Source organism: Agromyces sp. G08B096, from assembly GCF_040267705.1.
Taxonomy (GTDB): Bacteria; Actinomycetota; Actinomycetes; order Actinomycetales; family Microbacteriaceae; genus Agromyces.
Window position 1 is genome coordinate 2,299,292 of sequence record NZ_CP158374.1, and the last position, 52,561, is coordinate 2,351,852.

Here is a 52,561-nt window from a genome sequence, read left to right on the forward strand (position 1 = left end):
GACCGCGACGGATGCCCCGGCCGAGGCATCCGCTCGCTACTCGCCCTTCAGCGACTTCTGCAGCAGCACCGTGCCGAGCCACCGGTCGAACTTGAAGCCGACCTTGCCCATGCGCCCGATCTCGGTGAAGCCGAACTTCTCGTGCAGCGCGAGCGACGCGTCGGCGCCCTGGTCGGCGATCACGGCGATCATCTCCTTCAGCCCGGCCTGCTTCGAGCGGGCGATGAGCTCGGCGAGGAGCACCGTGCCGAGCCCCTTTCCAGAGGCGGCGGGCCCGAGGTAGATGGAGTTCTCGACGGTGTACCGGTAGGCGCGCTTGGGTTTCCAGGGCGCGACGAGGGCGTAGCCGAGCAATTGGCCGCGCGGCGACTCGGCCACGAGGAAGGGCATGCCGAGTTTCTCGAGGTGGGCGAACTTCTGCTTCCACTCGCGGAGGGTCATCGCGTCCTCGTCGAACGTGACGGTGGAGTTCGCGACGTAGTGGTTGTAGATCTCGCGGACCGCGGGCAGGTCGGCGACGCGCGCGTCGCGGATCGTGTACTCGAAGGGCGCCTCGGGCGGCTCGGGCCGCCGAAGGTGCGGCGGCGGCACCCGGTGTGCCTGGTATTCCTCCTCGAGCATGGCGCCACGATACTCCGCGCGTGTGTCGGGCGGATGACGCGCGCGTCAGTGCTCGGCGATCGCCCAGTCGACCGGCTCGGCGCCCTGCTCGGCGAGCAGCGCATTGGCCCGGCTGAACGGCTTCGAGCCGAAGAACCCGCGCGACGCCGACAGCGGGCTGGGGTGCACCGACTCGATCACGGGGGTGTCGCCGAGCATCGGCCGGAGCCCCTGCGCGTCGCGACCCCAGAGGATCGCCACGAGCGGCGTGCCGCGCTCGACCAGCACCCGGATCGCGTGGTCGGTGACCCGCTCCCATCCCTTGCCGCGGTGCGATGCGGGCGTGCCGGGCCGCACGGTGAGCACCCGGTTCAGCAGCATCACGCCGTTGCGGCTCCACGCGCCGAGGTCGCCGTGCTGGGGCGGCTGCACGCCGATGTCGTCGGCGAGCTCGCGGTAGATGTTCGCGAGGCTCCGCGGAATCGGGCGCACGTGCGCCTCCACCGCGAACGACAATCCGATGGGATGTCCCGGCGTCGGGTACGGGTCCTGACCGACGATGAGCACGCGCACCCGGTCGAGCGGCTGCGAGAACGCGCGGAGGACCCGGTCGCCGGCCGGCAGGTAGCCGCGTCCCGCGGCGACCTCGGCGCGCAGGAACTCGCCCATGCGGGCGATGTCGGCGGCCACGGGCGCGAGCGCGGCGGCCCAGCCGGGGTCGATGAGCCCGGCCCCGGCGAGCTCGTCGAGGGTCATGGGCACGGCGGTCACGCGCCCATGGCGACGGGCGGCCGCGCCGACCACGGGAAGACGATCCAGTCCGAGGTCTCGCGGTAGGCGAAGTCGGGCACGAGCACGGTGCGGGGCTTCACGTAGAGGGTGGCACTGCGCACCTCGGCGCCCGCCTCGCCGAGCAGGTCGACGACCTTCGCGAGCGTGCGGCCGGAGTCGGAGACGTCGTCGACGAGGAGCACGCGCTTGCCCGCGACCGCGGGCACGTCGAGCATCGGCGGGTGCAGCACGGGCTCGGGCAGCCGCTCGTCGACGCCCGTGTAGAACTCGACGTTGATCGAGCCGCACTGCTTGGTGCCGAGCGCGTACGCGATGGCGCCGGCCAGCAGCAGCCCGCCCCGCGCGATGGCGATCACGAGGTCGGGTCGGTAGCCGGAGGCGAGGACGTCGCCCGCGAGCGCGCGGGCGGCGTCGCCGAACTCATCCCAGCCGAGGATCTCGCGGCGCACCTCGTCGGTGCCCGTGGCCGCGTCGTTCGCGTCGAAGCTCATGCAGCCAGGCTAACCGCCGCTGCCGCGACCTTCCGACGGGTCCGCGGCGGGCTCGTCCTCGCCGGAGACCGCCTCGGCGGGCAGGCCGGCCGGGTGCACCTCGTGCGGGGCATCCGGCGCGCCGTGGTGCCGGAGGCTGGAGATCCGTTCGTTCAGCAGCGAGATGATCGTCGCCGACGCGGTGCCGACGATCGCGATGCCGCCCGCCATCAGCATCACCGCGTACACGCGGCCTGCAGCGGTGATCGGATACATGTCGCCGTAGCCGACCGTCGCGATGGTGACGATCGCCCACCAGATGGCGTCGCCGAACGTCACGATGGTGGCGCCGTCGGCATCGCGCTCGGCGTTCAACGTCGCGAGGGCGATGAAGTAGACGAACACGATCGCGTACGACGCCGCGTAGATGACGAGGCGGGTCCTGACCGCTGCACCGCTCCGGCGCTGCAGGTACGGGATGTTCCGCAGCAGGGCGAGCACCCGGAACGCCCGAAACACAGGCAGCAGCGCCGAGAGCACGTCGACCGGATGCGTCGCGGCGAACCGCCATCGGTCGCCCCGCGGCGTCAGGGCGATCCGCACGACGACGTCGACGACGAACACGAACCACGAGGCGACCAGCGCGACGGCGGTGCCGGCCCGCCAGACGGGGTCGTCGCCGAGCACCCAGACGGAGTACGCGACGATGAACGCCAGGCCCAGCACGACGAGCGGCACCGTGGTGACGCGCTCCCACGCGTCTCGCCGGGGCGCAGGTCGCAGCGGGCGGGCGCTCACCCGGCTCGCCCGCCCCGCACGGTGAGGGGTCCCTTGGCGACGAGATGCGGCGCGGACTGCGCCACGGGCTTCACGACGATGAGATCGAGGTCGACGTGGCGGGGTTTGCCGATCGCGTCGGCGATGACCGCGGCGACGTCTTCGGCGACGAGCGGCTCGGGCACGCCCTCGTAGACGGCCTCCGCCCGCTCGCGGTCGCCGCCGAAGCGGACCAGCGCGAACTCGTCGGTCTTGACCATGCCGGGTGCGACCTCGATCACGCGGACGGGCTCGCCGTTCAGCTCCAGCCGGAGCACCGCCGTCAGCGCGTGCTCGGCGAACTTCGCGGCGTTGTACCCGCCGCCGCCCACGTAGGCGACATGGCCCGCGATGGAGGTCACCGTCACGATGTCGGCGACGCCGCGCTCCTCCGCGCCCGCGCGGAGCAGTGGCAGCAGGGCGCTCGTGACGCGCTTCGTGCCGAGCACGTTCACGCGGAACATCCACTCCCAGTCGGCGTCGTCCGACGCCTCGACGGAGGCCAGCCCTTTCGCGCCCCCGGCGTTGTTCACCAGCGCGTGGACCGGACCGGTGGCGGCCAGGTGCTCGGCGAGCCGCGCCACGTCGTCGGGCTCGGTCACGTCGGCCCGGAACACGGATGCCCCGGTCTCCTCGGCGAGCGCGCGGAGCCGGTCCTCCCGCCGAGCGACGCCGACGACGTCCCAGCCGGCGGCCCGGAGCGCCCGCACCGTCGCCTCGCCGATGCCCGAACTCGCTCCTGTGACCACCGCGCGCAGACCGTCCATGCGCCCATTCTGCCGTGCGGCGACGGTACGGGAGAATGGGTCGATGCAGACCGCCAGGCCCGCGCCCCACGTGAGGAAGCGCGTCCCCCTCTGGGACAACGCGCGCTGGATCGCCATCACGCTGGTGGTGATCGGGCACGGCATCCTGCCGCTCATCGCCGAGGACGACGCCGCGTACAGCGTCTACCTGTTCATCTACTCTTTCCACGTCGCCGTGTTCGTGACGGTGTCGGGCTACTTCGCCAAGTCGGGGCCGCCGAGCGCGAGGTCGCTGAAGCAGGTCCTCACCGACATCGTCTTCCCGTACGTGATCTTCGAGTCGATCTGGACCGTCGTGCGCTGGGCCCTCGGCGCCGAGTTCGCGCTCGACTACACGACGGCGTCGTGGACCCTGTGGTTCCTCATCGCCCTCGCCGTGTGGCGCATCGCGCTGCCGTATCTGGTGCTGCTGCGCTACCCGTTGCTCATCTCGATCGTCGTCTCGATCCTCGCCGGGTACACCGAGGCGATCGACTCGACGCTCGCGATGACGCGGACGTTCGGGATGTTCCCCTTCTTCGTGTTCGGCTGGAAGCTGCGGCAGTGGCAGCTGACCGGCCGCTGGCTCGCACTGCCGGCGCGCGTGACGTGGCGGTGGCGGGCGGGGGCGATCGCCCTGTTCGCCGCGATGCTCGCCGTCATGCCCGCCGCCATCGAGACCTGGCGCGACCTGAAGCTGCGCCGGTTCATGCTCTACGACGAGGCCTACGAGGCGATCGGCTACGACGAGCCGTGGTCGGGCGCGATCCGCCTCGTGCTGCTCCTGCTGGCGATGCTGCTCGCGGTGGCGTTCCTCATGCTGATGCCGCGCGGCCGGCACTGGTTCACGCCGTTCGGCGCCGCCACGATGTACATCTACCTGCTGCACAGCTTCGTCCTCTACCCGTTCCGGGAGACCGAGATCCTCGCGGGGCCGCAGCCGTTCTGGGTGCTGCCCGCGATGATCGTCTTCTGCATCGGCGTCTCGATCGTCCTGTCGCTGAAGCCTGTGCGGCGCGTGTTCCGCCCGCTGGTGCAGCCGCGGGCGCGCTGGCTGTTCCGCCCCGAGCCGTCGACCGCCACGGGTACCCTGGTCCTCCCGCCGGAGGAGCTGCCGCCCCCGGCGGTGCCGCCGACCGAGCCCTCCGTCGATCCGCGCGCGGAGCCGCCAGCCGACCCGCCGGCCGACTCGCCCGCCGCGCCGCCGCGCGATCCGGAGGAGCGCTGATCCTTACGCCGTGTGTCGGCACCGATTGCCGGTCCGATCGGGGGCTCGTACGGTGGCTCCAAGCCGCGGCCGGACCGCTGGCCGAGCCGAAGGAGACCCCATGACCGAGCCCACCGCCGACTGGCGATTCGAGACGAAGCAGGTCCACTCGGGCGCCGCACCCGACCCGGTGACCAAGGCCCGCGCGACCCCGATCTACCAGACGACGTCGTACGTGTTCGACAACGCCGACCACGCGAAGAACCTGTTCGCGCTCGCCGAGTTCGGCAACATCTACACGCGCATCCAGAACCCGACGCAGGCGGTCGTCGAGGAGCGCATCGCGGCGCTCGAGGGCGGCACGGGCGCGCTGCTGGTCGCCTCGGGTCAGGCGGCGGAGACCTTCGCCGTGCTGAACATCGCTCAGGCGGGCGACCACATCGTCTCGAGCTCCTCGATCTACGGCGGCACGTACAACCTCTTCAAGTACACGCTCGCGAAGCTCGGCATCGAGACCACGTTCGTCGAGAACCAGGACGACGCCGACGAGTGGCGCCGCGCGGTCCGGCCGAACACGAAGCTGTTCTTCGCCGAGACGATCGGCAACCCGAAGATCAACGTCCTCGACATCTCGCTGGTGTCGGGCATCGCCCACGAGGCCGGCATCCCGCTGATCGTCGACAACACGATCGCGACGCCGTACCTGATCCGCCCGTTCGAGCACGGTGCCGACATCGTCGTGCACTCGGCGACGAAGTTCCTCGGAGGGCACGGCACGGTCGTCGGCGGCGTCATCGTCGACGGCGGGCGCTTCGCGTGGTCGGAGCACGTCGAGAAGTTCCCGGGACTCACCGAGCCCGACCCGTCGTACCACGGCGCGAGCTACACGGCCGCCGTCGGCGACGGGCTCGCGTACGTCATCAAGGCCCGGGTGCAGCTGCTGCGCGACCTCGGCGCCGCGATCGCGCCGAACAACGCCTGGCAGCTGATCCAGGGCATCGAGACGCTGTCGCTGCGCATCGAGCGCCACGTGCAGAACGCGCAGGAGATCGCCGAGTGGCTCGACGACCACCCCGACGTCGCGCACGTGAACTACTCGGGGCTGCCCACGAGCCCGTGGTACGCGGCCGCGAACACGTACGCGCCGAAGGGCGTCGGCGCGGTGCTCTCCTTCGAGCTGAAGGGCGGCGTCGACGCGGGCCGCGCCCTCGTCGACAACCTCTCGCTGTTCAGCCACCTGGCGAACATCGGCGACGTCCGCTCGCTCGTGATCCACCCCGCGTCGACGACGCACTCGCAGCTCACGCCCGAGCAGCAGCTGACGACCGGCGTGACCCCCGGCCTCGTCCGCCTCTCGATCGGCATCGAGCACGTCGACGACCTCAAGGCCGACCTGACGGCGGGCCTCGCGGCCGCTCGCGCGGCGACGGAGGCGGCGCGCGTCTAGCACGCGTCGCCCGGCGAACGGATGCCGCGGACCTGTCGGGTCCGCGGCATCCGTCGTCTCACGGCTGCGGCGGCAGGCGCGCCGCGGTGCCGGCGTCGGATGCCGCGGCCGGGTGCCGCAGGCGTAACAATCGAGCGCGTCGCCCGACCGTCGGCGAGAATCGACGCATGGACTGGCAGCGGACGGCGGAGGCGTCTCCGGCCCGCGCGGTCCCGGATCTGCCGCCCGCGATCGCGCCCAACCGCGCACCGGCGACGGGTGCCTGGCGCGAGGGCGACCCGGTCGGCGACCGCCGGTTCGTCTCCGTCGGCGACGTCCCGCTCGAATCGGGCGAAACCTTGCCCGGCGTCCGCATCGCCTACGAGTCGTGGGGTGAGCTCTCCCCCGCCCGCGACAACGCCGTGCTGGTGCTGCACGCCCTGACGGGCGACAGTCACGTGCGGGGGCCCGCGGGGCCGCGGCATCCGACCGGCGGCTGGTGGCCCGGCGTCGTCGGCCCCGGGCTCGCCATCGACACCGATCGCTGGTTCGTGGTCGCCCCCAACGTGCTCGGCGGCTGCCAGGGAACCACCGGTCCCGCGTCGCTCGCCCCCGACCTGGTCGAATGGGGGCCGCGGTTCCCCTTCCTCACCATCCGCGACCAGGTCGCCGCACAGCTGGCGTTCGCCCGCGAGCTCGGCATCGAGCGATTCGCCGCGGTCATCGGTGGCTCGATGGGGGCGATGCACGTGCTCGAGTGGGCGATCACGGCTCCGCAGGCCGTCGAGCGGATCGCGGTGCTCGCCGCACCGGCCGCGACGTCGGCCGACCAGATCGCGCACAACGCGGTGCAGCTCGAGGCCGTCCGCGCCGACGCCGCGTTCCGCGGCGGGGCCTACTACGACGCGCCCGACGGCGACGGTCCGAGCCGCGGACTCGCCCTGGCACGCCGGCTCGCGATGCTGAACTACCGCACGGCGGGAGAGCTCGACGAACGGTTCGCCCGCAGCTGGCAGTCGGGGCTCGACCCGCTGGGCGGCGGCGGGCGCTTCGCCGTCGAGTCCTACCTCGACTTCCACGGCAACCGGTTCACGAGACGATTCGACGCGAACAGCTACCTCGTCCTCACCGAGGCGATGAACTCGCACGACGTCGGCCGCGGCCGCGGCGGCGTCGCGGCGGCGCTCGCGCGCATCGAGGCGGCGAGCCTCGTCCTCGGCATCGACTCCGACCGGTACTTCCCGCTCACCGGCCAGCGCGAGATCGCCGCCCTGATGCCGCACAGCGTGCACGGCCCCGACCCGGTCGTGGTGTCCTCCGAGTACGGCCACGACGCCTTCCTCATTGAGGACGACGCGGTCGGCGAGGCGCTGCGCACGCTGCTCGCGGCGTAACGCGCCGACTCCGAGGGGTGCCCGCCGGACGGCGGCCTCCGTTTGGAGCGGGTCGACGCGGTACGCTCTGACCGGGAGTCGCATGCGAGCACGCCCGACCGACGTGCATCTGGGGGTGTCATGAAGCGGATCCGCAAGGAGCGCGATCGCGTCCTCCGGCGCGTCGCCCGCACCGCCGGTCTCACGGGAACCGCCGCGACACTCGCCTGCCTCGCGGTGCCGGGCACGCTCTCCGGATGGCTCCTCACCTTCGCCCTCCTCGTCGCGGTCGCCGTCGGCCTGCTCGTGCACCTCGCGAACGAGCAGGGCTCACTGCTGCTGTCGGCCGGGGTCGTCGCCGGATCCATCGCCGAGATCGTGCTGATCGGCGCGGGCCCGGGCTCCGATCCGGTCGCGATGGTGGCGATCTCCGCCACGGCGGGCGTCACCGCCGCCTCCACGGCCATCCCGCTCGTCGTGCGGCCGAGAGGCGGGCTGATCGTCGCCGCCCTCGCCGCCGCGGTGCTCCTCACCCTCTGGGTGCTCGCAGCCCTCGGCGGCCTCGCCGCCGCACCGCTGCTCGCGGGCATCGCGGGCTGGGCGTCGAGCGCCGCCCTCGGCCGCTGGCTCGACCGCGCCATCGAGCGCACCGGCGAGCGCATCGCGGAGGTCGGCCGGGCGCACGAGGCCGAGCGCCTCGCCAGCGAGCTCGAGGCGCAGCAGCGCCAGGATGCCCGCGTGCTCCACGACACCGTGCTGGCCACACTCAGCCTGCTCGCGCACTCCGGCGTCGGCGTCGGGCCCGGCGCACTCCGCCAGCAGGCGGGCGACGACGCCAGGCTGCTGCGCCTGCTCCGACTCGGCGCGCCCCTCGACCCCGGCGTCGACGCCCTGTTCTCCCCCGACACCGGCGCCGACGAGCTCGGCACCACCTTCGAGTCCGTCCGTCAGCGGTTCTCCCGCATGGGGCTCGACGTGAACTGGCACGGCGCCGGGCAGCTCGCGCTGCCCCGCGACACCCTCGACGCCCTCCTCGGCGCACTCGGCGAGTGCCTCGAGAACGTCCGCCGCCACGCGGGCGTCAACGAGGCGGATGTCACCGTCACCGACGACGAGCACACCGTTCGAGCCATGGTGTCGGATGCGGGCGCGGGCTTCACGCCCGAGGCGGTCGACCCCGCGCGGCTCGGCTTCGCGGAGTCCGTCGTGGGCCGGCTGCAGGCCGTCGGCGGCCGGGCGCGCGTGTTCTCCTCACCGGGCGCGGGCACCACGGTGATGCTGGAGGTGCCGAAACCGTGAGCGGCGGATTCGACGAGTCGACGGCGACGGCTGGGCGCGAGCGGAGCTTCCGCCGCCCCACCAGATCGGCGAGAGCCGCCGGCGACGTGCACGGCGCCCATGGCGGCATCCGGCTCGCCGCGGGAATCACGGTCGTCGCCGGCATCCTCGTCGCCGCGCATCTCGTGCACGCGGTGACCCTCGCTCCGTACTTCCCGCCGGGGCCCGGGCCTTGGCCGGCGTGGATCGCCCTGGCGGTGGTCGTCGCCGGGGGCGCGGCATCCGTTTCCCTGCTGTCGCGTCGCGTGCCCGACTGGCTGTTCGCGGCGATGCTCGCGGGCCTCGCCGTGCCGGTGTGGCTCGATGTCGCCGCCACCGCCGGCCGGCTCGGCGTGGGCGTCACCCCCACTGCCGCAGCCGCAGCCGCAGCCGCGCTCATGCCCATCGTGGCGCTGCGAGGAACCAACGCCCCCCTCATCGCCGCCGGCGCGATCGGCGCGGTCCTCGCGGTCGAGTCGCTGCTGCAGCTGCCGACCGCCGGCCGGGCGACCGCGCTCGGCCTCGCGGTGGCCGCGGCATCCGTGGTCCCCGTGGTGCTCGTCACGATCGCCGTGCGCGGGTTCCGGCGCCTGGTCCGACGCGAGGTCGACCTCTCGCTCGTGCAGTCGACGGTGTCCACGCCGCGGTCCGCGGTCGGCATGCGGGCCTCAGAGGAGCTCGCGCAGCTCGACTACGACGCGGAGGCCCTCCTCGAAGACGTCGGCGCCGGACGCATCGCGATCCCCCTGCCGCCCGAGACGGCCGAGCTCGCCGGGCAGCTCGCCGCCCGCCTCCGGGTCCGGCTCATCGAGGGGCGCACCGACACGTGGCTGCGCCACGCCGTCGCCGAATCGGCGTACCTCTCGGGCCGCGTCGAGGTCGACGACCCGGGCGGGCTCGCCGGCAAGCTCTCCGCCGGCCAGCGCGAGGGGCTGCTGTTCGCGCTCTGGCTGCTCGTCGCCGAACGTCCGCGGCGCCAGTCGGCGAGCGCCCGGGTGAGCGTGGCCTCCCTCGACGAGGAGTTCGACGACGACGCCGACCTCCGGATCCGGATCGACGTGTCCGGAGTGTCTCCGCGTCATGTCGATCCCGCGGCGTGGGATGCGGTCGGTAGTGTCGGAGCACACCACATCGTCACGAGCGCCGACCGTTTCCGCATCGACGTCTCCTGCCGGACGGACGCCCTGGTCCGCCCTGCATCCTCTGCGCTCGATCGAGGCGCCCGAACGAGGGGAACCTGAATGACCGAAGCCACACCGATCCGGCTCGCGATCGTCGACGATCACCGCATGCTCCTCGGGGCCCTCAGCGAGTGGTTGCGCACGGCGGCACCCGACATCGACGTCGTCGCCGCAGTGCCGTCCTGGTCCGAGCTGCTCGCGCACCCCAGGTTTCCCGTCGACGTCGTGCTGCTCGACCTCGACCTGAAAGACAACATCCCGGTGTCACTGAAGCTCTCGATGCTGAAGTCCGCCGACGTGCAGACCATGCTCATCAGCACCTACTCCGAACCCGCGGTGGTCCGGGAGGCGCTCTCCGCGGGCGCGCTCGGCTACCTGCCGAAGTCGGAGCCCGTCGAGACCATCGTCGAGGCGATCCGCGCGGCGAAGCTCGGGGAGTCGTACCTCACGCCCGAGCTCGAGGCCACACTCGTCGAAGACGGGCAGACGCCGAAGCTGTCGGCCCAGGAGCGCCGGGTCATGGCGCTCTACGGCGCGGGCCAGCCGGTGAAGGCCGTGGCGTTCCAGCTCGGCATCTCGGAGGAGACGGCGAAGAGCTACCTCAAGCGCATCCGCGAGAAGTACCGCGTCGCGGGGTTCGACGTGGGCACGAAGGTGGCGCTCCGGAAGCGCGCCATCGCCGACGGCATCCTGCTGCAGAGCGACTGAGCCCGACCGTCCCGCGCGACGCTCGGTCTACTCGACGACCGGGGTCGCGCCGGTTGCGTACGGCAGGGCGACGCCGCGCCTCCCCTGCGCGCGCTGGAGCCAGAAACTCGCGACGGCGAGCGCCGCTCCGGCGAGCGTGAGCCCGAGTCCGATCCAGACGGGCGCCACGTATCCGAGGCCGCCCGCGATCGCGAGCCCGCCGAGGAGCGCGCCCAGGCTGTTGCCGATGTTCAGCGCGGAGTGATTCAGCGCGGCGGCGATCGACTGGCTGTCGCGGGCGACGTCCATGAGGCGGGCCTGGATGGTCGGCGAGAGTGCTGAGGACGCACCGCCCACGAGGAAGATGCCGGCGAAGAGCCCGACGGGGCTCGACGCGGTGAAGCCGAGCAGCACGAGTGCGGCGGCGAGCACGGCGAAGAACAGGTACATCGAGCGTCGCACGCTCCAGTCGGCGAGGCGGCCGCCAACGAGGTTGCCGACCGTCATGCCGAGGCCGATCGCGATGAGCGCCACGGGGACGAGCGCCGGGGGCAGGCCGGTGACCTCGGTCGCGAGCGGGGCGACGTAGCTGTAGACCGCGAAGAGCCCGCCGAACCCGATCGCGCCGATCGCGAGTGCGAACCACACCTGGGCGCGGGTGAACGCGCGGAGCTCCCGCGCCATGGTGGCGCGGGGGTCGCCCGGCTGCCAGGGCACGACCGCGAGGACGGCGAGGAACGTGAGCGCGAAGATGCCGGCGACGGCGAGGTACGCGATCCGCCAGCCGGCGGCCTGACCGAGCCAGGTGATCGCGGGGACGCCGACGACGTTGGCGATCGTGAGTCCGGAGAGCACGAGCGCGACCCCCCTCGCGCGCTTGCCCGGCCCCATGAGGCTCGCGGCGACGAGCGAGGCGATGCCGAAGTAGGCCCCGTGCGGCAGGGCCGCGACGAACCTGGCCGCGAGGACGAGCTCGAAGCTCGGCAGCAAGGCCGAGGCGACCGTGCCGAGCGTGAACGCGGTGAGCAGGACGAGGAGCAGGCGCTTGCGCGGCCACCTGGCGGCTGCCGCGGCGATGGTCGGCGCTCCGACCACGACGCCCGCCGCGTAGGCGGAGATGATCCAGCCGGCCCGCGCGTTCGCATCCTCCGGCGATTGGGCGTAGAGCGCGGGCATCAGGTCGGCAGCGATGTCGGGCAGCAGTCCCATGGCGACGAACTCGGTCGAGCCGATGCCGAAGCCGCCCAGGGCGAGGGCGAGAAGCGCGAGGCGGATGCGGGCGGGCGACCAGCTCGCCGGCCCGTCGGCGATGAGGGTCACCCGTCGATCCTGCCATGGATCGAATCGATTCGAGAACGGATGCCCCGGCGACGGGCTCGTTGGCGAGCGCGGTCGCTCCCGTCGCGGAGCGCGGGCCTTATTCCGCGTCGAGCGCCCGCTCGAGTCGCTCGACCTTCGCGTCGAGCTCGCCGGTGTACCCGGGGCGGATGTCGGCCTTTAGCACGAGCGAGACCCGCGAGCCGTACGCGGCGACCGCCTCGGTCGCCCGGCGCACCACGTCGAACACCTCGTCCCACTCGCCCTCGAGCTCGGTGAACATCGACGTCGTGCGGTTCGGCAGGCCCGACTCGCGCACGACGCGCACCGCCGCGGCGACCGCGTCGTGCACCGACCCGTCTTCCCGCCCGGTGCCGCTCGGCGCGACCGAAAACGCGACCAGCATCATCCCTCCTCGGCGCGGGCCGAGGCCGCGGCCGGGTGACCGCCGGCCGGTGCGGCCCGCAGGCTCCCAGCCTGCCACAGCGAGCGGATGCCCCACCCGGCGAGCAGCACGAGGGCGACGACCTTCGCCGTCAGCAGGAGCACGAAGCCCGGGTTCGCCACGAGGAGCCAGCCGTACCAGTACGGGTAGATCAGCTGGGTGAAACCGGCGACGAGCCAGGCGAGCACGGCGGGCACGACGTACCGGCGCGGTCTCGTCGCGAGGCCGAGGATGAGCGGCGCGGCAAGCCACGTGGCGAACTGCGGCGAGCCGACTTTGTTCGCGAGCATGAGGACGACGACGAGGCTGAGCGCGAGCGGCGCGAGGATCCGTCCGACGCTCGCGCCCCGCCGGACGGCGCGGACGCCGACGAGGACGACGGCGATCGCGGCGACGGCCATGACCGGCGTCGTGAGCGAGGCGGCGAGCTCCACACCGGCTCCGCTGATCTGGTAGGTGAGGATGCGCCGGTCGTAGCCGACCTGCACGTCCTCGGCGCCGGCGACGATCTGCCAGAGCCAGAACACGCCGACCGGCGCCTCCACCTGCAGCCCCCGCCCCGCCTGCTGACCGACGAACCCGAAGACGTTCAGGCCCGACCCGGCGAGCAGGCACACGGCGACGATGCCGACGCTCAGGGCGACCGCGACGGTGACGACCTCGCGGCGACGGCGGTGCGCGACCACGACGGCCGCGACGAGCGCTGCCGGCCAGACCTTGACCCAGGCGCCGATCGTGAGCAGGGCCGCTGCGACGCGCGGCCGGCCGAACGCCCAGAGCAGCCCCGCGATGGCGAGCGGCACCGTGACCGCGTCGATGCGGCCGAGCGCAATCGGGCCGAGGAGGGCGAGGAACGCCAGCCACCACCAGGCGGCGAGCCGGCGGGTCCGGGCGAGGCGTCGCGGCCCGAGCAGGATCGCGAAGGCCGCCGCGTCGAGCAGCGTCACGAGCGCGAGCCAGGTCTCGGGGTACCAGTCAGCGCCGAAGGCGAGCGAGGCGGCCATCGGGGCGAATGCGAGGATCGGGTAGACCCACGGCGCGTCGATGCCCATCCGGAGGTAGCCGCGTTCGGCGGCCTGCGCCCAGTTGAGGTAGACCGACTCGACGTCCCCGAGCGGCCAGCCGGGGCCGCCGAGGTTCAGCGCGATGAGGAGCGCGTGCACGAGCGCGAAGGCGGTCCAGAGCGCGGCACGGCTGCCGGCGAACCTCCGGAGCGGGCTGCGGCCGGGCTCGGCGGATGCCCCGCTGCCGCCCCCTGTCGTCATGGCGACGAGCCTAACGCGCGTGTCACATTCCGCCATGCTGGGGCGGTCGGGGACCTCACGGGTGGGATGCTGGGCACACCGCACCCACCGTCCGGAGGCCATGATGACCCGTCGCCCGCTCGCCGCCCTCGCCCTCGCCGCCGTCGCCGCGCTCGGCCTCGCAGGCTGCGCCGCCGGAGGCGGCACGGATGCCGCGCCCTCCGCAGGAGGCGGCGGTGACTACGTCACCGAGGGCAAGCTCACGATCGGCACCGGCGAGCCGGCGTACTACCCGTGGGTCATCGACGACGCCCCCGAGTCGGGCGAGGGCTTCGAGCCGGCCGTGGCCTACGCCGTCGCCGAGCAGCTGGGCTTCGCGGAGGACGATGTCGTCTGGGTTCGCACGACGTTCGACCAGGCGATCGCGCCCGGCCCGAAGGACTTCGACCTGAACCTCCAGCAGTTCTCGATCACGCCCGAGCGCGAGGAGGCCGTCGACTTCTCCTCGCCGTACTACGAGACGACGCAGGTCGTCATCACGGTCGAGGGCTCCCCGGCCGCCGATGCGTCCTCGCTGGCCGACCTCAAGCCGCTGCTCGTGGGCGCGCAGACCGGTACGACGAGCCTCGCCGCCATCGAGGACGTCATCCAGCCCGACGCCGGGGCGCAGGTGTTCAACACCAACGACGACGCGAAGTTCGCGCTGCAGAACGGCCAGGTCGACGCGATCGTCGTCGACCTCCCGACCGCGTTCTACCTGACGGGCGTCGAGCTCGACGGCGGCATCATCGTCGGCCAGGTCCCGGGCACCGAGGGCGCGGACCGGTTCGGGTTCGTGCTCGCGAAGGACTCCCCGCTCACGGCCGACGTCTCGGCCGCCGTGGATGCGCTGCGGGAGGACGGCACGCTCGCCGAGCTCGCCGACCGGTGGCTGGGCGGCGACGACACGGCGCCCGTGCTCCAGTAGCGCGCGGCACCCGGTACCGTTCCCCTGTGACCACCGTCCGCGACCGGCAGCCGAGCGACCTCGAGCTCGAACGCCGCGCGTTCCGTCGGCGGCGCACGACCCGGTCGGTGCTCGTCAGCGCGCTCAGCACGCTGGTCTTCGCCGTGCTGCTCGTGTGGGCGGTCGGCGGCTCGCCCGGCTGGGCGAAGGTGCAGCAGTCGTTCTTCGACCCCGAGGTCGCGCTCGCCTCGTTCCCGCGGATCCTCGAAGGGCTGTGGCTGAACCTGCAGGTGCTCGTGTTCGCAGTGATCGGCGTCGCCGTGCTCGGGCTGCTGCTTGCGACGCTCCGGACGCTCCGCGGCCCGGTGTTCTTCCCGCTGCGTGCACTCGCGGCGGGCTACACCGACCTGTTCCGCGGCATCCCGCTCATCATCGTGCTCTACCTCGTCGGCTACGGCGTGCCCGGCCTCGAGTTCTTCGCGCGCATGCCCGCCGCGTTCTGGGGGGCGATCGCGATCATCCTCGTGTACTCGGCGTACGTCTCCGAGGTGTTCCGCGCCGGCATCGAGGCAGTGCATCCCTCGCAGCGGCTTGCGGCGCGGGCGCTCGGGCTGACGCACGGCCAGACCATGCGCCGGGTGGTGCTCCCCCAGGCGCTTCGGAACGTCACGCCCGCCCTGATGAACGATTTCGTGGCGATGCAGAAGGACGTCGGCCTCATCTCGGTGCTCGGCGCCGTGGACGCGGTCCGGGCGGCCCAGATCGAGACGGCGCACTACTTCAACTTCACGCCGTACGTGGTGGCCGGCTTGCTGTTCGTGCTGCTCGCCTGGCCGACGATCCGGCTCACCGACTGGGTGTCCGCGCGCATGCGCGCCCGCGAACGCGCGGGGAGCATCGTATGAGCGGCGCGCTGCTCGAGCTCCGCGGCATCCGCAGGGCGTACGGCGAGCACGAGGTGCTGCGGGGCGTCGATCTCGACGTCGGCGCGCACGAAGTCGTGGCGCTCATCGGGGCCTCCGGTTCCGGCAAATCGACGCTGCTGCGAACCGTGAACCTCCTGGAGCCGATCGACGACGGCATCATCCGCCTCGGCGGCGAGGACATCAGCGACCCGCGGGTCGATCCCGATCGCGTCCGGTCGCGGATCGGCGCGGTCTTCCAGGCGTACAACCTCTTCCCCCACCTCTCGGTGCTCGAGAACGTCACCCTCGCGGCACGTCTCGTGCACCGGATGCCCCGTCAGCAGGCCGAGGCGGAGGCGCACCGATTGCTCGCCTCGATCGGGCTCGACGGGCTCGCGGGCGCCTACCCCGACCGCCTTTCGGGCGGCCAGCAGCAGCGGGTGGCCATCGTCCGGGCCGTCCTCACCGGTCCCGAGCTGCTGCTGCTCGACGAGGTCACGAGCGCGCTCGACCCCGAGCTCGTCGGCGAGGTGCTGGCCCTCGTCCGATCGCTCGCCGAGCAGGGCACGACCATCCTCATGGCCACGCACGAGATGGCGTTCGCGCGGGAGGTCGCCGACCGGGTCGTCTTCCTCGACGGCGGCTCGATCGTGGAGGAAGGCCCGGCGCAGGAGGTCCTCACCGACCCGCGCGAGCCCAGGACCCGCGAGTTCCTCGCCCGGTTCCTCTAGCGCGGGCTCAGCCGAGCAGGGCGCCCACCACCCGGGGCACGGCCTCGGCCACGTCGAGCGCGGTCACGGGCCCGCCGCCCGCGGCGGCGCTTGCGAGCCTGGCCGCCTCGCCGTGCACGTACGCGGCCGTCGCCGCGAGGCGGGTGAGGGCCGCGGCATCCGTCGCCAGCCGCTCGTGATGCGTGGCCGCGAGCGCGCCCAGGATGCCGCCGAGCACGTCGCCGGTGCCGGCGGTCGCGAGCCAGTGCGTCGGCGCCGCCACCGCGATGCGCGTGCCCTCGGGGTCGCACACGTAGGTGGTGGCGCCCTTCAGCAGCACGGCCGTGCCGGTCTCGTGCGCGGCGCGCTCCGCCCAGGCGCCCGGGTCGGCGCGGATCTCCTCGACGCTGGTGTCGACCTCGCGCGTCGCCAGCAGGCGCGCGAGCTCGCCGGCGTGCGGGGTGATCACGGTCGGGCCGGTGTGCGTGCCGACGAGGTCGAGGCCGCCGGCGTCGAGGACGACCGGCAGCCCGGAGGCGAGCGCGTGCTGCAGGTCGCCCGAGAGCATGAAGGAACGGCGCGACGGGTCGAGGCCCGAGCCGAGCAGCCACGCCTGCACGCGGCCCGGCTGGGTGACGGTCTCGGGTCGCCGGAGCAGCACGGCTTCGCGCACGGGCCGCGGCCCCGAGTAGCGCACCATGCCGACGCCCGCCCGGTGCGCGGCCTCGACGCCGAGCACCGCGGCGCCGGGATACTCGATCGAGCCCGTGACGACACCGAGCACACCTCGCCGGTACTTGTCGTCGTCGGCGGCCGGCCGCCGGATCCATGACGCGGCCTCGGCCGCCGTCCACTGCCCCCATGACGCCTGGTCCATGCACCAACGATAGGCCCGGCCGCCGCCCGGCGGCCGGCGTCGCCCGCAGTAGGTTGGAATGGATGACTCCGACACCGCCCTCCCCCATCAGCCTCGCGCCGCGCGTCGTCGTCTTCGACTACGGCGAGGTGATCTCCCGTTCGCCGAGCGAGGCCGACCGTGCCCTGCTCGTGGCCCGCGCCGGCGTGCCGGCCGAGGCGTTCTGGCCGGCGTACTGGGCGCATCGCGAGGCGCTCGATCAGGGCACGGCCTCGATCGCGGCGTACTGGCGACGGGTCGGCGCCGATGTCGGCGCCGCGTGGACCGAGCTCGACATCCACGAGCTGTGGGCGATCGACCACCGCGGCTGGCTGAGCGTCGACCCGGGCACGCTCGCCGTGCTGCACGCGCTCCGCGACGGCGGCACCCGGCTGGCGCTGCTCTCCAACGCGGGCGCCGACTTCTCCGGCTGGCTGCGCTCGGGCTCGTTCGCGCCATTGTTCGAGCGCGTGTTCGTGAGCGGCGAGCTCGGCCTCGTGAAGCCCGACGCCGCGATCTACGAGCGCGTCATCGACGAGCTCGGCATCGCGCCGGGCGAGTTCGTCTTCATCGACAACAAGGCCGAGAACGTCGAGGGCGCGATCGCCGTCGGCGGTGCGGGGCATGTCTTCACCGACGCCGCCGCGCTCGAGGCCTGGCTGCGGGAGCTCGAGTCATGAGCGCGCCCTCGACGGCGGCAGGGGCCGCGCCGGCATCCGCAGCCGACGCCGCGTCCGGTCCGGAGGACACGCCGGCGCTGTTCCGGCCCATCACCATCCGCGGTCTCGAGATCCGCAACCGCATCTGGGTGCCGCCCCTCTGCCAGTACTCCGTCACCCGGCGCGACGGCGTCCCCCACGACTGGCACCTGGTGCACCTCGGCTCGATGGCGGCCGGCGGCGCCGGACTCGTGCTGGCGGAAGCGACTGCCGTCTCGCCGGAGGGCCGCATCTCCGACCACGACACCGGCCTGTGGAACGACGAGCAGGCCGAGGCCTGGGCCCGCATCACACGGTTCATCCGCTCGCAGGGCGCCGCGTCCGGCATCCAGCTCGCCCACGCGGGCCGAAAGGCGTCGGTCTGGCCCGAGCACCTCCGCCGGCCGGGGTCGCAGCCGCTCGACGAGGGCGGCTGGACCACGGTCTCGGCCTCCGCCGTCGCGTTCGACGGGCTCCGGGAACCCGTCGCGCTCGATGAGGCCGACATCCTGCAGGTGATCGCCGACTTCCGCGCCGCCGCGCGGCGCGCCGTCGACGCGGGCTTCGACGTCGTCGAGGTGCACGCGGCGCACGGCTACCTCGTGCACCAGTTCCTGTCGCCGCTGTCGAACCGTCGCGACGACCGCTGGGGCGGCCCGCTCGAGCACCGCGCGCGGCTGCTCCTCGAGATCGTGCGCACCGTGCGTGCCGAGATCGGCGACCGGATGCCGCTCTTCGTGCGCTTCTCCGCGACCGACTGGGTCGAAGGCGGCTGGGACGAGGCGCAGACCTCGACCGTTGCGCGCTGGGCCGAGGAGGCCGGCGCCGACTTCTTCGACATCTCCACCGGTGGGCTCGTACGCGACGCCGGCATCCCGGTCGGGCCGGGCTACCAGGCGCCGTTCGCGGAGTACGTGGGCCGGCACGCCGGCGTGGAGGTGTCGGCCGTCGGCCGCATCACGACGGCCGAACAGGCCGAACAGCTCGTCGCGTCCGGCGCGGCCGACGCCGTCATGCTCGGCAAGGCGCAGATGCGCGACCCGCACTTCGCGATGCGTGCCGCCCACGAGCTCGGTGCCGGCACGTCGATGTGGCCCGTGCAGTACCTGCGCGCCCGACCGGAGGTCAACGGCGGCGACTGGTGACGACGGCGGCGCCCAGCGGAGGGGCGCCGCCATCGCGCATCATCCCCGCCTGGTCGCGTCCTGCACCTCTCCGACGAGCTCCTCGATGATGTCCTCGAGGAAGATCACGCCGGTGGTCGCCCCGTCTTCGTCGAAGGCCCGGGCGACGTGGGTGCCGAGCCGGCGCATCGTCGCGAGCGCGTCCTCGAGGTCGGTGCCGTCGAAGATCGACACGAGCCGGCGCACGCGCTTCGCGGGCAGCGGGTCATCGAACTCGTCGTCGTCGAGGTCGATGACGTCCTTCAGGTGCACGTAGCCCTCGGGATCGCCGTCGGCGCCGACGAGCACGTACCGCGAGAACCCGTGCCGGGCGACCGCGCGCTCGACGTCCGCGGGCGTGGCGCCGGGCGGCAGGCTCACGAGCTCCGCCATCGGCACCGCGACGTCGCGCACGCGCTTCGTGGTGAACTCGAACGCCGCGGTCAGGGTTCCGCTCGCATCGTCGAGCACGCCCTCGCGGCGCGACTGGTCGACGATGGTCTGCACCTCTTCGAGCGTGAAGGTCGAGGACGCCTCCGACTTCGGCTCGACCCGGAAGAGCCGCAGCACGCCGTTCGCGGTGGCGTTCAGGGCGACGATCGCGAACCGGAACACGCGGGCGATCCACACGAGCGGCGGCGCGAGCAACAGCACCGCCTTGTCGGGCAGCGAGAACGAGAGGTTCTTCGGCACCATCTCGCCGAAGACGACATGCAGGTACGAGACGAGCACGAGCGTGATGACGAACGCGATCGTGCCGATGACCTCCTCGGGCCAGCCGGTGAGGTGCAGCGGAATCTCGAGCAGGTGGTGGATCGCCGGCTCCGACACGTTCAGGATCAGCAGCGAGCAGATCGTGATGCCGAGCTGACTCATCGCGAGCATCAGCGTCGCGTGCTCCATCGCCCAGAGCGCGGTCTTCGCACGTCGGCTGCCGCGCTCGGCCAGGGGCTCGATCTGCGAGCGCCGCGCGGAGATGACCGCGAACTCGGCGCCGACGAAGAAGGCGTTGCCCGCGAGGAGCACCACGAGCCAGACGAGGCCCATCCAGTCGCTCATCGCTCGTCCTCCCGTCGGCTCGGGACGTCGGCGATCTCGGCCTCGTCCGCCGCCTCGGGCAACGGATCGGGGATGAATCTCAGCCGGTCGATCCGTCGTCCGTCGAGGCGCTGCACCACGAGGCGGCCGCCGTCGATCGCCACCTCGTCGCCCACCGCCGCGAGGCGGCCGAGCGCGCTGGTGACGAATCCGGCGACGGTCTCGTAGTCGCCGTCCTCCGGCACCCGGATCGCGGTGCGATCGAGCAGCTCGTCCGGGCGGAGGATGCCGGGGAAGCTGACCTGGTCGCCGCGGCGGACGATGCCGGCGCGCGTGCGGTCGTGCTCATCGGCGACCTCGCCCACGAGCTCCTCCACGAGGTCCTCCAGCGTGGCGACGCCGGCGGTCCCGCCGTACTCGTCGACGACGACGGCCATCTGGAACCCGCGGCCGCGCAGCTCGCCGAGCAGGGTGTCGAGCGTCATGGTCTCCGGCACCCGGAGCACCTCCGACTGCAGCGCGGACGCGGGCACGTCGGGGCGGCGCTCGCGCGGCACGGCGACGGCCTGCTTCACGTGGACGACGCCGACGACGTCGTCGAGGTTCTCGTCGTAGACGGGGAACCTGGAGTAGCCCGTCTGCCGGGCCAGCTCGAGGACGGCCTCGGCCGACTCGGCGCGCTGCACGGCCGCGAGCCGCGGCCGCGGCGTCATGACGTCGGACGCGTCGTGGTCGGCGAAGCGCAGCGTCCGCCCGAGGAGCGTCGCCGTGTCCTGCTCGAGCAGGCCGGCGCTCGCCGAGCGGCGCACGAGCGAGGACAGTTCCTCCGCCGACCGGGCGCCGGACAGCTCCTCCTTCGGCTCGATGCCGAAGGAGCGCAGGATGCCGTTCGCGCTGCCGTTGAGCAGGGAGATGGCGGGCCGGAACACCCAGGTGAACCCGGCCTGGAACGGCATCACGAGCTTCGCGGTCTGCCGCGGCAGGGCGAGCGCGAAGTTCTTCGGCACGAGCTCGCCGATCACCATCGAGAGCAGCGTCGCCACGATCATGGCCGTCGTGGCCCCGACCGGCCGGACGAGCGCCTCGGGCAGCCCGATCGCGCCGAGCGGTCCGGCGAGGAGCGACGAGATGGCGGGCTCCATCGTGTAGCCCGTGAGCAGCGTCGTCAGCGTGATGCCGAGCTGGGCGCTCGACAGGTGCGTCGACGTGATCTTCAACGCGGCGATGGTCATGCCGAGCCGGGTCTCGCCCTTGGCGCGGCGCGACTCGAGGTCGGCGCGGTCGAGATTGACGAGCGAGAACTCGCTCGCGACGAACAAGCCCGTGCCGATCGTGAGCAGGAGGCCGATGCCGAGCAGGATCCACTCAGACACGCGCACCTCCCCGATCGGTCACGGGCGGGGGTCTATGGCCGGGTGCGGTCGCAGAGGGAGGATCGTCCATGGTCGACCCAGTATATCGAGGGGCTCCCGCTCACCAGCTGACCGGCAGCGCCTTGCCCTCCTCGTAGCCGGCGGCCGACTGGATGCCCACGAGGGCGCGTTCGTGGAACTCGGCGAGCGTGGTCGCCCCGGCGTAAGTCGCCGAACTGCGCACGCCGGAGGTGATCATGTCGAGCAGGTCCTCGACGGACGGGCGCTGGGCGTCGAGGTAGATCGACGACGACGAGATCCCCTCGGCGAAGAGCTCGCGGCGGGCCAGCTCGTACGGGGACAACCGGTCGAAGCGCTCGCGCACCGCCTTGGTCGACGCCATGCCCCAGCTCTCCTTGTAGAGCCGGCCGGATGCGTCGCGCCGGAGGGCGCCCGGCGCCTCGATCGTGCCGGCGAACCACGAGCCGATCATCACCGCCGAGGCGCCCGCGGCGAGCGCGAGGGCGACGTCGCGCGGGTAGCGCACGCCGCCGTCGGCCCACACGTGGGCGCCGAGCTCGCGCGCGGCCTCCGCGGTCTCCAGCACGGCGGAGAACTGCGGGCGTCCGACCGCGGTCATCATGCGGGTCGTGCACATGGCGCCCGGGCCCACGCCGACCTTCAGGATGTCGGCGCCGGCCTCCACGAGGTCGGCGACGCCAGCCGCGGTCACGATGTTGCCCGCGACGATCGGCAGCCCGAGCCCGAGGTCGCGGACGATGCGGATCGCCCGGAGCATCCCTTCCTGGTGGCCGTGCGCGGTGTCGACGACGAGCAGGTCGACGCCCGCTTCGGCGAGTGCCCGCGCCTTGCCTGCGACGTCGCCGTTGATGCCGACGGCCGCCGCCACCCTCAGCCGGCCCGAAGCGTCGAGGTTCGGCCGGTAGATGGTGCCGCGCAGCGCGCTGCGTCGGCTGAGGGCGCCCACGACTCGCCCGTGCCTGAGGACGGGGGCGTACTCGAGCCCGGCGTCGACCATGAGGTCGAAGGCGCGACGCGGGTCGGAGACGTCCTCGGCGTCGAGCGACGGGAGTCCGCCGTGCACGAGATCGCCGAGCCGGGCGTCGGGCAGCGCGCTCGCGAGACGCTCGGCGGCGATGCATCCGGCGAACGTCCCGTCGTCGTCCTGGAGGACGATGCCCTGCCCGGCGACCGGGGGCAGCACCTCGAGGGCGTCGGCGGCGGTCGCGTCGGGCGAGAACGAGACGGGGGTGTCGAAGACCGGAGACTGCGCCTTGACCCAGCGGATGGCGGCGTCGAGGTCTTGCAAGTGCAGGTCCTGCGGGAGGACGCCGATGCCGCCGCGGCGGGCGAGCGACGCGGCGAGCCGCGGGCCGGTGACGGAGTTCATGTTCGCCGAGACGATCGGCACGGTCGCACCCGATCCGTCTGCCGTCTCGAGCGACACGTCGAGCCGGCTGGTCACGCCCGACCGGCTCGGCACGAGGAACACGTCGGAGTACGTCAGGTCGTGGCTCGGCGTCGTCCGGTAGAACTCCATGCGTCCCACGCTACCCGGGCGCGGGGTGCCCCGGCCCGAGGCGCAGGGGTTTAGGCTTGTGTGGGCGATCGGACGCGCCCCTGCTCCCCTGCACGCGCGACCGCCGCCTGCGTAGGCATCCAGCGTCAATGGAGAGAGTGGGCGAGAGGCTGTGTCGAGCCAACTGACCGGGTCGGGTTCTGAAGAGAAGACGGCGGCGGAGTTCGGAGCCAACGAATGGCTCGTGGACGAGATGTACGAGAAGTACCTCGCCGACCCTTCATCGGTCGACAAGACCTGGTGGCCGGTGCTCGAGCAGTACCGGCAGTCGAAGGCCGAGCAGGCCACCGCCCCGCAGCAGCCGGCGGGAGGCGAGACGCCGCAGGCCGCGCAGCAGGCCGCGGCGCCCGACCAGGCGGCCGCCGCCCAGCAGCCCGCCGCAGCGCAGCCGCCCGCCGCGCAGCCGGCCGCCGAGCCCGGCGACGCCTCGCCCATCACGGCGCCCTCCCCCGTCCTCGGTCAGGCGCCGGAGGCGCGCACCACCTCGGTCGCTCCCCGCACCGCCCCGGTCCCCGCCGACGTCCCGGTCACGAGCCCCCAGCCGGTGGTCGCCGCCGAGCCCGAGGAAGACGAGGTCGTGCCGTTGAAGGGCATGCCCAAGACCCTCGCGGCGAACATGGATGCCTCGCTCACGGTGCCCACCGCCACGAGCGTGCGCACCGTGCCGGCGAAGCTCATGATCGACAACCGCATCGTGATCAACAACCACCTCCGTCGCACGCGCGGCGGCAAGGTGAGCTTCACGCACCTCATCGGCTGGGCGATCATCCAGGCGCTGAAGGAGTTCCCGAGCCAGAACGTCTTCTACTCCGAGGTCGACGGCAAGCCGAGCCTCGTGAAGCCGGCGCACATCGGACTCGGCATCGCGATCGACCTGCCGAAGCCCGACGGCTCGCGCGCCCTCCTCGTGCCGGCGATCAAGCGCGCCGAGACCATGACGTTCAACGAGTACCTCGCCGCCTACGAGGACCTCGTCGGACGCGCCCGCCAGAACAAGCTCAAGGCCGACGACTTCTCAGGCGCCACGATCTCGCTGACCAACCCGGGCGGCATCGGCACGGTCCACTCCGTGCCGCGCCTCATGAAGGGCCAGGGCTGCATCATCGGCGCCGGCGCCCTCGAGTACCCGGCCGAGTTCCAGGGCGCGAGCGAGAAGACGCTCGCGAACCTCGCGATCGGCAAGACCATCACGCTGACCTCGACCTACGACCACCGGGTCATCCAGGGCGCCGGCTCCGGCGAGTTCCTGAAGAAGGTGCACGAGCTGCTCATCGGGCAGCGCAACTTCTACGAGGACATCTTCGCCGCGCTCCGCCTCCCGTACGAGCCCATCCGCTGGGCGCCCGACATCTCGGTCGACATCGCCAGCGCGATCGACAAGACCGCCCGGGTGCAGGAGCTCATCAACGCGTTCCGGGTGCGCGGCCATCTCATGGCCGACACCGACCCGCTCGAGTACGTGCAGCGCTCGCACCCCGACCTCGACATCGCGAGCCACGGCCTGACGTTCTGGGACCTCGACCGCGAGTTCGTGACGGGCGGCTTCGGCGACACGCGCACGGCACTGCTGCGCGACATCCTCGGCATCCTCCGCGACTCGTACTGCCGCACCATCGGCATCGAGTACATGCACATCCAAGACCCCGTGCAGCGCAAGTGGATCCAGGACCAGGTCGAGCGCAAGTACGAGAAGCCGACCCACGACGAGCAGATGCGCATCCTCCGCAAGCTCAACGAGGCCGAGGCGTTCGAGACCTTCCTGCAGACCAAGTACGTCGGCCAGAAGCGCTTCAGCCTCGAGGGCGGCGAGTCGGTCATCGCTCTGCTCGACGAGATCCTGCAAGGCGCCGCGAAGGAGGGCCTCGACGAGGTGGCCATCGGCATGGCGCACCGCGGCCGGCTCAACGTGCTGACGAACATCGCCGGCAAGACGTACGGCCAGGTCTTCCGCGAATTCGAGGGCACGGCGTCCGGCCACGGATCGGGCGACGTGAAGTACCACCTCGGCACCGAGGGCACCTTCACGGCCGACGACGGGCACCAGATCCCCGTGTCGCTCGCGGCCAACCCGTCGCACCTCGAGGCCGTCGACGGCGTGCTCGAGGGCATCGTCCGCGCCAAGCAGGACCGCAAGCCCATCGGCACGTTCTCGACGCTGCCGATCCTCATCCACGGCGACGCGGCGATGGCGGGCCAGGGCGTCGTGGTCGAGACGATGCAGATGTCTCAGCTGCGGGGGTACCGCACGGGCGGCACCATCCACGTGAACATCAACAACCAGGTCGGCTTCACGACGGTGCCGGGCGACGCGCGCTCGTCGATCTACTCGACGGATGTCGCGAAGACGATCCAGGCGCCGATCTTCCACGTGAACGGCGACGACCCGGAGGCCGTCGTCCGCGTCGCGGAACTCGCGTTCCGCTACCGCCAGGAGTTCAAGCGCGACGTCGTCATCGACCTGGTCTGCTACCGCCGTCGCGGACACAACGAGGGCGACGACCCCTCGATGACGCAGCCGCTGATGTACAACCTCATCGAGGCCAAGCGGTCGGTGCGCAAGCTCTACACCGAGGCCCTCGTCGGTCGCGGCGACATCACCGAGGAGGAGTACGAGGAGGCGCACCGCGACTTCCAGGACCGCCTCGAGCGGGCCTTCGCCGAGACGCACGCCGCCCAGACGGGCGCGATCCCGGTCGTCGGTGCGACCGGGGAGCTGTCGACCGAGCAGCCGGCCGCCGGCGAGCTCGAGACCACGGGTGTCTCGCTCGAGGTCGTGCACGCCATCGGCGACGCGTTCGACAACAAGCCGGCGGGCTTCACGGTGCACCCGAAGATCCAGCAGCTGCTCACCAAGCGCGTCGACATGAGCCGCAACGGCAAGATCGACTGGGGCTTCGGCGAGCTGCTCGCCCTCGGCTCGCTCCTCATCGAGGGCACGCCGGTGCGCTTCGCCGGGCAGGACGCCCGCCGCGGCACGTTCGTGCAGCGCCACGCGGTGCTCCACGACCGGGTGAACGGGCAGGAGTGGCTGCCGCTGCAGAACCTGTCGGAGAACCAGGCCCGGTTCTGGATCTACGACTCGCTGCTCAGCGAGTACGCGGCGATGGGCTTCGAGTACGGCTACTCGGTCGAGCGCGCCGACGCCCTCGTGGCGTGGGAGGCGCAGTTCGGCGACTTCGCCAACGGCGCGCAGACGATCATCGACGAATTCATCTCCTCGGCCGAGCAGAAGTGGGGTCAGCGCTCGAGCGTCGTCCTCCTGCTGCCCCACGGCTACGAGGGCCAGGGCCCCGACCACTCGAGCGCGCGCATCGAGCGGTACCTGCAGCTGTGCGCCGAGAACAACATGACCGTCGCGCGGCCCTCGACGCCGGCGTCGTACTTCCACCTACTGCGCCGGCAGGCGTACGCGCGTCCGCGCCGCCCGCTCGTGGTGTTCACGCCGAAGGCGATGCTGCGGCTGCGCGGGGCGACGAGCGAGGTGGCCGACTTCACCAGCGGCCGGTTCGAGCCCGTGCTCGACGACGCCCGCATCACCGACAAGGCCGCGGTCAAGCGCGTCGTCTTCCTCTCGGGCAAGCTGTACTACGACCTCCTCGCGGAGCTCGAGAAGCACCCGAACCCCGAGATCGCGCTGGTCCGTCTCGAGCAGCTCTACCCGCTGCCCGCCGGCGAGCTGAAGGCGATCGCCGATTCCTACCCGAACGCCGAGCTGGTCTGGGCGCAGGACGAGCCCGAGAACCAGGGCGCCTGGCCGTACTTCGTCATCGAGACGAACAAGCTCGGCCCGCGCGAGGTGCGCGTCGTGTCGCGCGCCGCCGCGGCGTCGCCCGCGACCGGCTCGGCGAAGCGGCACGCCGCCGAGCAGCAGGAGATCGTGCGGACCGCACTCACCCTGTAGTCCGCAGACCACGACACGAGAGCGGATGCCCCGGCCCGGGGCATCCGCTCTCGTCGTCTCCCGGCAGGATCTCAGCGGGCGCCGCGCGCGAGCTTCGACGGCTGCCAGATCAGCCGGCCGAGGTCGTACGACACGGCAGGCACGAGGAGCGTCCGGACGAGGAACGTGTCGAGCAGCACGCCGAACGCGACGATGAACGAGATCTGCGCGAGGAACAGGATCGGCAGCACACCGAGGGCGGCGAACGTCGCCGCGAGCACGAGGCCAGCTGAGGTGATGACACCACCCGTGAGCCGGAGCCCCCGGATGACGCCCGCGCGCGTGCCGTGCGCGACGGACTCTTCACGGACCCGCGTCATGAGGAAGATGTTGTAGTCCACGCCGAGCGCGACGAGGAAGACGAACGCGAACAGCGGCACCGACGGGTCGGCGCCCGGGAAGCCGAAGATCCCGTCGAACACCACCGCGGAGACGCCGAGTGCGGCCGCGTACGACAGCACGACACTCGCGATGAGCAGCAGGGGCGCGACGATCGCCCGGAGCAGCAGCATGAGGATGATGAGGATCGCCGCGAGCACGAGCGGGATGATGAGCGCCCGGTCGGCGAGCGCCGCGTCATTCGTGTCGAGTGCCACGGCGGTCTGCCCGCCGACGAGGACGCCCTCACCCACCCGGTCGAGGTCGGTGCGGAGCTCGGCGATCGTCTGCTCGGCTTCGAGCGAGTCCGCCGGGTCGGTGAGGGTCGCCTGCAGCAGCACCTCGCCGTCGACGACCGTCGGATCCGGGACGGGTGTGCCGGGCGGGCCGAGCGGCTGCACGCCGTCCTCGGTGACCGGTGCCTGTCCGGCGGGCGAGTCGGCCGAAACGACCGAGACCGAGTCCACGCCGTCGGACGCGAGCGCGACGTCGGCCATCTCCTGCAGGTCGGCTTCGGGGCCGACGATGAGCGCCGGCGTGCCCGAGCCGGCCGGGAAATGCTCGCCGAGCAGCTCCTGGCCATCGCGGGCCTGCGACTCCCCCAGCACGAACTCGCTCGAGGGCACCCCGTCGGCCTTCAGCTGCGGCAGCCCGAGGCACATCGCGGCGAGCACGACCGTGGAGGCGATCCACACCGTGCGCGGCCGCTTCGCGACGAGTCGGCCGACGCCCGCCCAGAGTCCGCGTCCCGCGGTCGGGTCCTCGCCGAGGTCGGCGGCGGCCGATGCGCCGCGCTCGCGCACCTTCCGCGGCCAGAACGCCACGCGTCCGGCCCAGAGCAGCAGGGCGGGCAGCAGCGTCAGCGCAGCGAGGAGGGCGAAGACGATGCCGATCGCCGCGACCGGGCCGAGGATCTTGTTGCTCGCCAGCTCGCTCGCGAGGAGGATCAGCAGTCCGACGATGACCGTTCCGCCCGAGGCGACGATCGGCTCCCACGCGCCCTTCAACGCCGCCCACGTGGCGTCCCACTTGCGTTCGAACCGGCCGAGCGCCTCCTGGTAGCGCGCGATGTAGAGCAGCGCATAATCGGTCGCGGCACCGATGACGAGGATGAACAGGATGCCCTGGGTCTGCCCCGAGATGGGCAGCACGTCGGCAGCCGCGAGCGAGACCACGACGAGCACGGAGGCGCAGAGCGCCGTGAGGCTCGTGAGCAGCACGATGACCGGCAGCAGCGGCGAGCGGTAGACGACGATCAGGATGAGGAAGACGGCGATGAGGGCCACGGCGAGCAGGAGGCCGTCGATGCCGCTGAACGCCCCGGCGAGGTCGGCGGTGAAGCCCGCAGGCCCCGTGACGGCCGTCTCGGCACCGTCGATGGGGTCGTCGTCGACCTCCGCGCGGAGTTCGTCCACGACGTCCTTCGCGGGGCGATCGTCCTCCCCCGCCGCGATCGACACGACGAACTGGGCCGCTTGGCCGTCCTCGCTCGGGATCACTGGCGAAGAGGCGTCCGCGTCGATGCCGTCGACCTCGAGCAGCCGGTCGCGGAGCTCGTCCACCGCCTCCAGTTGAGCGTCGTCCAGCGCGGTGTCGGAGGCCGTCACCACGATCGCGGGGATCGCGTCGCCGTCGCGAAAACCCTCCTGCAGCTCGTTCACCTCGGTCGCCTCGGCCGACGCGGGCAGGAACTGCGCCTGGTCGTTCACGACGACGTCCGAGAGCCGGCCGAAGGAGGCGCCGCCCAGGCCGAAGACGACGAGCCAGACGAGGATCAGGACCGCCGGGATGGCGGCACGGAGCCACACGGGCACTCGTCCGGCGCGATGACGGTGGTGGTCGGTGGGGTGCGTAGGTGTGTCCATCGTGCCCGACGCTACGCCCCGACCGGGTCGCGCCGCTTCCATCGAACGATGGAAGCCGGCCGCGCGTCAGTCGACGAGGACGCCGTGCGCCTGGATGTCGCGGATCCGCGTGAGCACGACCGCGCGGAGCTCCTCGGGGGCGCTCTCGCGGCACGCCCGCTGCACGACCTCGGTGATGGTGATGCCGACCTTCAGCTCGGCCGAGCAGTCGGGGCAGTGCTCCATGTGCGCGCGGATGTCCGCGGCGTCCTCACGGCACAGCTCGTTGTGCAGGTACTCCTCGAGCTCGGCTCGCGCCTTCTCGCAGCCGCAGTCGGTCATTTCGCGCTCCTCGTGGGTCGGGCCGCCTTCGCCGCCACGGCGAACCCCTGCTCGCGGGCGTAGTCGGCGAGGGACTCGCGCAGCAGCCGCCGGCCACGGTGCAGGCGGCTCATCACGGTCCCGATGGGGGTGTTCATCATGTCGGCGATCTCCTGGTAGGAGAAGCCCTCGACGTCGGCCAGGTACACCGCGAGGCGGAAGTCCTCGGGGAGGGCCTGGAGGGCGTCCTTCACGGCGCTGTCGGGGAGGTGGTCGATCGCCTCCGCCTCGGCCGATCGGCTCGAGGTGGCGGTCGTCGACTCGGCGCCGCCGAGCTGCCAGTCCTCGAGGTCGTCGATCGTGCCCTGGTAGGGCTCGCGCTGCTTCTTGCGGTACGTGTTGATGAAGGTATTGGTGAGGATGCGGTACAGCCACGCCTTCAGGTTCGTGCCCTGGGTGAACTGGGCGAACGCCGCGTAGGCCTTCACGAACGTCTCCTGCACGAGATCCTGCGCGTCGGCGGGGTTCTTCGTCATCCGCAGCGCCGCCGCGTAGAGCTGGTCGAGGTACGGCAGCGCCTGCTCCTCGAAGAGCTCGCCGAGCGGGCGCTGCTCATCGGTCGCGGACGCATCCATCTGGTCGGCAGTCATCACCGGCCATCCTAGATCGTCGGGTCGACCGACGCTCCGGACGTCGACCGGACGTTCCAGCACTGCGAGCCCCACGCGCACCAACTCCTTCTCACGCCGCCCGAGCGGGCGGGCGCTACTGTTGATAACCGATGCAGATTTCGAGGTATTCCGCGCCCGAGTTCGATCCGTACGGCGACACGCGGCAGACCGACACCGACGACGGATGGCTCGCCCCCGTCGCCACCGGACCGCTGGCCGCGGTGCTGTCGCTGCCGGGCTCGAAGTCTTTGACCAATCGTGAGCTCGTGCTCGCGGCGCTCGCCGACGGCCCGTCCCTCCTCCGGACGCCGCTCTGGTCGCGGGACAGCGAGCTGATGGTCGAGGGGCTCCGCGCGCTCGGCACCCGATTCGAACGCGTCGCGGGTGCCGGCGGCTTCGGCGACGACCTCGTGGTGACCCCCGCGGAGGAGCTCACCGGCTCGACGACGATCGACTGCGGGCTCGCGGGCACCGTCATGCGCTTCCTGCCGCCGGTCGCCGCGCTCGCACTCGGCCCGACGACGTTCGACGGCGACGAGTACGCGAGGAAGCGGCCGATGTCGGGCGTCGTCGAGGGGCTGCGCGGACTCGGGGTCGATCTCGACGACGACGGCCGCGGCACCCTGCCGTTCACCGTGCACGGCACCGGCCGGGTGGCGGGGGGTCCGCTCGAAATCGACGCCTCCGCCTCGAGCCAGTTCGTGTCCGCCCTGCTGCTCTCGGCCGCCCGCTTCGAGCGCGGCCTCGACTTGCGGCACCGCGGGGAGCGCGTGCCGAGCGCACCCCACATCGAGATGACCGTGGCGACCCTCGCCGCTCGGGGCGTCGCCGTCGCAGAGCCCGAGCCCGGCCGCTGGGTCGTCGAACCGGGTCGGATCCGGGCCCTCGACGTGGACATCGAGCCCGACCTCTCCAACGCCGCACCGTTCCTCATCGCGGCGCTCGTGGCGGGCGGGTCGGTGACGATCACCGGCTGGCCCCGCACGACGACGCAGGTCGGCGCCCAGCTGGCCGACCTGCTTCCCCGGTTCGGCGCACGCGTCGAACTCGCGGGCGACCGGTTGACGGTGCACGCGCCCGAGCCCGGTGCAGACGGCGGCCGAGGCATCCGCGGGGTGGACCTCGACCTCTCCGAGGCGGGCGAGCTCGCGCCGAACCTCGTCGGCCTCGCCGCCGTCGCCGAATCGCCGAGCATCATCACGGGCATCGGGCACATCCGCCACCACGAGACCGACCGGCTCGCCGCGCTGGCCGCCGAGATCAACGGCCTGGGCGGCCGCGTCACCGAGCTCGACGACGGGCTGCGCATCGAGCCCGCACGGCTGCACGGCGGCCCGTGGCGCGCCTACGCCGACCACCGCATGGCCACGACCGGCGCGATCGTCGGCCTCGCCGTTCCCGGCGTCGTCGTCGACGACATCGGCACGACGTCCAAGACCCTCCCCCAGTTCCCCGAGCTCTGGGAGCGGCTGCGGTCATGAGCTGGTGGGACGCCGACGACGACGAAGACGAGCCCGAGTACGACGAGTCCGACGTCCGGGTGCGCCCCAACCGCCGCGGCAGCCGCCCCCGCACCAAGGTGCGGCCGGAGCACGCCGACGCCGTCGAGGGGAGCGTGCTCGGCGTCGACCGCGGCCGGTACGCCGTGCTCGTGGACGAGGGCGCCCCGTCCGAGCGCGACGTGGTCGCCGCGCGCGCGAGCGAGCTGCGCCGGAAGTCGGTCGTCACGGGCGACCGGGTCGACCTCGTCGGCGACACGTCCGGCGAGCCCGGCACGCTCTCGCGGATCGTGCGGGTCGGCGAGCGCGCCACGCTCCTGCGGCGGAGCGCCGACGACACCGACGAGGTGGAGCGGGTCATCGTCGCCAACGCCGACCGGATGATGATCGTGATCGCCGCCGCCGACCCCGAACCTCGCACACGACTCGTCGACCGGTACCTCGTCGCCGCGTACGACGCCGGAATCGAGCCGCTGATGTGTGTGACGAAGACCGATCTGGCCGACCCGGGCCCGTTCCTGGAGAACTTCGCCGGCCTCGACATCCCCGTGTTCCTCAGCGGGCGCGAACGGATGCCGCTCGAAGCGATCACCGAGGCGCTGCTCGGTCACCGCACCGTCTTCGTCGGCCACTCGGGCGTCGGCAAGTCCACGCTCGTGAACGCGCTCGTGCCGGGCGCCGACCGGGCGACCGGCCACGTGAACGCCGTCACCGGCCGGGGCCGGCACACGTCGTCCTCGACCGTGTCCCTCCGGGTCGTCGACGACGATCGGCACGGCTGGGTGATCGACACACCCGGCGTCCGGTCGTTCGGCCTCGGCCACATCGACCCGGCGAACATCCTGAAGGCCTTCACCGATCTCGCACGGATCGCCGAAGCCTGTCCGCGCGGATGCACCCACCTGCCCGATGCGCCCGACTGCGCGATCGTCGAAGCGGTCGACGCCGGCGAGCTCGGCGACATCGGCCGGGCGAGGCTCGACTCGCTGCAGCGCCTCCTGCAGACCTTCGCCCCGGCGGCCGGCTCGGGCGGCGGCTCCGCCGGAGTGTGAGCCGGCCGGCGGAGGCTGAGCCACGCGAGGTGCCTACGATGGAACCCATGACCGACGCACGACTCGCCCCCGGCGACCTCGCCCCCGACTTCACCCTCCTCGACCAGGACGGCTCGCCCGTCACCCTGTCGGAGCTGCGCGGCACCAAGGTGGTCCTGTACTTCTACCCCGAGGCGATGACCCCGGGTTGCACCACCGAGGCGTGCGACTTCCGCGACAACCTGAACTCGTTCACGAGCTCAGGCATCCGCGTGCTCGGCGTCTCGAAGGACGACGTCGACAAGCTCAAGCGCTTCGCCGAGCGCGACCACCTCACCTTCCCGCTGCTCGCCGACCCCGACCTCGCCGTCCAGCAGGCGTACGGCGTGTGGGGCGAGAAATCGCTCTACGGGAAGATCGTGATCGGCTCGATCCGGTCGACCTTCATCATCGACGAGGACGGCCGCATCGCGAAGGCGTTCTACAACGTCAAGGCGACGGGGCATGTCGCGCGGCTCCGCCGCGAGCTCGGCCTCGACTGAGCCCGGCCCGACTGAGCCCGGCCTCGATTGAGCCCGGCCTCGACTGAGCTCGGCCTCGACTGAGCCCGGCTAGGCCGAGGGGTCGGGCGAGAAGGCCGCGCGCACCGGCGGCCAGAGCAGCAGTCCGACGACGACGATCGCGGGCACGAGCAGTGCCCAGCCGACGTCCGGCCGTGCGAAGAGCCCCTGGAACGCTCCGACGGCGACCGAGACCTGGAGCACCTGCCACACGATGGCCGCCGAGCGCGCCCAGTGCGCCCGCCGGAGCGACGCGACGGCGACCGCGACGGTCCAGATCGCGCCGATCGCCGCGATCACGATGAGCGCGACCGCCGTCGCGTACGACGACGGCTCGAACGAGAACAGGTCGACGACGAGCCAGAACACGATGGCGACCATGGCGGCCGCCTCGAGGAAGAGCAGGGCGCTCAGCACGACGAGCGCCGTCCGCGGCGACCCCGGCTCCCGCTCGTCGGCGTCGGCCCGTCGCACGGTCTCATTCACAGCGATATCCCATGCACGACTATTGATTCGCCTTCCGCGCTATGCCACCATTTATGAGGCCGAATTGATGCTCACAGGGACGTGAGCCGATCAGTTCCTGATCCTACTTCCCGAGATTCGGTCTTTCCCCCCGCAGCCGACCGGTTTCCGGTCACGCGCTCATGCGTGCGCGACTGCGACCTGAGTAAGCAAGGAGCATCTCCATGGATTGGCGCGACAAAGCCGCCTGCCTCACGGCCGACCCCGAACTGTTCTTCCCGGTCGGCAACACCGGTCCGGCCGTCGACCAGATCGAGAAGGCCAAGGCGGTCTGCGCGCGCTGCACCGTCACGGAGATCTGCCTGCAGTACGCCCTCGAGACCGGCCAGGACTCGGGCGTCTGGGGCGGCCTCAGCGAAGACGAGCGTCGTGCGCTGAAGCGCCGCGCCGCTCGCGCGCGCCGCGCCAGCTGACCTCTCCGATCGACGGATGTCCCGACGGGGCATCCGTCGTTCCGTGTCCGGCGCCGTTCCTTCCTCCCGGTCGGGCCGCGATGGCACGCAGCCACCCGCGGGCCGAACCCGCGGACCGGGTCAGCCCTCGGCGATCCAGCGCAGCGGCACCTCGATCGTGACCTCCGTGCCGCGGCCGACGAGCGTGTGCCAGTCGATCGTCCCGCCGAGCTCGCCCTGGATGAGCGTGCGCACGATCTGCGTGCCGAGCCCCTCGCCGACCTTGCCCTCGGGCAGGCCGGACCCCGTGTCGCGCACCTGCACCGTCAGCGTCGTGTCCGACCGCGACGCGTGCACCTCGACGTCGCCCTCCTGACCGGCGAGGCCGTGCTCGACGGCGTTCGTCACGAGCTCGGTGAGCGCGAGGGCGAGCGGCGTGGCGTACTCGCTCGGCAGCACCCCGAACGTGCCGGTCTTCTTGGGGTGCGCGGTGGTGTTGTGCGCCGCCGCCACCTCTGCCACGAGTAGCAGCGCCCGGTCGAACACCTCGTCGAAGTCGACGTTCTGTGCGACACCGGTGGAGAGCGTGTCGTGGACGACCGCGATCGCGCCCACCCGTCGCATGGCCTGGGTGAGCGCCTCCCTCGCCTCGTCGGAATGGGTGCGGCGAGCCTGGATGCGCAACAGGGATGCCACGGTCTGCAGGTTGTTCTTCACCCGGTGGTGGATCTCGCGGATCGTCGCGTCCTTGGTGATGAGCTCCTGCTCCTGGTGGCGGAGCTCGGTGACGTCGCGGATCAGCACGATCGCGCCGATGCGCTCCCCGTGGTGCCGGATGGGAATGGCCCGGAGCGAGACCGTGACGCCCCGCGACTCGACCTCGGTGCGCCACGGCGCACGCCCCGTCACGACGAGCGGCAGCGACTCGTCGACCACGAGCTTTCCGGCGAGCAGCCGCGTGGTCACCTCGGCGAGCGACTGCCCCTCGAGCTCGTCGTCGAAGCCCATGCGGTTGAACGCCGACAGGGCGTTCGGGCTCGCGAACGTGGTCACGCCGTCCATGTCGAGCCGGATGAGGCCGTCGTTCGCGCGCGGGGCCCCGCGACGGGGGCCGGTCGGTGCGCCGAGGTCGGGGAAGTCGCCCGAGGCGATCATCTGGAACAGTTCGCTCGCGCAGTCGTTGAACGTGAGCTCCTGACGGCTCGGCGTGCGGGTGGCGCTGAGGTTGGTGTGCCGCGTGATGACCGCGACCGGGGCCGTGGCGAGCTCCGTGCCCGTCGCGGTGAGGCGCCGCATGACGGGCACCGCGCGCATCCGGGTGGGCATCTCCTCGTACCAGTCAGGTGACGAGGAGTCGACGATGCGGGCCGTCTCGAACGCCTCCGCGACGAGGTCGCGCCACTGCGGCTTGATCGACTGGCCGACGAAGTCGCGGTAGAACAGCGTCGCCGCACTCGACGGTCGCGCGTGCGCGACGGCCACGAAGTCCTCCTCGGCCGACGGCACCCAGAGCACGATGTCGGCGAAGGCGAGATCGGCGAGCAGCTGCAGATCGCCGACGAGCATGTGCAGCCAGTCGACATCGGCCTGACTGCTGCGGCCCTGGGCGAGGACGAGTTCACTGAGGGTCGACACGATCTCCAGCGTAGTGCCGGGCCCGGGCCATGACGGGGCCTCCGGCCGCCGGGGGGATCAGGAGGCGGCAGCCCGCTGCAGGCGGAAGCCCCGCGCCGGGCGACGGGCCCGCGCCGGCTCGGCGATGGGCGCGACGCGCGTGAGCGCGTAGTCGCGGATGGCGGCACGGAGCGGCGAACGCGGCGCGACATCGCGCAGCGTCTTCGCCGACAGGATGGCGGCATCCGTCGCGCGGCCGTCATGCGGGAGCAGGGTGAGTCCGTCGAGCCCGCCGAAGCGTCGCATCGTCTGACGGATCTGGCCGTGCGCGTCGATCCCGAGCGCGCTGCTCCGGACCCGGTTGACGACGACGTCGATGCGCTCGGGGTCGACGTGGTCGACCAGCTCGGCGTGGCCGCGGAGCAGCCGCGACAGGCCGACTGGATCGGCCAACCCGATCGCCACCACCCGATCGGATGCTTCCAGCGCCGCGAACGTCGCGGCATTCCTCCTGGGGGCGAACTGGTCGCTCGTCAATTCCTCGTCGCGCTCGAGGCTGAAACCGGTATCGACGATCACGTACTCGGTGAGCCCCCTCAACGCGGCGAGTGCCGCCGAGACACGCTCGGACGAGAGTTCGGGCCAGCGACTCGGGCCGACGAGGCCGGTGAGCACATCGAAGGACGCCCGCGGCGCGGTGTAGCGCTGCGCGACGCGCTCGAACTCCGCACGATCGAGGGATCCGGAGCCCGCGAGCCGGCAGGCGGCGGCGAAGCCCGGCGCTTCGTCGAGGAGCCCGAGCGTGGCCGCGACCGCGCCCCCGTAGGGGTCGGCGTCGACGAGCACCACCCGGTGCCCGGCCGCCGCGAGCTCGGCCGCGAGATTCACGGCGAACAGGGTGCGACCGGGGGCACCGGCCGGACCCCACACCGCCACGACGGAGACCCGGTGCCCGGCCTCGACCACCGGCTCGAGCGCGCGAGACGGCAGCGGCACGCCGCCGGCGACGAGCCGCTCCACCTCCGGCCACGTCGCCTCGCCGTCGAGCACCTCGTGCAGGCCCACCTGCGCGGCGAGCGCCCGCTCCCGGTCGTCTGCGGCGAGGGCGACCAGCCGGATGCCCCGCACGTCGCACGCGTCGAGCAGTTCGGGGCTGAGCGTGCCGCGCCCGGCGCCGACGAGCACGACCTCGGGAGCGAGCTCGTCGAGTCCGTCGACGATGTCGCGCCAGCCGACGAGCCGGGCGAGCACCTGGTGGCCGGCCTCGAGCGCGTCCGCGATGAGGCGATCCTCGGTGGCCGCGTCGAGGCCGAGCACGAGTCGTGCCATCAGTCGACCGCCCCGGTTCGAGCGCCGACCAGGTCGATCGCGTCGCCTGAGGCGAGCGCCTGCAGGACCGCGGCCACCTTCTCACGCGGCACCAGCAGCTCCACGGAGACCCCGTCGCCGGAGACCATGCCCTCGGGCTCGACGACCCCGGATACCTCTGCGCCGGCCACCAGCACCGCCGGCGGCTCATACGCGCCGTGCTCGACCAGGCGGGCCGACCAGACATCCACCCGGGACCCCGGCCCGAGCCCGCTCGGCAGCGGGCCGCGGCTCGGCACGACGACCGTCGCGAGCGCCGAGTCGTCGCGCTCGGCGACCGCGGCGGCCGGCACCAGCTCGCCGGCGCCGATGGTGCGGGTGGCGACCAGCCCCGACTCGGGCAGTTCCCCGGCGACGACGTACCGCTCCGCGGAGCCGCCGAGGCGCACCGACTCCACCACGAGATCGTCGGTGTCGAGGCGCGTGCCGGTCGCGACGGTGTCGCGGACCGCATACACCTCCGTGGTCGTGTCGAAGCCCGTCACGAGGGCCCAGACGCCCGCCGTGGACCCCGCCACCAGCACCACGCCGATGAGCAGTCGTGGATCGATGCGGACCGACCCGCGCTCGCCGCGATCCTGACGTGCCATGCTGCTCCCTTCGTCGCGCCGACGGCGCCGTCGACCATCGTCGCCCGTGTCCGAGAGGTTGCCGGGAAGTTATCCACACGGGCGGCATCGCTCCGGCGGGGGCCCGATAATCGAGGCATGACCAATCCCGGTTCGGGCGAGATCGGCCGCTTCCTCTCCGTCGCCGACGCGGCCGAGCTGTTGTCGGTCGACGTCGCGACCGTCGACGGTCTCATCCGCTCCGGCGAACTGCCGGCCATCCGGGTCGGCGATCACGGCCCGTGGCGGGTGGAGCGCACGCAGCTCGAGCTCTGGATCCAGGACCGCTACGAAGACACCCGCAGGCACGCCGCCTGGCAGGAAGGCGAGTTCTCGGCCGTCCTCGATCTCTCGGGCGCAGGCGTGGTCTCACCGCTCCGCCCGGTCGACTGAGCTGCCCTCAGCCGAACGCCACCAAGCGCAGCCGCTCCAAGGCGATGATCCGGTAGCCCTGCACTTCGTGCTCGCGCCTCGGAGTGCCGGGCTCGTGCAAGGCCAGGTCGACGTGGTCGCGCGCCACCCGATCGAGCGTGCCGTGTAGCTGGCCGTCGTCGGTGACGAGGGTGAGCGGGGTCCGTCGCCGGCTGAGGTCGCGGAGGGCGAACGGCAGCGAGATCCGGTCGGCGAGGGCGGCGGATGTCTCGGGCCCCGGCTGGAGGCTCGCGGACAGCTGGTCGCGGTCGGGCACGACGGCGACCACGGCGTCGAGCGGGAGCACGCAACGACCGGCAGCGGGCCAGCCGGTCAATTCGCCGCTCAGCCAGTCGCGACCGAAGCTCATCGGGCGCACGCCGATCGCGAGTCCGCCGCGCAGCTGCACCCGGATGGCGCGGACGCCGTCGTCCGCGCGCGCGATGGCCTGAAGGCGGTCTCGCAGCGTCAGCCGGCTGAGCCGCAGCCGCTCCTCCTCGAGCGCGAGCGCCCGTTCCTCCGCCTGCTGCTCGTGGTCCATTCGGGAGGCGAGATCGTCCGATGAGGTGCGCGTTTGCAGCGCTACTCCCAACCCCACACGATCGAGTACGTTGCGCCCGCGCGGGTCGCCCCGACCGGAGGATGCACGGTCACCGTCCGTATCAGCTTCGCGAGGAGTGCCCGGAGTTCGGCTGGCGTGGCGCGGTCCCATCGCTCGGCGAGGCTGCGCACCACGAGGACGGTCGCAGCGTCGTCCGCATCGGTCCGTCGACGTTCGGCTTGACGCGCGAGGAGGCTGTCGCGGCGTGCTTGGATGCGCGCGCTCGCGAGCTTGTAGGCCTCGTCTGGGACGGTGCCCTCAGACCATCCGATCGTGAGCCGCGTGAGCTTCGCTTCCTCGGCGGCGACCTGGCGGGCGATCGCGTCGGCGTCGTTCACTGGCGCGGGGCGGCGCATGCGCGCCTCGGCGGCGCGAGTGTCCTCGAGCTCTGCGGCGAGCTTCTCCACCTCGCCCCGCACCCAGCCTTCGACCCGTTCCCGCATGGTCGTGACGAAGCGCCCACCTGACCGGAACCGCTGGTACCGGTTGCAGGCGTAGAGCGTCTGCCGGCGCCCGTCCCCTGTGGAGCGGGTCGTCGCTGACATGCCGGAGCCGCAGTCGCCACAGATGAGGATGCCAGTGAGGGGGTAGCGTGCGGCGTTCTGCTGCGGCGTGTGCGGTGCAAGTCTCCGCTGCTCGAGGTACGCCTGCCACACGTCCTCACCGACGACGGCGGGGTGGATGCCGGGGAGGTAGTCGGTGTGCCCGTTCGAGCGGGCGACGACCTTCCCCGCGCCGAACCCGGAGTCGAGGACGCGTCGGACACGGCGCTGATCCCATTGGCCGCCCGCGGTGGTGGTCGCACCCTGCCGGTTGAGCCATCGGGCGAGACTTGTGATCGACTCCCCCGCGACGGCTCGGTCGTACATCTGCGTGAGAAGCGGGCCCGTCTCGGCGTCGGGCTGGTACTCGTCCTTCGCGGCACGGGTGTAGCCGAACCGCTCCCCGCCGGTGCCGGGGACGCCGCGCGCTTGCCGGGACCGGATCGCGCGTTGCCATTCCTCCCCGATGCGCTCCGACTCGAACGCGTTGAACTCGGCGAGGATGCCGCGCGCGAGGCGTCCCGCGGAGGTTGACATGTCGGCAGGTTCGGTGGCGCTCTCGATGCGGCCGCCCTGTGACTCGACCTTGTCGACGGCGATCGCCCAGTCGAGTCGTGCGCGCGAGAGTCGCGACCACTTCCACAGGACGATGACGTCGGCGGCGCCGGTCTCTACCATGCCCATGGTGCGCAGCACGGCCGGCCGTTTGAACGTGCGTCCCGAGACGCCCGGGTCTGCCTCGACCGCGACGACGTCGTAGCCCTGCCGTTCGCAGTACTGCCGTGCCGCGGCCTCTTGTAGTTCGAGGCTGACGGACTCTTCACGGTAGGTGGACTGGCGCAGGTAGAGAACGGCTCGTGTCGGCCGTTCTGGCGCTGCTTGCAGTGCGCCTCTCCCCCGGTTGCTCACGGCGACCACTCTCGCTCACTGGTTGCCATATAGTCAACCCTCGACGTGGATGCTCAGTGCCAGCCCCTAGAACTGGCGGGCGACGGCGCGGCGGTGGAGCTCCGCGGTGAGGCGTTCTGTGGGGACGCGTTGCAGCGCGGGCATGCCGTCGGAGTCGTGCTCTTCGAGCCACCCGATCTCGTCAAGCGCTTGGTAGGGGTCGGCGTCTCGTTCGAGGGAGATTCGGACGACGGCGTCGAGGGTGAAGCCTTCCTTGACCCACCGCCCGACGGTCGTGTGGTCCCGTCCGAGGGATCGGGCAATCCCTCGGATGGTGGTCTGGCCGGTGATCCGGCGGAGCCATTCGAGCCTGCGCTGCTCGTAGGGTGGGCGGTGTTTCGACATGGGCTTTCGGGTGGTGCGCTGACGCACCGCCCCGACCCCCAAAACGGGGGCCAGTCTCGGTGTGTCGTGGTGCGGGTTGGTGCGGGTTCCCCTATTTAACCGCCGATCTGGCGGTGGGAAACCCCACCAGGACGTTTGGCGATGTCTGGGGCAGCGTTTACCGTACGGTGACACAGAGGTCGGGGGTCATGGTGAAGCAGGACGGCAGCGTCACGTCGCGATTCAGCGAGGTGCGTGTGTGCGGCGCGGGGGCGCCGTGCGAGAAGATGTGCCCGGACAAGCGGGTTGGGCGAGTATGCCCTTCGCTTGCGCAGTGGCTCGCGATGCGGGCGGCGGCTACTCCTCCGACGCCTCAGCCTCAGCCCGAGCCTGCACTCGCTGCTCATACTCGCTGAACGAGAACCCGAGCTTCGCGATCGCGTCCATCAGCAACCAGAACGGGATCTCACGTTCGCCGACGAGGTAGCGACGGAAGACGTGGTAGTTCATCTCGAGTCCGCGGGACGCGAAGCTGCGAACCGAGCCCCATTCGCTGGCCTGGATGTCGTCGCTGAGCTGGTCCATCCAGACCTTGGTTGTGCCATTGGCCATATGGTCACCATATCGCCCATTTCTATGAAGTTGCTAACCGGGATGACGATTTCAGGGTTATCCCGTAGACCGGCTCCTCGTCTGCACTGTTGAACCGGATTCGCTGATTCGGTCACCAAGTGGTTGCCATACGGTCACCATGGGCGTATGGTTACCGCATGGTCACCACGGAAGCCAGCGCAGGCGTCGCCGAGAAGGTTCGGCAGGCCCTGCGCGAGCAGGAACGCAACATCACGTGGCTGTCCCGCAAGACCGGAATCCCGTACTCGACGCTCTGGGTGCACCTCACGAAGCGGCCCGAGAACCTCACGTTCGCGACCGTCGTCGCGATCGCTGAAGCTCTCGCGCTGCCCGTCTCCCACTTCGCCGTGACGCCGGCTCAGCCGACGCGCGGCAGGAAGGCAGCGTGAGCATGCCCACGAAGCAGGAGTGCCTGCGTGCCGCGGCCCTCGTACTCATTCAGATCGATGAGCGCCTCGACCGGGAAGACCGGGAAGCGGAGGCCATGGCGCAGCAGCGCGCCGCCTGACCTCAACGAAAACGCCCCGCGGCAACGGGGCGAATCCGAAAGGAGAGAACTCCCTTGAACACTCTCAACGCTACCACCTCTGAGGCGGTGAAGCACCTGCACCACCGGCATGACCCGGACACGTCCGCGACCGCGGCGGCGTCCGCGTCGGACATGGATGCCGTCCGTGACGCGATCGTCGCGCTCCTCGAGGAGGAACCTCGCACGGTCACGGAGCTGACGGCGGCGTACTGCCGGCTTCGTCTGGTGAACGGGTGGCCGTTCCTCACGGATCTGCACAACATCGCCCGTCGCACGTCGGATCTGCATGACCGGGGTGTGATCTACGACACCGGTGTCCGGCGTCCGACTCGGTTCGGTCGCCCGTCCGCGGTGTGGGCCGTGAAGGAGGTGGCCTGAGATGGGCCGCCACGTCGGGCCCCTGTCGGCCGTCTCGCTGATGGAGGAGACGTACCTGGAGGCGGACGCCCGTGAGGGTTCCCTTCCCGAGCGCCTGGAATCGTCGGGGCGTCACGTCCGGGATGGGGTCGAGGAAGGCTCCCTCCGTGCCATCCGCCGTCAGCTGTTCCGCACCCCGGAGGTGGCGTGATGGCCGAGACCGTGACCGCCCGTTTCGAGCGCGGCACCCGCGTCGTCGTGCACCAGTTCATCCGCCGCAACGACGACACCGACACCGACTCCCTCGACGGCTGGGTCGTCTTCCACAGTGAAGCGGTCATCGTGATCGCGAACACCCCCGACTGGGCCGACCTCGACCCGGAGGACTACTACACGGCGACGTTCCCTCTCGATGAGGTCATCGTCTCCCCGTTCACCCCGGAGCGCGCGGAGACCGGTTCGACCAACGTCGCCGCCACGCTCCTGCTCGTCGCAGCCGCCCTCGTCTTCTGGGGGGTCCTCGGCCGCGCACCCATCCTCATCGCCGCCGGGGTCCTCCTCGCCGGCCCCGTACTCGTCGTCCTGCTCGTGCAGGGCGCCACCCGTAAGGACTTCACCTCATGACCATCCTTGCTTTCAAGGGCTTCAACCCGGACCTCACGTGCCGCGGCTTCCAGTTCAAGGAAGGCGAGACGTACGAGCACGAAGGACCGGTGAAAGCATGCCAGTCCGGCTTCCACGCCGTGACGATGCCGCTCGACGTCCTCAAGTACTACCCGCCGGCGAAGTCGGTGTACCACCAGGTCGAACTCGAAGACGTCGACACCGACACGGACGACTCGAAGGTCGCCGCCCGGAAAATCACAATCGGCGCGAAGCTCGACCCCACTGGCCTGATCAAGGCGCAGGTCGACTTCGTGTTCAAGAACGCGAAGCCCGTCGAAGGTGCTACGTCGAAGCGAATGAACACCGCCGTGAAGGCGGAGGTTGCGAACGGCGCGGCGACCGCCTCCGGGTACTCCGGCGCGGCGACCGCCTCCGGGTACTCCGGCGCGGCGACCGCCTCCGGGGACTACGGCGCGGCGACCGCCTCCGGGGACAAGTCAGTCGCTACCGCGACAGGCTACGACGGTCGAGCCCGCGGCATCGTCGGCACCGCCCTGCTCCTCGTCGAACGCGACGCCGAGTGGAACATCGTGGGCGCGGCTGGGGTCCTCGTCGACGGCAAGAAGATCAAGGCCGATACGTGGTACCGGCTCCATGGCGGGAAGGTCGTGACCGCATGACCTTCTACGACATCGACGAACCCGTGGTGGAGGGTCGCACGACCACCATCACGTACCGGGTCGCCGAAACCAATCCAAACGGGCCGACGCAGGTCACCACGCACCTGCTGTCCGTCTGCCCGACCGACATCACCGTGGAGCTCCGCCAGGACGACACGATCATCACCCTCCCCGAGGGCGAGTACCTCGCGGTGCTGCTGGAGCGTGCATCGCATGCCGTGATCGACGGCCACGGGTTCACGTTCACCGGCCCCCTCGCGGAAGACCCGGACACGGTCGGCGCGGTCATCGTGGACGCCCCGCTCGTCGACCTCGTTCTCGAAGCGATCACCCGGGCCACCCGTGAAGACGTCTTCAACCCGATGCCGTTCATCCGCGACATGTTCGCGCCGTTCAAGGGAGGGCCGGCATGGTGACCCCGGTTGAGGCGCTCCAGCAAGCGATGCTGGAGTACGCGGAGGCGATCCGCGGTGACTGGTCCGACTTCGACGGGCGCAGTGAGCGGAACGTCATCGAGTCATGGGTTGACGAGCTGCGTAACCCAGACGAATCGCACACCCTCTCGTGGTGGCGTGACCAGCTCGGCATTTGCCCGGACGGTAACGGTCATTGGGCGGGCTTCCGTTGGGGGCACTGCCGCGCAGACGACTGCCCGACGTCGGTCTCTCGTGAGGAGGCCCGCTCGTGAACTGGGACGGAAACGGGTACGCCGAAGCCGAGCAGGTGCAGGACCAGCCGGGCCCCTTCACGACGACGTTCGTGTTCCCGTGGGCGAAAGCACCCCTGTCGATGAACCAGCGCCTCCACAAGATGGCGGAAGCGAGGATCATCGCCGACCTGCGGCACCTGATGCACGCGAAGGCCCGCCACATCCCCGAGCTCGACCGGTGCGAGGTCCGCCTCGTCTGGTTCGTGAACACCCGCCGGCGCCGGGACGACGAGAACATCGTCGCCACCCTGAAGCCGCTGTGCGACGGCCTCGTCGACGCGGAAGTCGTCCCCGACGATACCCGCGCCTACATGGTCAAGCACATGCCGGAGATCCGGTACGAGAAGGGCTGCGAACCCCGCTTCGAGTTCACCATCACCGAACTGAGGGCAGACGCATGACCTACCAGAGCATCACCGGGTGGGACGACCTCATCTACCCGGACGACTACGCCGAGCAGGTCATCAACCCGGACGACTACTACGAGCAGGTCATCGACCTCGCCGACGCAGGGAGGGACGACCTGTGAGCGAGCCGTTCATCATCCTCCACTCCGGCGAGGACCGCGACGGGTGGCTCGAAGCGCGGCGCCCCGTCGTCACCGCGACCGACGTCGCCCGACTCGCGCGCGGCGGAGCCGGGGTCTGGGCCGCTATCCGGGCCGAGAAGGCCGGCCGTGGCCGAGACTTCCGTAACGCCGCGATGCAGCACGGCAACGAGCGTGAACCATTCATCGCCGCCTACGCGCAGTCGGCGTTCGGCATCCGCCCATCCAAGGCGCTCGTCGCAGCCTCCGACCGGCCCGAGTTCGCTGCCACCCCCGACGGCATCGGACCGGACGAGGTCGGCGAGTACAAGACGACCGTGCACGACTGGGCCGTTCTCTCCGACGCTCCCGGGCGTTACATCGACCAGGCGCTATGGCAGATGCGCGTCACCGGCCGTCGGCGGGCCCGGCTCGTGTTCGAGCCGCACGACAACGGCATCCCCCTCTACCCGTTCCCGAAGGACTTCCTCATCGAGTGGGACGCGAAACGAGTCGCGGAGCTTGAAGAAGTCGCCGACGAGTTCTTCACCCTCGCGGTAGCCGCCGACGAGGACGCGGCGGAGCTCGACGCGCTTCTCACGGAGTACGCGACCCTCGCGGAGATCGCCGACGCCGCGAAAGCACGCGCCGACGCAGCGAAGGCGCGCATCGAGGACCATCTCGACGGCAAGCCTCGCCGGTTCGAGGGCTCGCTGGCGAACCTCACCCGCTCGAAGGACGGCTTCTCCAAGCGATTCGACCAGACCGCGCTCAAGGAAGCCGACCCCGACACGTTCGAGAAGTACCTGAGGTCTACCCCGACGAAGGGTCGCCTCACGATCACCCTGCGAGGTGCAGCATGACCGACACCATCGACGCGCTCGCGAAGATGCGCGAACCCGTCCCGTCCGACCAGATCCACTACCTCACGAAGGCCGCCAACCGCGACGACAAGAACAAGCTCGGCTGCAAGGAGCAGAACGGGAAGAACGTCTCCGCCGACGGCATCTACTGCGGCGGTTACCACGTGAAGTCGTTCCACATCGCCTACTGGGGTCACGCCGACCTCACGAACCGCCTCCTCGAAGCGGACCCCGAGTGGTCGTGGGAGCCCGTCTCGTTCGACGAGCAGGGCCTACCCACGTTCGACCGGAACGGCGGCCTCTGGATCAGGCTCACCGTCGGCGGCGTCACCCGACTCGGCTACGGCGACTCCCAGGGCAAGACCGGCCCGAACGCGGTGAAGGAAGCCATCGGCGACGCGCTCCGCAACGCAGGGATGCGATTCGGGGCCGGCCTCGAACTGTGGTCGAAGTCCGACCTCTCCGCCGCCGTCGACGACGGTGAAGCGCGCGAGTGGCTCATCGAAGCCGAAGCCGCGGAGACGATCGGAGAGATCCGCGCGATCTGGCAGGAGGCCCGCAAGGCCGGCGCCGACAAGGACACCCTCGACAAGATCAGCGTCCTCGGGCAGGAGCGTCTGTCGTGACCGAGCTCGCAAACCTCGAAACCGGTGAGCTCGTCGACTACGAGCCGATGAACCCCGTCGAGCTGGAGTACCTGATCGTGGAGATCGGGAAGCGCCTCGAAGCGTCGGTGCCCGCGATCAAGCAGATGTGGGCCGACCGGTATACCGCGGAGCGCGAGTTCATCGAGGGCCATGCCCGGGCGATGCTCCAGTCCGGGCAGAGCACCGTCGCCATGGCCCGCAAGGAGGCGGACCTGTCGACCCTCGAGCTGAAGCGGAAGTTCGACGACGCGAAGACAATCCTCCACGCCGCCGAGGAACTCCAGAAGGCGCTGCAGGCGCGGCTCTTCGGCATGCAGAACATCAACCGCGTCATCGCGACGCTCTACAACTCCGGAGGCTCCCGATGAGCATCCCCCTGCCCCGCATCACTCCCCCGCCGTCGTCCCGAGGTGAGGACCCGGAACGGTGGAAGGAACTCGCCACGTGCGCCCAGATCTCCAGCGACCCGTGGTTCCCCGAAGCCGGCGGTGACGGTGGTGCGCAAGCGAAAGCGATCTGCGCCACCTGCCCGGTCCGTCAGCAGTGCCTCGACTACGCGATCGAGCACCACGAACGCTACGGCATCTGGGGCGGCCTCGGCCGTGACGAACGCGCCCGATACGCACGAGAGAAGGCTGCAGCATGAAGCGCGACACCCGGGCGGCGTACCGTGCCCGCGCCGCCGCGACCGAGCGGCGAGTCGACGAGGCCGTGGCCGCGGTGCAGGCTGAGCGGGACGCCGAGCACCGTGCCGCCCGGGAGGTCGCGGCCGCGGTGGAGGCCGCCCGGGTGCGGCTTACCCGCGACGACATCCTCGGAGCGACGCATGTCCGCACCCCGTACGGCTGGCACAAGGTCGCACGCGTGAACAAGACGACGGTCTCCGTCGAGACCGCGTACTCGTGGACCGACCGTTACCCGTTCGACAAGATCCTCGAGGTCCGGACGGTGACCGCATGAGCGCGCTCACGATCGGCTCCCTGTGCTCCGGCTACGGCGGACTCGACCTGGCCGTCGAGGAGTTCTTCGCCGCACGTACCGAGTGGTTCGCGGAGTTCGAGGACGCCCCGTCGCGTGTGCTCGAGCATCACTGGCCGGGCGTGCCGAACCTCGGGGACATGACCCGGGTCGACTGGTCGCAGGTCGAGCCGGTGGACATCGTGACCGGCGGCACACCGTGCCAGGACCTGTCGGCCGCTGGCCGACGTCGGGGCATGACGGAGGGCACCCGCTCGAACCTGTGGGTGCAGATGCGGGAGTGCATCGCCGCCACCCGACCGTCGGTCGTGGTCTGGGAGAACGTGAGAGGTGCGTACAGTGCGCGAGCCGATAGCGACGTGGAGCACGAGCAGGGACTGCTGGGAGTCGCCCCGGATCGACCTGCTCTCCGAGCACTCGGACGTGTACTCGGAGACCTTTCCGACCTCGGGTTCGACACGGAGTGGGTCGGCCTTCGCGCGTCCGACGCAGGTGCCCCGCACGGACGGTTCCGCGTATTCGTCGTCGCGCACCGTCGTCCTTCCGACACCAGTGGTGACGGATTCCGCCTCGTCAGCACGCCACACGACCACGACCGGGCGGATGCACTCGGGGACTTCGCTGACGGACGCCATGCGATTGCTCCCGACGCCCGAAGCGAAGCTGTCGGCCTCCGGGCCCGACTACGCCCGATCGAACCGACCAGGCTCGGGCGGGGACGACCTGCTGACCACGTTGTGGAAGCTGCTCCCGACACCGACGACAGAGCCGACCACAGGGAACGGGCACGCCCGGAATCTCGGCGCGGAAGCGCGTCTGCTTCCGACGCCGACCTCGTCGGAGGGGCTGGGCGGTCACGTGCGACGGAGCGGAGCGAGATCCGACGAGTTACTCCTGAGTGGAGTGGCGAAGGAACTCGTTGGGGAGCTTACGAACCCGCCATCCGACGGTGGGAACGAGTTCTCGGACGAGTAGCCCCGTCCCCGACGAACCCGGACGGCCGCGGCGGATCACAGCGGCTCGCACCCGAGTTCGTCGAGTGGATGATGGGCCTCCCTGCAGGCTGGGTCACCGATGTTGCGGGCATCAGTCGCAACCAGATGCTCCGCATGCTCGGCAACGGTGTCGTACCCCAGCAAGCCGCCCTCGCGATCGAAGTCGCCTGGGAGCGGCTCGGCGACGTCCGGCAGGCGGTTGCGGCATGAGCTCGATGCAGGCAAGCACGAAGGTCGCGAGCGTGAGCAGGGTCTCAATGGTGTCGGCGGTCTCCACCGCGCGGAGCGTAAAGGTGACGCTCCAGATTTCCAAGACGGTCATGCAGGAGAAGTCCGCCAGTACTTCATCGGCTGCCCAGGGTACGCCGACCTTCGACCACGCGCACCACGTCGCCGGTGTCGACTGCTACGGCGAACGCTGCGCGTGCGGTGAGACCCGGCCCCGCCTGATCGAGCACTTCGCCGACATGGCCCTCGACGCGCTCGACGCAACCCGGAAGAAGAAGACGACGAGGAGGCGAGCAGCATGAGCGTCCACGTCGGAATCGAACTCCCCAACGACGTGTACCGGGCCCTCGTGCCGCAGGCGGAGCGGTGTGACACGCAGGTCCCCAAGCTCATCGCCCTCGGGGTCACAAACTCGGTGCGCGGCGTCACCGCAGCCGCTGGCCGCCACGACCGCGAGTTGAGGGATGCCGCGATCGCAGTCCTGAACGGGCAACTCTGGACGGACAACCGCATCGCTGGTGCGCTCGGCCTCTCCCCGTCTTCCGTCGGGTCGGTGCGGGAACGTCTCGGGCTCCCGAAGCGGTCCACCACAGGCCGCCGGAAGAGGGAGCAGGCGGCATGACGTCGACGAAGATCATCAACCGGGTCCTCGACCGCGACCACCGCATGTGCGTCATCCGTGGCCCGTTCTGCACCGTGCACGCCACATGCGCTGACCACCGTGCCGGCCGGGGTGCTGGCGGGTCCCCGATCCTCGACGACCCCGCGAACCTGATCGCCGCATGCCAGCTGTGCAACGTGTGGAAGGAAGACGCCACCGGTCCCGACCGGGAGAAGCTCATCCACCGTGGCGTGCGGCTCGTGAAGCGAGCCACGAACGAGGCCACGCTCGAGCTTGCCCGCATCATCCCGCTCCGGTTCCCCGACGGCACGTCGTGGCGACTGAACTCCGACGGCACGAAGCACCAGCTCGTCGCGGCGGAGGCTCAAGAGATCCTCGCGCTGTACGGCATCCACGGGGCGGTGGCGTGATGGCGGTGAAGCACGAACTGCTCCCCCTGTTCGTCGCGGCGGGGCTGAGCGACAGCCGCATCGTGCGGCACTACGGTGTCGCTCCCCTCACGGTCCTGCGCTGGCGCAAGGCTGAGGGGCTCGCGACGCAGTGGAAACCCAAAGTCGTCGAGCATGGTGAGAGCGCATACAAGAAGCGCGGATGCCGCTGCGACGTTTGCCGGGCTGCAAACACCAAGGCTCAGCAGACCGGCAATGTTCGACGCCGTGCCCTCACCGAGGCGAACGGGGGAATCGCTCCCATCGCCCGCCACGGGCTCAGCACGGGACGCAACTGGGGCTGCTGGTGTGAGGTGTGCCGAGGCGCGATCAAGGCCGCGAACGACGCCTGGACGGCTACGCATCGGAGGGCCGGCTGATGGCCCGACGCATCCGCACCGTGAAGCCCGAGTTCTGGGAGTCGGAGGACGTCGCCCGGCTTCCCAAGCTCGCCCGCCTGACGATGCTCGGCCTGTTCAACTACGCCGACGACTACGGCCGGTTTAAGGCGAACCCGGCGCTGATCAAGGCAGCCGTGTGGCCGCTCGATGACGACGTGACCGCTGACGATGTACACGACCATCTGACGCACATGAACGAGGGTGGGCAGATCGTCTCCTACGAGGTCGAGGGCCGTGGCTACTACGTCTTCGCGAAGTGGGCAGAGCACCAGAAGGTGGATCGCCCGTCGAAGTCCTCGATCCCCGCGCCAGCAGGTTCCGACGACGCTCGCGAGTCCTCGCGAGCGTCTCGCGAGGACTCGTCGCAGGAGGGGAAGGGAAGGGAAGGGAACAGGGAGGGGGACGCGCGAGGCGCGACACCCCCCTCGGAGTTCTGCCCCAAACACCCGACCGGCACCACCCAGAAGTGCGGCCCGTGCGGTGATGCCCGCCGCGCCCGGAAGGCGTGGGACGCCGCACAGAAGGCGAAGCCGTCAGCCCGCCCGCCCAGGAAGGGCGAGTGCCGTCACCGGTTCGTCGGCGGCTACTGCGCGGAGTGCTCGATCAAGGAGGCCGCATGACCGCGATCACTCACTACGACCGGGAGTTCGACGACTTCATGCGCCGCGCCCGCGGCAGGAAGGCACGCATCACCCGGGAACGGTTCATCCCGTCCCCGGCGGAAACCCTGCGTCGTGACTACGACGAGCACACCGAGCGCCTGAGAGCGCAGATCCAAACCGAACGAAGGAGAGCAGCATGACCCAGATCAGCCTCATCGGGAACCTCACGTCCCCCGTCGAACTCAGGTTCACGGCGAACGGGAAGGCCGTCGGCAACGTGACCGTCGCCGTGAACCGGAAGCGTGGCGACCAGGAGGAGACCGACTTCCACCGCGTCACCCTCTGGGAGCAGCTCGCGGAGAACGCAGCACAGCTCGAGAAGGGCACCCGCGTTGTTGTTGTGGGCCGGCTGACGCAGCGGTCCTACGAGGACAAGCAGGGCGAGAAGCGCACGGCGTGGGATGTCACGGCCGACGCGTTCGGGCCCGACCTGCGATTCGCGACCGCCCAGGTCACTCGCGCGCAGTCGAACCGTCCGGCGCCGCAGGCGGATGACGGGTGGGCGACCGCGCCGGCGGGAGGTGGTTCGTATGGCGACGACACCCCGTTCTGAGACGACGACGGCCGGGCGAGTGCTCGGCTCAGAAGAGCTCTGGGCCCGGCTGCAGGTCGAGCAGGAACGCAACGACGGCCTCGCGGCGTCGTTGGCGAAGGCGGTGATTCGGGCCGACAAGGCGGAAGCCGAGCTCGAACAGCTGCGTCGCCTGCATGAGGTCGCGACGGAACGCACGGTGACCCTGGCTGCGGAGGTCGAGCGCCTGCAGGGCGACCGTGTGCAGGCGGCCGCGGATGGTGTCCTGCCGGTGAACCTCGCGGAGCACGCGAAAGTGAAGTGGGCGGTCCGGGTCACGTTCGATGACACCATGCATGTGATCTACCCGCAGCGTGACCGCCACTGCGCGGAGCTGTTCGTAGCCACCCCGCCCGCATGGTTCGGGAAGAACGGTGAGACGGGCATGGAGGTCGTGTCCCACATCGTCGCTGAAACCGAGTGGGAGGTCGCGTCGTGACCGACATCGACGCCCTGATCGCGGAGGCGCGCGCGAGCGCGGAGTCCGGTGACGCCAGCCCGACCGAGCTGGAGGGCTACATCGGCGCCCTCGCGGATGCTCTCGCCGCTGAGCGTAAGCGGGCCGACGAAGCAGAAGCCGAGCGTGACGCTCTCGAAGCCGCTCGTACCGCCCGGAAGGAGTCCCCTGATGCCTGAGCGTGTGAAGCCTCCGCGAGTGAGTGGCCCGATCGTTTTCCGGGCGCAGAAGGACCGTCCGGAGCATGTCGCCCGCCCGTGTTCCGGCGCGCACCGTGAGTTGTGGTTGTCGGGGTACATCGTCCTGTCGTGCAGTAAGTGCAAGATCGAACGCCTTACGGAGGAGTCCCCTGATGTCGAGTGAAGACCTGCGACGCGAGCTGGTCGATCTGATCCGTGAGCACGACCTCGCCTCAGATGAGAACACGTCACCGCGCGATTACCGGGCGGCTCTCGCTGACGCGATCCTCCCGCTCGTGGAGGAAGCGGTAAACGATCAGGCAGCGCGAGCCGTGTCCTTCTCGACGGCGATCAGCTACAGCGGTGCCCTCGCACTGATCCAAGAGTTGGCGGGACTCGATGCGATCGAACGGCGCGTTGCCCAGGCGGTGTCGGCAGAGCGTTTGCGGTGCCTGCGCATCGCGGAGGGTCACGAGCATGACGAGTCCGGTGCCCGTGCGGCCCGCCAGCACGACCTGGGCGACTGGGTGACGGGCTGGGATGAGGCGGCCTCGTCCATCGCGTTCGCTATCCGCACCCCTGAACCGACCAAGGAGGCGGAGGAGTTTCAGCGCGGGGCAGACCCATGCACCTGTGCGTGGGAGTGCACGTGTGGAACCTACTCAGGAGGGGAATCATGACTGAACTGTTCACGTTCGATGAGCTGTTGAACGTCCCAGAAACGGTGCTTCCACTGTCCCGACCGAAACGTGGTGATGAGGGCGACTGGAATATCCGTGTGATGACGGAGCATCCCGTCGGGCTTGTGGAGCGGGTCGCACGGGCGATCTGGGATGCCGATGCCGTCACAGTGCCGTGGGGGCGTGATTCGTGGCGGACTGCGGCGGAGGGGCACCGGGACGATTACCGAAGGATGGCTCGCGGCGCTCTGCTTGCGATTGAGCAC

66 protein-coding genes (1 of these 66 only partly in view) are annotated in these 52,561 nt (G+C 71.0%); 43 read left to right on the top strand and 23 right to left on the bottom strand.

Translation table 11 applies throughout. The features are described 5' to 3' along the window. Positions 1 to 36 precede the first annotated feature (36 nt). Genes ABIQ69_RS11095 through ABIQ69_RS11115 form a run of 5 tightly spaced genes read right to left on the bottom strand, consistent with a single transcriptional unit; the run spans position 37 to position 3,445 of the window. Positions 37 to 621, bottom strand: coding sequence for an N-acetyltransferase family protein (locus ABIQ69_RS11095; RefSeq protein ID WP_350347176.1), 585 nt, complete (start codon positions 619 to 621; stop codon positions 37 to 39). Positions 622 to 666: 45 nt separating this feature from the next. Beyond that, entirely contained in the window at positions 667 to 1,362 is a 696-nt protein-coding gene (locus ABIQ69_RS11100) for a uracil-DNA glycosylase (protein WP_350350013.1), read from the bottom strand. Positions 1,363 to 1,367: 5 nt separating this feature from the next. Further along, on the bottom strand, positions 1,368 to 1,883 hold the full coding sequence (locus ABIQ69_RS11105; RefSeq protein ID WP_350347177.1) for a phosphoribosyltransferase: 516 nt from the start codon (positions 1,881 to 1,883) through the stop codon (positions 1,368 to 1,370). A 9-nt stretch (positions 1,884 to 1,892) separates the two neighbouring features. Next, positions 1,893 to 2,660, bottom strand: coding sequence for an ion channel (locus ABIQ69_RS11110; RefSeq protein WP_350347178.1), 768 nt, complete (start codon positions 2,658 to 2,660; stop codon positions 1,893 to 1,895). Further along, positions 2,657 to 3,445: an SDR family oxidoreductase gene (locus ABIQ69_RS11115; RefSeq protein ID WP_350347179.1), complete on the bottom strand. Its 789-nt coding sequence runs from the start codon at positions 3,443 to 3,445 to the stop codon at positions 2,657 to 2,659. The genes ABIQ69_RS11110 and ABIQ69_RS11115 overlap by 4 nt, the downstream gene beginning before the upstream one ends. A gap of 43 nt (positions 3,446 to 3,488) precedes the next feature. Between ABIQ69_RS11115 and ABIQ69_RS11120 the strand changes: the two genes are divergently transcribed. From ABIQ69_RS11120 to ABIQ69_RS11145, 6 genes are all read left to right on the top strand, one after another. Then, entirely contained in the window at positions 3,489 to 4,691 is a 1,203-nt protein-coding gene (locus ABIQ69_RS11120; RefSeq protein ID WP_350347180.1) for an acyltransferase family protein, read from the top strand. 100 nt (positions 4,692 to 4,791) lie between these two features. Next, the gene (locus tag ABIQ69_RS11125) at positions 4,792 to 6,117 is read left to right on the top strand and encodes a bifunctional o-acetylhomoserine/o-acetylserine sulfhydrylase (RefSeq protein WP_350347181.1); all 1,326 of its coding nucleotides are present in this window, start codon (positions 4,792 to 4,794) and stop codon (positions 6,115 to 6,117) included. Between the two features lie 167 nt (positions 6,118 to 6,284). Next, positions 6,285 to 7,490 carry a homoserine O-acetyltransferase gene (locus tag ABIQ69_RS11130; RefSeq protein WP_350347182.1) on the top strand — a complete coding sequence of 402 codons (1,206 nt, stop codon included), beginning with the start codon at positions 6,285 to 6,287 and terminating at the stop codon, positions 7,488 to 7,490. Positions 7,491 to 7,610: 120 nt separating this feature from the next. Further along, positions 7,611 to 8,768, top strand: coding sequence for an ATP-binding protein (locus tag ABIQ69_RS11135; protein WP_350347183.1), 1,158 nt, complete (start codon positions 7,611 to 7,613; stop codon positions 8,766 to 8,768). Next, the gene (locus ABIQ69_RS11140; protein ID WP_350347184.1) at positions 8,765 to 10,027 is read left to right on the top strand and encodes a hypothetical protein; all 1,263 of its coding nucleotides are present in this window, start codon (positions 8,765 to 8,767) and stop codon (positions 10,025 to 10,027) included. The genes ABIQ69_RS11135 and ABIQ69_RS11140 overlap by 4 nt, the downstream gene beginning before the upstream one ends. Further along, positions 10,028 to 10,675: a response regulator transcription factor gene (locus ABIQ69_RS11145; protein WP_350347185.1), complete on the top strand. Its 648-nt coding sequence runs from the start codon at positions 10,028 to 10,030 to the stop codon at positions 10,673 to 10,675. Between the two features lie 27 nt (positions 10,676 to 10,702). Here ABIQ69_RS11145 and ABIQ69_RS11150 read toward each other — a convergent pair whose 3' ends face one another. The 3 genes from ABIQ69_RS11150 to ABIQ69_RS11160 all read right to left on the bottom strand — a co-directional run bounded on the left by ABIQ69_RS11150 (position 10,703) and on the right by ABIQ69_RS11160 (position 13,681). Then, entirely contained in the window at positions 10,703 to 11,974 is a 1,272-nt protein-coding gene (locus tag ABIQ69_RS11150; protein ID WP_350347186.1) for an MFS transporter, read from the bottom strand. A 97-nt stretch (positions 11,975 to 12,071) separates the two neighbouring features. Next, the gene (locus ABIQ69_RS11155; protein ID WP_350347187.1) at positions 12,072 to 12,377 is read right to left on the bottom strand and encodes a thiamine-binding protein; all 306 of its coding nucleotides are present in this window, start codon (positions 12,375 to 12,377) and stop codon (positions 12,072 to 12,074) included. After that, positions 12,377 to 13,681, bottom strand: coding sequence for a hypothetical protein (locus ABIQ69_RS11160; protein ID WP_350347188.1), 1,305 nt, complete (start codon positions 13,679 to 13,681; stop codon positions 12,377 to 12,379). Before ABIQ69_RS11160 ends, ABIQ69_RS11155 begins: the two co-directional genes overlap by 1 nt. A gap of 103 nt (positions 13,682 to 13,784) precedes the next feature. On the opposite strand from ABIQ69_RS11160, the gene ABIQ69_RS11165 reads away from it, so the two are divergent. Genes ABIQ69_RS11165 through ABIQ69_RS11175 form a run of 3 tightly spaced genes read left to right on the top strand, consistent with a single transcriptional unit; the run spans position 13,785 to position 16,242 of the window. Beyond that, complete coding sequence (locus tag ABIQ69_RS11165; protein WP_350347189.1) at positions 13,785 to 14,627, top strand: ABC transporter substrate-binding protein; 843 nt, start codon at positions 13,785 to 13,787, stop codon at positions 14,625 to 14,627. A 26-nt stretch (positions 14,628 to 14,653) separates the two neighbouring features. Beyond that, on the top strand, positions 14,654 to 15,511 hold the full coding sequence (locus tag ABIQ69_RS11170) for an amino acid ABC transporter permease (RefSeq protein WP_350347190.1): 858 nt from the start codon (positions 14,654 to 14,656) through the stop codon (positions 15,509 to 15,511). Beyond that, positions 15,508 to 16,242 (top strand): amino acid ABC transporter ATP-binding protein, encoded by a 735-nt coding sequence (locus ABIQ69_RS11175; RefSeq protein WP_350347191.1) that lies wholly within the window; start codon positions 15,508 to 15,510, stop codon positions 16,240 to 16,242. The genes ABIQ69_RS11170 and ABIQ69_RS11175 overlap by 4 nt, the downstream gene beginning before the upstream one ends. 7 nt (positions 16,243 to 16,249) lie before the next feature. Here the strand turns inward: ABIQ69_RS11175 and ABIQ69_RS11180 are convergent, their stop codons facing one another. Further along, positions 16,250 to 17,098, bottom strand: a complete 849-nt coding sequence (locus tag ABIQ69_RS11180) for an ADP/ATP-dependent (S)-NAD(P)H-hydrate dehydratase (protein WP_350347192.1) — start codon at positions 17,096 to 17,098, stop codon at positions 16,250 to 16,252. A 62-nt stretch (positions 17,099 to 17,160) separates the two neighbouring features. Here ABIQ69_RS11180 and ABIQ69_RS11185 point away from each other — a divergent pair, with 62 nt between their 5' ends. Together ABIQ69_RS11185 and ABIQ69_RS11190 are read left to right on the top strand one after the other, a co-directional pair. Then, a complete protein-coding gene (locus ABIQ69_RS11185; protein ID WP_350347193.1) occupies positions 17,161 to 17,796 on the top strand; it encodes an HAD family phosphatase in 636 nt (211 codons plus the stop codon). Further along, positions 17,793 to 18,959 (top strand): NADH:flavin oxidoreductase/NADH oxidase, encoded by a 1,167-nt coding sequence (locus ABIQ69_RS11190; RefSeq protein ID WP_350347194.1) that lies wholly within the window; start codon positions 17,793 to 17,795, stop codon positions 18,957 to 18,959. The genes ABIQ69_RS11185 and ABIQ69_RS11190 overlap by 4 nt, the downstream gene beginning before the upstream one ends. A 39-nt stretch (positions 18,960 to 18,998) precedes the next feature. On the opposite strand, the gene ABIQ69_RS11195 is transcribed toward ABIQ69_RS11190, so the two are convergent. The 3 genes from ABIQ69_RS11195 to ABIQ69_RS11205 form a co-directional block, all read right to left on the bottom strand. Continuing rightward, positions 18,999 to 20,036 (bottom strand): hemolysin family protein, encoded by a 1,038-nt coding sequence (locus ABIQ69_RS11195; RefSeq protein ID WP_350347195.1) that lies wholly within the window; start codon positions 20,034 to 20,036, stop codon positions 18,999 to 19,001. Further along, on the bottom strand, positions 20,033 to 21,388 hold the full coding sequence (locus ABIQ69_RS11200) for a hemolysin family protein (RefSeq protein ID WP_350347196.1): 1,356 nt from the start codon (positions 21,386 to 21,388) through the stop codon (positions 20,033 to 20,035). The genes ABIQ69_RS11195 and ABIQ69_RS11200 overlap by 4 nt, the downstream gene beginning before the upstream one ends. A 100-nt stretch (positions 21,389 to 21,488) precedes the next feature. After that, on the bottom strand, positions 21,489 to 22,928 hold the full coding sequence (locus ABIQ69_RS11205; RefSeq protein WP_350347197.1) for a GuaB1 family IMP dehydrogenase-related protein: 1,440 nt from the start codon (positions 22,926 to 22,928) through the stop codon (positions 21,489 to 21,491). A gap of 151 nt (positions 22,929 to 23,079) precedes the next feature. Between ABIQ69_RS11205 and ABIQ69_RS11210 the strand changes: the two genes are divergently transcribed. Beyond that, positions 23,080 to 26,868: a multifunctional oxoglutarate decarboxylase/oxoglutarate dehydrogenase thiamine pyrophosphate-binding subunit/dihydrolipoyllysine-residue succinyltransferase subunit gene (locus ABIQ69_RS11210; RefSeq protein WP_350347198.1), complete on the top strand. Its 3,789-nt coding sequence runs from the start codon at positions 23,080 to 23,082 to the stop codon at positions 26,866 to 26,868. A gap of 71 nt (positions 26,869 to 26,939) precedes the next feature. Here ABIQ69_RS11210 and ABIQ69_RS11215 read toward each other — a convergent pair whose 3' ends face one another. From ABIQ69_RS11215 to ABIQ69_RS11225, 3 genes are all read right to left on the bottom strand, one after another. Further along, a complete protein-coding gene (locus ABIQ69_RS11215; protein WP_350347199.1) occupies positions 26,940 to 29,150 on the bottom strand; it encodes an MMPL family transporter in 2,211 nt (736 codons plus the stop codon). 66 nt (positions 29,151 to 29,216) lie between these two features. Then, on the bottom strand, positions 29,217 to 29,471 hold the full coding sequence (gene rsrA / locus ABIQ69_RS11220; protein ID WP_350347200.1) for a mycothiol system anti-sigma-R factor: 255 nt from the start codon (positions 29,469 to 29,471) through the stop codon (positions 29,217 to 29,219). Beyond that, on the bottom strand, positions 29,468 to 30,100 hold the full coding sequence (locus ABIQ69_RS11225) for a sigma-70 family RNA polymerase sigma factor (protein WP_350347201.1): 633 nt from the start codon (positions 30,098 to 30,100) through the stop codon (positions 29,468 to 29,470). The genes rsrA and ABIQ69_RS11225 overlap by 4 nt, the downstream gene beginning before the upstream one ends. A gap of 131 nt (positions 30,101 to 30,231) precedes the next feature. On the opposite strand from ABIQ69_RS11225, the gene aroA reads away from it, so the two are divergent. Genes aroA through bcp form a run of 3 tightly spaced genes read left to right on the top strand, consistent with a single transcriptional unit; the run spans position 30,232 to position 33,193 of the window. Then, the gene (aroA, locus tag ABIQ69_RS11230; protein WP_350347202.1) at positions 30,232 to 31,602 is read left to right on the top strand and encodes a 3-phosphoshikimate 1-carboxyvinyltransferase; all 1,371 of its coding nucleotides are present in this window, start codon (positions 30,232 to 30,234) and stop codon (positions 31,600 to 31,602) included. Next, positions 31,599 to 32,672, top strand: coding sequence for a ribosome small subunit-dependent GTPase A (rsgA, locus tag ABIQ69_RS11235; RefSeq protein ID WP_350347203.1), 1,074 nt, complete (start codon positions 31,599 to 31,601; stop codon positions 32,670 to 32,672). The genes aroA and rsgA overlap by 4 nt, the downstream gene beginning before the upstream one ends. 47 nt (positions 32,673 to 32,719) lie before the next feature. Next, positions 32,720 to 33,193 (top strand): thioredoxin-dependent thiol peroxidase, encoded by a 474-nt coding sequence (gene bcp / locus ABIQ69_RS11240; protein ID WP_350347204.1) that lies wholly within the window; start codon positions 32,720 to 32,722, stop codon positions 33,191 to 33,193. Between the two features lie 69 nt (positions 33,194 to 33,262). On the opposite strand, the gene ABIQ69_RS11245 is transcribed toward bcp, so the two are convergent. Then, a complete protein-coding gene (locus tag ABIQ69_RS11245; protein ID WP_350347205.1) occupies positions 33,263 to 33,697 on the bottom strand; it encodes a hypothetical protein in 435 nt (144 codons plus the stop codon). 203 nt (positions 33,698 to 33,900) lie between these two features. Between ABIQ69_RS11245 and ABIQ69_RS11250 the strand changes: the two genes are divergently transcribed. Further along, entirely contained in the window at positions 33,901 to 34,149 is a 249-nt protein-coding gene (locus tag ABIQ69_RS11250) for a WhiB family transcriptional regulator (protein WP_056730333.1), read from the top strand. Positions 34,150 to 34,269: 120 nt separating this feature from the next. On the opposite strand, the gene ABIQ69_RS11255 is transcribed toward ABIQ69_RS11250, so the two are convergent. The 3 genes from ABIQ69_RS11255 to ABIQ69_RS11265 are packed head-to-tail and all read right to left on the bottom strand — an operon-like array spanning position 34,270 to position 37,700. Beyond that, positions 34,270 to 35,763: a histidine kinase N-terminal domain-containing protein gene (locus tag ABIQ69_RS11255; protein ID WP_350347206.1), complete on the bottom strand. Its 1,494-nt coding sequence runs from the start codon at positions 35,761 to 35,763 to the stop codon at positions 34,270 to 34,272. 57 nt (positions 35,764 to 35,820) lie between these two features. Next, positions 35,821 to 37,071, bottom strand: coding sequence for a regulator (locus ABIQ69_RS11260; RefSeq protein WP_350347207.1), 1,251 nt, complete (start codon positions 37,069 to 37,071; stop codon positions 35,821 to 35,823). Then, entirely contained in the window at positions 37,071 to 37,700 is a 630-nt protein-coding gene (locus ABIQ69_RS11265; protein ID WP_350347208.1) for a hypothetical protein, read from the bottom strand. Before ABIQ69_RS11265 ends, ABIQ69_RS11260 begins: the two co-directional genes overlap by 1 nt. A gap of 117 nt (positions 37,701 to 37,817) precedes the next feature. Here ABIQ69_RS11265 and ABIQ69_RS11270 point away from each other — a divergent pair, with 117 nt between their 5' ends. Further along, positions 37,818 to 38,111 (top strand): helix-turn-helix domain-containing protein, encoded by a 294-nt coding sequence (locus ABIQ69_RS11270; RefSeq protein ID WP_350347209.1) that lies wholly within the window; start codon positions 37,818 to 37,820, stop codon positions 38,109 to 38,111. A gap of 7 nt (positions 38,112 to 38,118) precedes the next feature. Here ABIQ69_RS11270 and ABIQ69_RS11275 read toward each other — a convergent pair whose 3' ends face one another. The 4 genes from ABIQ69_RS11275 to ABIQ69_RS11290 all read right to left on the bottom strand — a co-directional run bounded on the left by ABIQ69_RS11275 (position 38,119) and on the right by ABIQ69_RS11290 (position 41,156). Next, positions 38,119 to 38,670, bottom strand: coding sequence for a hypothetical protein (locus tag ABIQ69_RS11275; protein ID WP_350347210.1), 552 nt, complete (start codon positions 38,668 to 38,670; stop codon positions 38,119 to 38,121). A 41-nt stretch (positions 38,671 to 38,711) separates the two neighbouring features. Then, the gene (locus ABIQ69_RS11280) at positions 38,712 to 40,181 is read right to left on the bottom strand and encodes a recombinase family protein (RefSeq protein WP_350347211.1); all 1,470 of its coding nucleotides are present in this window, start codon (positions 40,179 to 40,181) and stop codon (positions 38,712 to 38,714) included. 66 nt (positions 40,182 to 40,247) lie between these two features. Continuing rightward, on the bottom strand, positions 40,248 to 40,565 hold the full coding sequence (locus ABIQ69_RS11285) for a hypothetical protein (protein WP_350347212.1): 318 nt from the start codon (positions 40,563 to 40,565) through the stop codon (positions 40,248 to 40,250). A gap of 336 nt (positions 40,566 to 40,901) precedes the next feature. After that, positions 40,902 to 41,156 (bottom strand): hypothetical protein, encoded by a 255-nt coding sequence (locus ABIQ69_RS11290; RefSeq protein ID WP_350347213.1) that lies wholly within the window; start codon positions 41,154 to 41,156, stop codon positions 40,902 to 40,904. A gap of 158 nt (positions 41,157 to 41,314) precedes the next feature. On the opposite strand from ABIQ69_RS11290, the gene ABIQ69_RS11295 reads away from it, so the two are divergent. The 26 genes from ABIQ69_RS11295 to ABIQ69_RS11420 all read left to right on the top strand — a co-directional run. Beyond that, positions 41,315 to 41,566, top strand: a complete 252-nt coding sequence (locus ABIQ69_RS11295; protein ID WP_350347214.1) for a helix-turn-helix transcriptional regulator — start codon at positions 41,315 to 41,317, stop codon at positions 41,564 to 41,566. After that, complete coding sequence (locus tag ABIQ69_RS11300; protein WP_350347215.1) at positions 41,563 to 41,685, top strand: hypothetical protein; 123 nt, start codon at positions 41,563 to 41,565, stop codon at positions 41,683 to 41,685. The genes ABIQ69_RS11295 and ABIQ69_RS11300 overlap by 4 nt, the downstream gene beginning before the upstream one ends. A gap of 153 nt (positions 41,686 to 41,838) precedes the next feature. After that, complete coding sequence (locus ABIQ69_RS11305; protein WP_350347216.1) at positions 41,839 to 42,084, top strand: hypothetical protein; 246 nt, start codon at positions 41,839 to 41,841, stop codon at positions 42,082 to 42,084. 189 nt (positions 42,085 to 42,273) lie between these two features. Then, positions 42,274 to 42,687, top strand: coding sequence for a hypothetical protein (locus tag ABIQ69_RS11310; protein ID WP_350347217.1), 414 nt, complete (start codon positions 42,274 to 42,276; stop codon positions 42,685 to 42,687). Positions 42,688 to 42,812: 125 nt separating this feature from the next. Continuing rightward, positions 42,813 to 43,349, top strand: coding sequence for a hypothetical protein (locus ABIQ69_RS11315; protein WP_350347218.1), 537 nt, complete (start codon positions 42,813 to 42,815; stop codon positions 43,347 to 43,349). Beyond that, a complete protein-coding gene (locus ABIQ69_RS11320; RefSeq protein WP_350347219.1) occupies positions 43,346 to 43,765 on the top strand; it encodes a hypothetical protein in 420 nt (139 codons plus the stop codon). Before ABIQ69_RS11315 ends, ABIQ69_RS11320 begins: the two co-directional genes overlap by 4 nt. Continuing rightward, complete coding sequence (locus tag ABIQ69_RS11325; RefSeq protein ID WP_350347220.1) at positions 43,759 to 44,037, top strand: hypothetical protein; 279 nt, start codon at positions 43,759 to 43,761, stop codon at positions 44,035 to 44,037. Before ABIQ69_RS11320 ends, ABIQ69_RS11325 begins: the two co-directional genes overlap by 7 nt. Next, a complete protein-coding gene (locus ABIQ69_RS11330) occupies positions 44,034 to 44,459 on the top strand; it encodes a hypothetical protein (RefSeq protein ID WP_350347221.1) in 426 nt (141 codons plus the stop codon). The genes ABIQ69_RS11325 and ABIQ69_RS11330 overlap by 4 nt, the downstream gene beginning before the upstream one ends. Continuing rightward, complete coding sequence (locus ABIQ69_RS11335) at positions 44,456 to 44,587, top strand: hypothetical protein (RefSeq protein ID WP_350347222.1); 132 nt, start codon at positions 44,456 to 44,458, stop codon at positions 44,585 to 44,587. Before ABIQ69_RS11330 ends, ABIQ69_RS11335 begins: the two co-directional genes overlap by 4 nt. Next, entirely contained in the window at positions 44,584 to 45,447 is an 864-nt protein-coding gene (locus ABIQ69_RS11340; protein WP_350347223.1) for a YqaJ viral recombinase family protein, read from the top strand. Before ABIQ69_RS11335 ends, ABIQ69_RS11340 begins: the two co-directional genes overlap by 4 nt. Then, a complete protein-coding gene (locus ABIQ69_RS11345) occupies positions 45,444 to 46,073 on the top strand; it encodes a hypothetical protein (protein ID WP_350347224.1) in 630 nt (209 codons plus the stop codon). The genes ABIQ69_RS11340 and ABIQ69_RS11345 overlap by 4 nt, the downstream gene beginning before the upstream one ends. Beyond that, positions 46,070 to 46,462 (top strand): hypothetical protein, encoded by a 393-nt coding sequence (locus ABIQ69_RS11350; protein WP_350347225.1) that lies wholly within the window; start codon positions 46,070 to 46,072, stop codon positions 46,460 to 46,462. The genes ABIQ69_RS11345 and ABIQ69_RS11350 overlap by 4 nt, the downstream gene beginning before the upstream one ends. Beyond that, positions 46,459 to 46,740, top strand: coding sequence for a WhiB family transcriptional regulator (locus ABIQ69_RS11355; protein ID WP_350347226.1), 282 nt, complete (start codon positions 46,459 to 46,461; stop codon positions 46,738 to 46,740). Before ABIQ69_RS11350 ends, ABIQ69_RS11355 begins: the two co-directional genes overlap by 4 nt. Further along, a complete protein-coding gene (locus ABIQ69_RS11360; RefSeq protein ID WP_350347227.1) occupies positions 46,737 to 47,054 on the top strand; it encodes a hypothetical protein in 318 nt (105 codons plus the stop codon). The genes ABIQ69_RS11355 and ABIQ69_RS11360 overlap by 4 nt, the downstream gene beginning before the upstream one ends. Then, positions 47,051 to 48,277 (top strand): DNA cytosine methyltransferase, encoded by a 1,227-nt coding sequence (locus tag ABIQ69_RS11365; protein ID WP_350347228.1) that lies wholly within the window; start codon positions 47,051 to 47,053, stop codon positions 48,275 to 48,277. Before ABIQ69_RS11360 ends, ABIQ69_RS11365 begins: the two co-directional genes overlap by 4 nt. Next, positions 48,274 to 48,597, top strand: a complete 324-nt coding sequence (locus ABIQ69_RS11370; protein ID WP_350347229.1) for a hypothetical protein — start codon at positions 48,274 to 48,276, stop codon at positions 48,595 to 48,597. Before ABIQ69_RS11365 ends, ABIQ69_RS11370 begins: the two co-directional genes overlap by 4 nt. Continuing rightward, positions 48,594 to 48,917 carry a hypothetical protein gene (locus ABIQ69_RS11375; RefSeq protein ID WP_350347230.1) on the top strand — a complete coding sequence of 108 codons (324 nt, stop codon included), beginning with the start codon at positions 48,594 to 48,596 and terminating at the stop codon, positions 48,915 to 48,917. The genes ABIQ69_RS11370 and ABIQ69_RS11375 overlap by 4 nt, the downstream gene beginning before the upstream one ends. After that, complete coding sequence (locus ABIQ69_RS11380) at positions 48,914 to 49,327, top strand: hypothetical protein (RefSeq protein WP_350347231.1); 414 nt, start codon at positions 48,914 to 48,916, stop codon at positions 49,325 to 49,327. Before ABIQ69_RS11375 ends, ABIQ69_RS11380 begins: the two co-directional genes overlap by 4 nt. Before the next feature lie 5 nt (positions 49,328 to 49,332). Further along, positions 49,333 to 49,725, top strand: a complete 393-nt coding sequence (locus tag ABIQ69_RS11385) for a hypothetical protein (RefSeq protein WP_350347232.1) — start codon at positions 49,333 to 49,335, stop codon at positions 49,723 to 49,725. Continuing rightward, positions 49,725 to 50,366 carry a hypothetical protein gene (locus ABIQ69_RS11390; protein WP_350347233.1) on the top strand — a complete coding sequence of 214 codons (642 nt, stop codon included), beginning with the start codon at positions 49,725 to 49,727 and terminating at the stop codon, positions 50,364 to 50,366. Before ABIQ69_RS11385 ends, ABIQ69_RS11390 begins: the two co-directional genes overlap by 1 nt. Beyond that, the gene (locus tag ABIQ69_RS11395) at positions 50,363 to 50,548 is read left to right on the top strand and encodes a hypothetical protein (RefSeq protein ID WP_350347234.1); all 186 of its coding nucleotides are present in this window, start codon (positions 50,363 to 50,365) and stop codon (positions 50,546 to 50,548) included. The genes ABIQ69_RS11390 and ABIQ69_RS11395 overlap by 4 nt, the downstream gene beginning before the upstream one ends. Beyond that, a complete protein-coding gene (ssb, locus tag ABIQ69_RS11400; protein ID WP_350347235.1) occupies positions 50,545 to 50,961 on the top strand; it encodes a single-stranded DNA-binding protein in 417 nt (138 codons plus the stop codon). Before ABIQ69_RS11395 ends, ssb begins: the two co-directional genes overlap by 4 nt. Then, a complete protein-coding gene (locus tag ABIQ69_RS11405; RefSeq protein WP_350347236.1) occupies positions 50,939 to 51,418 on the top strand; it encodes a hypothetical protein in 480 nt (159 codons plus the stop codon). The genes ssb and ABIQ69_RS11405 overlap by 23 nt, the downstream gene beginning before the upstream one ends. Continuing rightward, complete coding sequence (locus tag ABIQ69_RS11410; RefSeq protein ID WP_350347237.1) at positions 51,415 to 51,615, top strand: hypothetical protein; 201 nt, start codon at positions 51,415 to 51,417, stop codon at positions 51,613 to 51,615. Before ABIQ69_RS11405 ends, ABIQ69_RS11410 begins: the two co-directional genes overlap by 4 nt. A gap of 173 nt (positions 51,616 to 51,788) precedes the next feature. Next, positions 51,789 to 52,295, top strand: a complete 507-nt coding sequence (locus tag ABIQ69_RS11415; protein ID WP_350347238.1) for a hypothetical protein — start codon at positions 51,789 to 51,791, stop codon at positions 52,293 to 52,295. Then, on the top strand, positions 52,292 to 52,561 hold the 5' portion of the coding sequence (locus ABIQ69_RS11420) for a hypothetical protein (RefSeq protein WP_350347239.1). 111 nt of this gene lie beyond the right edge of the window; only the first 270 of its 381 coding nucleotides appear in the window; its start codon is at positions 52,292 to 52,294; the stop codon falls past the right edge of the window. Before ABIQ69_RS11415 ends, ABIQ69_RS11420 begins: the two co-directional genes overlap by 4 nt.

What these genes read in the sequence shown, in the direction of transcription:
- ABIQ69_RS11390 (WP_350347233.1), top strand. Translation starts at nt 49,725, where the DNA reads ATGGCCCGACGCATCCGCACCGTGAAGCCCGAGTTCTGGGAGTCGGAG.
- ABIQ69_RS11360 (WP_350347227.1), top strand. Translation starts at nt 46,737, where the DNA reads ATGAAGCGCGACACCCGGGCGGCGTACCGTGCCCGCGCCGCCGCGACC.
- ABIQ69_RS11095 (WP_350347176.1), bottom strand. Translation starts at nt 621, where the DNA reads ATGCTCGAGGAGGAATACCAGGCACACCGGGTGCCGCCGCCGCACCTT.
- ABIQ69_RS11295 (WP_350347214.1), top strand. Translation starts at nt 41,315, where the DNA reads ATGGTCACCACGGAAGCCAGCGCAGGCGTCGCCGAGAAGGTTCGGCAG.
- ABIQ69_RS11115 (WP_350347179.1), bottom strand. Translation starts at nt 3,445, where the DNA reads ATGGACGGTCTGCGCGCGGTGGTCACAGGAGCGAGTTCGGGCATCGGC.
- ABIQ69_RS11165 (WP_350347189.1), top strand. Translation starts at nt 13,785, where the DNA reads ATGACCCGTCGCCCGCTCGCCGCCCTCGCCCTCGCCGCCGTCGCCGCG.
- ABIQ69_RS11180 (WP_350347192.1), bottom strand. Translation starts at nt 17,098, where the DNA reads ATGGACCAGGCGTCATGGGGGCAGTGGACGGCGGCCGAGGCCGCGTCA.
- ABIQ69_RS11155 (WP_350347187.1), bottom strand. Translation starts at nt 12,377, where the DNA reads ATGCTGGTCGCGTTTTCGGTCGCGCCGAGCGGCACCGGGCGGGAAGAC.
- ABIQ69_RS11260 (WP_350347207.1), bottom strand. Translation starts at nt 37,071, where the DNA reads ATGGCACGACTCGTGCTCGGCCTCGACGCGGCCACCGAGGATCGCCTC.
- ABIQ69_RS11325 (WP_350347220.1), top strand. Translation starts at nt 43,759, where the DNA reads ATGGTGACCCCGGTTGAGGCGCTCCAGCAAGCGATGCTGGAGTACGCG.
- ABIQ69_RS11205 (WP_350347197.1), bottom strand. Translation starts at nt 22,928, where the DNA reads ATGGAGTTCTACCGGACGACGCCGAGCCACGACCTGACGTACTCCGAC.
- ABIQ69_RS11125 (WP_350347181.1), top strand. Translation starts at nt 4,792, where the DNA reads ATGACCGAGCCCACCGCCGACTGGCGATTCGAGACGAAGCAGGTCCAC.
- ABIQ69_RS11185 (WP_350347193.1), top strand. Translation starts at nt 17,161, where the DNA reads ATGACTCCGACACCGCCCTCCCCCATCAGCCTCGCGCCGCGCGTCGTC.
- ABIQ69_RS11250 (WP_056730333.1), top strand. Translation starts at nt 33,901, where the DNA reads ATGGATTGGCGCGACAAAGCCGCCTGCCTCACGGCCGACCCCGAACTG.
- ABIQ69_RS11275 (WP_350347210.1), bottom strand. Translation starts at nt 38,670, where the DNA reads ATGGACCACGAGCAGCAGGCGGAGGAACGGGCGCTCGCGCTCGAGGAG.
- ABIQ69_RS11315 (WP_350347218.1), top strand. Translation starts at nt 42,813, where the DNA reads ATGCCGCTCGACGTCCTCAAGTACTACCCGCCGGCGAAGTCGGTGTAC.
- ABIQ69_RS11365 (WP_350347228.1), top strand. Translation starts at nt 47,051, where the DNA reads ATGAGCGCGCTCACGATCGGCTCCCTGTGCTCCGGCTACGGCGGACTC.
- ABIQ69_RS11120 (WP_350347180.1), top strand. Translation starts at nt 3,489, where the DNA reads ATGCAGACCGCCAGGCCCGCGCCCCACGTGAGGAAGCGCGTCCCCCTC.
- ABIQ69_RS11195 (WP_350347195.1), bottom strand. Translation starts at nt 20,036, where the DNA reads ATGAGCGACTGGATGGGCCTCGTCTGGCTCGTGGTGCTCCTCGCGGGC.
- aroA (WP_350347202.1), top strand. Translation starts at nt 30,232, where the DNA reads ATGCAGATTTCGAGGTATTCCGCGCCCGAGTTCGATCCGTACGGCGAC.
- rsgA (WP_350347203.1), top strand. Translation starts at nt 31,599, where the DNA reads ATGAGCTGGTGGGACGCCGACGACGACGAAGACGAGCCCGAGTACGAC.
- ABIQ69_RS11190 (WP_350347194.1), top strand. Translation starts at nt 17,793, where the DNA reads ATGAGCGCGCCCTCGACGGCGGCAGGGGCCGCGCCGGCATCCGCAGCC.
- ABIQ69_RS11225 (WP_350347201.1), bottom strand. Translation starts at nt 30,100, where the DNA reads ATGACTGCCGACCAGATGGATGCGTCCGCGACCGATGAGCAGCGCCCG.
- ABIQ69_RS11270 (WP_350347209.1), top strand. Translation starts at nt 37,818, where the DNA reads ATGACCAATCCCGGTTCGGGCGAGATCGGCCGCTTCCTCTCCGTCGCC.
- ABIQ69_RS11130 (WP_350347182.1), top strand. Translation starts at nt 6,285, where the DNA reads ATGGACTGGCAGCGGACGGCGGAGGCGTCTCCGGCCCGCGCGGTCCCG.
- ABIQ69_RS11290 (WP_350347213.1), bottom strand. Translation starts at nt 41,156, where the DNA reads ATGGCCAATGGCACAACCAAGGTCTGGATGGACCAGCTCAGCGACGAC.
- ABIQ69_RS11335 (WP_350347222.1), top strand. Translation starts at nt 44,456, where the DNA reads ATGACCTACCAGAGCATCACCGGGTGGGACGACCTCATCTACCCGGAC.
- ABIQ69_RS11370 (WP_350347229.1), top strand. Translation starts at nt 48,274, where the DNA reads ATGAGCTCGATGCAGGCAAGCACGAAGGTCGCGAGCGTGAGCAGGGTC.
- ABIQ69_RS11175 (WP_350347191.1), top strand. Translation starts at nt 15,508, where the DNA reads ATGAGCGGCGCGCTGCTCGAGCTCCGCGGCATCCGCAGGGCGTACGGC.
- ABIQ69_RS11145 (WP_350347185.1), top strand. Translation starts at nt 10,028, where the DNA reads ATGACCGAAGCCACACCGATCCGGCTCGCGATCGTCGACGATCACCGC.
- ABIQ69_RS11160 (WP_350347188.1), bottom strand. Translation starts at nt 13,681, where the DNA reads ATGACGACAGGGGGCGGCAGCGGGGCATCCGCCGAGCCCGGCCGCAGC.
- ABIQ69_RS11355 (WP_350347226.1), top strand. Translation starts at nt 46,459, where the DNA reads ATGAGCATCCCCCTGCCCCGCATCACTCCCCCGCCGTCGTCCCGAGGT.
- ABIQ69_RS11105 (WP_350347177.1), bottom strand. Translation starts at nt 1,883, where the DNA reads ATGAGCTTCGACGCGAACGACGCGGCCACGGGCACCGACGAGGTGCGC.
- ABIQ69_RS11395 (WP_350347234.1), top strand. Translation starts at nt 50,363, where the DNA reads ATGACCGCGATCACTCACTACGACCGGGAGTTCGACGACTTCATGCGC.
- ssb (WP_350347235.1), top strand. Translation starts at nt 50,545, where the DNA reads ATGACCCAGATCAGCCTCATCGGGAACCTCACGTCCCCCGTCGAACTC.
- ABIQ69_RS11380 (WP_350347231.1), top strand. Translation starts at nt 48,914, where the DNA reads ATGACGTCGACGAAGATCATCAACCGGGTCCTCGACCGCGACCACCGC.
- ABIQ69_RS11215 (WP_350347199.1), bottom strand. Translation starts at nt 29,150, where the DNA reads ATGGACACACCTACGCACCCCACCGACCACCACCGTCATCGCGCCGGA.
- ABIQ69_RS11305 (WP_350347216.1), top strand. Translation starts at nt 41,839, where the DNA reads ATGGATGCCGTCCGTGACGCGATCGTCGCGCTCCTCGAGGAGGAACCT.
- ABIQ69_RS11320 (WP_350347219.1), top strand. Translation starts at nt 43,346, where the DNA reads ATGACCTTCTACGACATCGACGAACCCGTGGTGGAGGGTCGCACGACC.
- ABIQ69_RS11135 (WP_350347183.1), top strand. Translation starts at nt 7,611, where the DNA reads ATGAAGCGGATCCGCAAGGAGCGCGATCGCGTCCTCCGGCGCGTCGCC.
- ABIQ69_RS11405 (WP_350347236.1), top strand. Translation starts at nt 50,939, where the DNA reads ATGGCGACGACACCCCGTTCTGAGACGACGACGGCCGGGCGAGTGCTC.
- ABIQ69_RS11345 (WP_350347224.1), top strand. Translation starts at nt 45,444, where the DNA reads ATGACCGACACCATCGACGCGCTCGCGAAGATGCGCGAACCCGTCCCG.
- ABIQ69_RS11285 (WP_350347212.1), bottom strand. Translation starts at nt 40,565, where the DNA reads ATGTCGAAACACCGCCCACCCTACGAGCAGCGCAGGCTCGAATGGCTC.
- ABIQ69_RS11415 (WP_350347238.1), top strand. Translation starts at nt 51,789, where the DNA reads ATGTCGAGTGAAGACCTGCGACGCGAGCTGGTCGATCTGATCCGTGAG.
- rsrA (WP_350347200.1), bottom strand. Translation starts at nt 29,471, where the DNA reads ATGACCGACTGCGGCTGCGAGAAGGCGCGAGCCGAGCTCGAGGAGTAC.
- ABIQ69_RS11310 (WP_350347217.1), top strand. Translation starts at nt 42,274, where the DNA reads ATGGCCGAGACCGTGACCGCCCGTTTCGAGCGCGGCACCCGCGTCGTC.
- bcp (WP_350347204.1), top strand. Translation starts at nt 32,720, where the DNA reads ATGACCGACGCACGACTCGCCCCCGGCGACCTCGCCCCCGACTTCACC.
- ABIQ69_RS11265 (WP_350347208.1), bottom strand. Translation starts at nt 37,700, where the DNA reads ATGGCACGTCAGGATCGCGGCGAGCGCGGGTCGGTCCGCATCGATCCA.
- ABIQ69_RS11375 (WP_350347230.1), top strand. Translation starts at nt 48,594, where the DNA reads ATGAGCGTCCACGTCGGAATCGAACTCCCCAACGACGTGTACCGGGCC.